Source organism: Achromobacter sp. Marseille-Q4954 (genome assembly GCF_943737025.1).
Taxonomy (GTDB): domain Bacteria; phylum Pseudomonadota; class Gammaproteobacteria; order Burkholderiales; family Burkholderiaceae_B; genus Achromobacter; species Achromobacter bronchisepticus_A.
Window position 1 is genome coordinate 569503 of sequence record NZ_CALSFQ010000001.1, and the last position, 57480, is coordinate 626982.

Consider the following 57480-nt stretch of genomic DNA (forward strand, 5'->3'; position numbering starts at 1 on the left):
CAGGCCCGGCAAGGTCGCCACGTCCTCTTCGATCACGACCTCCGGCAGCGTGAAGTAGTCGCGGCCGTACAGGTGGTTGAAGCGCTGGGCGATGTCGCGCGCCATTTCCAGATGCTGGATCTGGTCGCGGCCCACCGGCACCTTGTTGGCGTTGAACATGACGATGTCAGCGGCCATCAGCACCGGGTACGAAAACAGGCCCATGGTCACGCCATCGTCCGGCTCCAGGCCCTTTTCCATGTTCTGGTCCACCGACGCCTTGTAGGCGTGCGCCCGGTTCATCAGGCCCTTGGCGGTGACGCAGTTCAACAACCAGGTCAGTTCGGGGATCTCGGGGATGTCCGACTGGCGGTAGAAGGTCACGCGCTCGTGGTCCAGGCCCACCGCCAGCCAGGTGGCGGCGATTTCAAGGCGCGAGCGCGCCACGCGGGCGGGATCGTCGCACTTGATGAGGGCGTGGTAGTCCGCCATGAAGAAGAATGCGTCCACGCCGGGCTGCGCGCTGGCCTGGACGGCGGGACGGATCGCGCCCGCGTAGTTGCCGAGGTGGGGAGTTCCAGAGGTGGTGATGCCGGTGAGGACGCGGGTATTCATGAGGCGAAGAGGCGTTTGCTAGGGGAAACGCCCAGTGTAACGTGCCGGGCGCGCGGCTACAGGACGGCCAGCACCGGCGCCGCCAGCGCGCACAGCCCGCCCGCGGTCAGCGCGGCGCGCGGCCGGAACGTCAGGAACCAGATCAGCAGCAGCCCGGCGATGCTGAGTATGCCGATCCATTCGACCGTGCCGTAGCTCCAACCCCAGACCGCCGCCGAGGCGCACAGGGACAGGGCCAGCGCCCCCCAGCCGAACAGGCGCAGGGGCAGCCGATGACGCCGCGGCAGAGCGCGGTCGAACAGGTCTTCGTAGTGGCGGTCCATGCCCAGGCACAGGGCGGAAAAGCCCGCATAGGCCAGGCAGAAGGCGGCTAGCGTCATGGCGTATCACCTCTAGGTTCGTAGGCGGGCTGGGCCGGCGCGGCCTGCGGCTGGACCGCCGGCTTGATCGCGGCGCGGCCCTTGGCGGGCGCTTTGGCGCCCACCTTGCCAGCGCGGGCCGCCTTGCGCGCCATCCAGGCCAACAGCAGCGCCCCGGCCAGGCAGGTCAGGTCGAAACCGGCCATGACCCAGTCGCCCGCAGGCAGCGACACGCCCAGATGGCGCGAGGTCGTCAGGGCATTGACCACGGGCACCAGCGCCAGGGCAACGGCTGCGGCGGCCAGCAGGTCGCGCCATTTGCGGTGCTGGAACAGGAAGGCGTAGACCAGCGACAGCCCCCAGGCGGCGAAGAAGGCGCGAGACTCCCAGAACTGTCTGCCCGGCAGGTCGACGGGCAAGAGGCGGTTGGCCCAGAAAAAGGCCGCGATCGAGATGAACAGGCCCGCGATCGTGCCGGCGTTGAGCGCATCCACCAACCGCAGCGAGAATGCTTCGCGCGCGCCCGGACGTGCCTTCTGCCGCCGTTTGGCGATCCACAGAACCAGGCCCGTGCCCACCATGGCCGTGCCCGCCATGCTGACCAGGAAATAAAGCCAGCGCAAGAACGGTTCGGCAAACAGACCCAGGTGCAGGCCGACGATGACGCCCGCCGTACGCGCCGTGGCGCCGAGTTCGTCCTCGCTTTCCCGCAGTGCGCCTGTGACGCCGTCAAAGCGCATGTAGGGCGCCAGCTTGCCGAACGACACGCCGTCGGCAGCGTCGCGCACCAGGGTCACGGTCGCGCCGGCATCGCCGGGATGGTTGACGGTGATGCGCCCCACCCGGCCGCCTTGCCAGTGTTGCTGCGCCTGCTCCACCAACGGCGCAAGCGCGATCAGCGGCGCCGGCTCGTTGCGCGCGGGCGTGATCCTGAACGACTTGAAAACGTCGTCGGAATACTGCCGCGGGCTCTCGTAGACGGCCAGGATGCCGGCCGGCATCAGCATGGCCATGAACAGCACCAGCCCGCTGAACGTGATCATCAGGTGGAACGGCAGCCCCAGCACGGACAAGGCGTTGTGGCCGTCCATCCAGGCGCGCTGCCCGCCTTTCCCGGGCCGGAACGTGAAGAAATCGGTGAAGATCTTCTTGTGGGTGATGATGCCGCTGATGATGGCCACCAGCATGAACATGCCGGCGATGCTGGCCAGCCAGCGCCCCCAGGGAAACGCGGTTTCCAGTTCGAAATGGAAGCGATAGAAGAAGTCGCCGCCGCGAGTCTCGCGCGCGGTCACGGCCTGGCCGGTGGCCGCATCCAGCTTCACGCGCACGAAGCCGCGTTCACCCGGCTTGGGCTTGGGCACCTGGTAAAGCAATTGGACCGACGGCTCGCGGTCGGACGGCGGCGTGATGAACCAGCGCGTGGCGTCGGGCGCGTGTTCGGCCAGGTAGTTCTGCGCGGCGGCCACGGACTGCGCAGCAGGCGCGGGCCGCACCTGGATCTCGGGCTGCATCCAGGCCGTGATCTCGGGGCGGAAGAACGCCAGCGTGCCGGTCAGGAACATCGCAAACAGCACCCAGCCGAAGATCAGCCCCGACCAGGTATGCAACCAGGACATGGATTGGCGCAGGCCTTCCTCGCCCGGCGCCCTTTCCACTTTCGCCTTCATGCCGCCCCCGTTGCCCGGCCGGCCAGGAACAGCGCGCCCATCAAGGCAGCGGGCAACAGCACGCCGGCCCAGGCGCGCCAGGCATTGCGCGTGGCAAAGACCCAGATCACGCCGCAGGCGTAGAACACGAAGGACAGCATCTGCGCCGTGACCACGGCGTCCGGCCGCCGCATGGGCAGCCAGATCGCCAGGCAGGCGGCGGCCGCCGACGCCAGGGCGTAGCCGCCCAGGATGGCGGCCGCCGCCCTGGAAAAGACGGCCAGACGGTAGCGCATCATGCCTGCGCCGGCAGCGGGAGCTTTCACTGGGACACGTTGAAGGTAGTGGTGGAAACGTAGCGGATCTTGGCGTAGGCACGGCCGTCGGCCTCGCCCGGCTTGTCTTCGACGTGGGCGGCTTCGAGCACGTACTGGCCGGGCCACGGCGTGGTGATCTCGATGCGGCCGTTCTCGTCGCTGTGGAAGCGCTTCTCCCACTTGGGCGGGCCGAAAACGGTGACTTCCGTCTTCGCCAGCGGCTTGCCCTTGAACTGCAGCACGAAGGCGTTGGTCCCGGCCGCGACCGGCACGAGCTCCAGGTCCAGCTTGCCCTCGGTGTCCGCGCGGCCCGCCTTGGCGCCGTACTGCACCAGGGTGTCCTTGAACTGGTAGGCCTGGCGCAGACGCACGTCGCCCTTGCCCGCCGCCGCGAATTCGAGGAAGTCCGCGCCTTCGCCCGAAGTCTTCAGCGCCTTGCCGCCGGCGCCCGTCACGACCGGTGCGACCATGATCTTGCCGAGCAGGCCGTCGCGCTTTTCGCGCACATCATCCGCCCATTCCCCGAAATACGCCTTGGCCGGTCCCTCGGCGCTGCGTTCCAACCAAACAAAATGCGCCTGCGCGGCCCCTGCCGTGCTCAACAAGGCGATGGCAGCCAAGGTTCTTGCGAATGTCATTGTTGATTTCCTTTAGAGGACCGGATCGGACCAGCCCCGCGGCCCGGGTCCGATTCGGAGGGTTTAAATTATAACCATTCTCACTTCGAAATAGCGGCAAGGCTTACCAGCGATAGCGCAGGCTGGCCTTGATGGAGCGCTGGTAGCCGTACCAGCACCAGGAATCGCCCGAGCACGAGGCGATGTATTCCTTGTCGAACAGGTTCTGCACGTTCAGCGCCACCTGCATGCCCTTGAGCGACGGCGACGCGCGGCCCAGGTCATAGTCCAGCATCAGGTCGAACAACGTGACCGACGGCACCTTCAGCGTGTTGGTCTCGTTGGCATACGAGGAACCGATGTAGCGCACGCCGCCGCCCACGCCCACGCCCGCCAGCGGACCTTCCTGCAACTGGTAGCGGGCCCAGGCGGACGCCTGTTGCGAAGGCACGCCCACGGGCGTCTTGCCCTTCAGGTTCAGGCCCGCGGCGTTGGGATAGCCCTTGGAGTACTCGTTGTCCATCAAGGAGTACGCAGCCACCAGCGTCAGGCCGCGCAGGGGCTCGGTCTTGGCTTCGAGCTCGATGCCCTGCGTGCGCAGCTCGCCCGCCTGGATCGAGCAGCGTCCGCCGGCCGTGCCGCAGATGTGGGTCGGATCCGGATCGGTGGTGGTCATGTTCTCGCGGCGGATGTCGAACGCCGCAAACGACAGCAGCGTGGCGCTGCCCGGCGGCTGGTACTTGATGCCGACCTCGTACTGATTGCCCTCGATCGGCTTGAACGGCTTGTTCTGCCAGCCCGTGCCGGACTGCGGTTCGAACGATTCCGAATAGCTGAAGTACGGCGCCACGCCGTTGTCGAAGTTGTAGATCGCACCCAGGCGGCCCGTGAACTTCTCCGCATTCAGCGAGGACGGCGCGACCCGTCCGGTGGCGATCGTGGTGGTCTCACCCACGGTGCGCGACCAGTCGTAGCGTCCGCCCAGCAACACCGACAGGCGGTCGATCTTGATCTGGTCCTGGAAGTACAGGCCGGTCTGGTACTGCTTGGAGGTTGCGTCCGACGAGAACGCCGGCACCGGGATGTTCTGATGATTGTTCGGGTTCAGCACATCCAGCGCGGGCGCGGTGCCGAAGCCGGACAGCGTGTCGGTCTTGACGTGCTGGTAGTCAAAACCCAGCAACGTAGTATGGGCGAAGGGACCGGTGTTGAAGCGCGCCTGCACGTTGTTGTCCAGCACCAGCGCGCCCACGTCCACATCGGTCGCGATCGACGCACGCTGCTGGTAGCGGTAGGTCTTGTCGGTGTAGCCGTAGTTGTTGGTCATCGCGCCGTAGATGCTGCGGTACTGCGCTTCCGCGCGCGTCCAGCGCAGGCTTTGCGATGCCTTGATGTTGTCGTTGAAGCGGTGCTCCAGCACGTAGCCCAGCGAATAGCTCTTGCGATCGCTTTTTTCGAAGTTGGCGTCGCCGTCGTAGTAATCGGCCGGCAGGCGGATGCCGTCGGGCGCGGAAAGCAGCGTGCGCATGGCCGGCACGCTGCCGTAGGAACCCATGTCGGGATCGCGCTGGAAGTTGGTCAGCACCGTCAGCGTCGTGTCGCTGCTGGGCTTCCAGGTAAAGGCCGGCGATACGAAGTAGCGGCGCTCCTTGGTGTCCTTGACCTGGCCGTCGGACATGTAGCCCGAGCCGACCAGGCGGTACAGGAACTTGCCGTCTTCATCGACCGGACCGCCGAAATCGAAGTTGGCGCGGCGGTAGTCGTAGTTGCCGACCTGCACCTCGACCTCGCGCAGCGTCTCTTCCAGCGGGCGCTTGCTGACCTGGTTGACCACGCCGCCCGGACCGCCCTGCCCGTACATGACGGAGGCCGGTCCCTTCAGCACGTCCACGCGCTCCAGCCGATAGGCGTCCACCTGCGGCAAGGCGTCGCGGCCGCCAAATACCCGCAGGCCGTCCAGATACGTCGACGCCGAAAAGCCGCGCACGCTGAACTGGTCCAGGCGCGTAGCAGTGGCGCCGCGCGATTCCGTGGCCACGCCCGCGGTGTAGCGCAGAACCTGGTTCAGCGTCTGCGCGCCCTGCTCCGTGATCTGCTCGCGCGTGACGACCGATACCGACTGCGGCGTTTCGATCAGCGGCGTGTCGGTCTTGGTGGCGCTGGCGCTCACCGTCGCGACATAGCCCACCGTCGTGATCGGGCTGTCGGACAGGCCGGACACGGTCACTGGCGCCAGCGTGGGCGTGTCGCCCGCGGGCGCGGCGACCTGCGCCAGGGTCCAGGTATTGCCCGATTGCGCGCGCGCCTGCAGGCCGCTGCCCGACAGGATGCGGGCGAATCCCGCGCCCACCGAATAGGCGCCGTCCAGCCCGTCCGAGCGGCGTCCCCGCACCAGCGCGGGGTCGAACGACAGGACCACGCCGGCGCTGCGCGCGAACTGCGTCAGGGCATCGGCCAAGGAGCCGGCAGCGATCTGGTAGCTGCGCGGCGCATTCGCGGAGGCGGGCGCCGGCTGCGCCCAGGACTGCGGCATGCCGGCGGCAAGCCCGCCCGCGCACATGGCGGCCAGCAGGGCCACGCGGCCGGCGGACAAGGGGGCGCGCAAGCGCGGGTGAGATGAAACGGACACAAAACTCTCCCTGTACGGTGGTATCTATCCCTGCCTTCCGTACGGGATCGGAAAACCTGCAAGCCGCAGGCAAAAAAATTTGTAACGCTCACGCCTCGCGCGGACCGACCTGCAGCCAATACTGCGTATGTCGTGTCACGCGGATGGACAAGGTGGACTCCAGCGCCTTGAGCGCACGCTCGGCGTCGTCCAGCGGAAAGACGCCCGACAGCCGCAGGCCCGCCACCGCCGGGTCCACCCGGATCATGCCCAGCCGCTGGCGCGCCAGGTATTGCGCGAAATAGTCCAGGCGCCAGTCCTTGGCCACCACCAGCCCGTCGGTCCAGGCCAGCCGGTCGGAATCGGATGCAAGACGGCCGACGTCGCCGTGTTCGGAGAATTGCAGGCGCTCCCCGGCTTCCGCATGGGTGACCGCGCCGCCGCGCAAAAGCGCCAGACTGCCTTCGTACACGCCCACGCGCGCGCCTTCGGCGGTGCGGCGCAGATCGAAGCGCGCCTGCTCGACGCGTAGCTCGCCATGCCCCGTATCCACGCGCAGCGCCGCCATGCCGGGCCGCATTTCGGCCCGCACCAGCACTTCGCCACGCAGCAGGTCCATGCCGCGGGCATCGCCCTGCACATGCAGGCGCACCGCGCTGTCGCTGTTCAAGGTGATGTGCAGCCCATCCGCCACCGCTACCGCCAGCCGCTCGCCGACGCCCGTGCTGAGGTCCGCCGCCAGCCGCTGCCACGGTGTGTGGCGGTAGGCAGCCCAGCCGGTAAAAGCCGTACCGCCGATAGCCAGCAATCCGCGCAACACCGTGCGACGGCCGGTCGATCGGGGCGAGGACGATGCGGAGCGCGTCAGCGCACCATGCGCCAATGCCGCCGGCACGCGGCGCGCGTCCTGGCTGATGCGCTGCAAGCGGTCCCACGCGCAGCGGTGCGCGGGGTCTTGCGCCAGCCATGCCTCACAGGACTGCCGCTCCGCCGCTCCGGCCAGGCCGGATTGCAACCGCACCCACCAGGCGATCGCCTGGCCCGCCACGGGGTCCGCGGCGGGATCCGCGGCGCTAGTCATCAAAGGCCGCGTAGCACGCGGTCATGGCGCGCACCATGTATTGCTGCACCGAACTCAAGGAAACCTCGAGCCGCCGGGCGATCTCGGGATAGGTCAGCCCGTCGAGCTGCGACAGCAGGAACGCGGATCGGGCCTTGGGCGGCAGGCCGTCCAGCAAACGGTCCAGCCGCGCCAGCGATTGCAGCTGCTCGGTTTGTTCCTCGGGGGATGGCGCATAGGCCTCGGGAATGGCGGCCAGATAGGCGAGATAGGCCCGTTCCAGCGCCGCATGCCGCTGGTGGTCCACTACCAGACCCTTGGCAATGGTGGTCAGCAGCCCGCGCGCTTCGGTGGCGCGCACCGCCTTGCGGCCCTGGATCACCCGCAGGAACACGTCCTGCGCCAGGTCTTCGGCGCGGTGCTCGCAGCCCAGCCTGCGGCGCAGCCAGCCGAACAGCCAGGAGCGATGATCGCGGTACAGGCCATCGACGGGCGCGGCGGGAGGGTCGGTGCGCGCGGCCGATGCGGACAGGAGGGTGGAAGACACGTTGGAAACTGCGGTGCTGGACCAGAAGTCTCCAAATCTTAATTGATAATGACTTGTATTACCAATTTCAACCGCGATCTGCCCGGAAAATCCGGACAGATGCGGCGCGACTACAACGACACGGTGTGGCGGCGTTCCGACTCCAGGTACTCGCGCGACTGCATTTCCAGGATGCGCGAGACGGTGCGGTGGAATTCATTGGCCAGCGCGCCTTCCGTGTAGATCTCCTCGGGTTCGCATTCGGCGGACATGATGAGCTTGACGCGGTGGTCGTAGAACACGTCGATCAGCCAGGTGAAGCGGCGCGCCTCGGAAGCCTGGCGCGGTCCCATGCGGGGTACGCCCGACAGGATCACCGCGTGGAAGCGATTGGCCAATTCCAGATAATCGTTCTGCGAACGCGGCCCGCCGCAAAGCGTGGCGAAATCGAACCACACCACCGACCCGCCCAGCGCCAGCGCGCGGATCTCGCGGTGTTCGATGTGCAGCACCGGATCCTGGGGCGGCGTATCGGCCAGGCTGTCGAACGCTTCCTGCAAAGCGTTCTGGGCACGCTCGTCCAGCGGCGTGTGATAACACTGCACCTGTTCCAGCGAGCGGCGGCGGTAGTCCACGCCGGCGTCCACGTTCATGATGTCCATGCGCGCCTGGATCAGCTGGATCGCGGGCAGGATGCGGTCGCGGTGCAGGCCGTCCGGATACAGGGTCGAGGGTTCGTAGTTGGACGTCATCACGAAGGACGTGCCGTACTCGAACAGCTTGAACAGCAGCCGGTGCAGGATCATCGCGTCGGCCACGTCGGATACGTGGAACTCATCGAAGCAGATCAGGCGGTAGCGCTTGGCCACGCGCCTGGCCACCTCGTCCAGCGGATCCTGCATGCCCTTCACTTCTTCGAGTTCGCGGTGCACGCCGCGCATGAATTCGTGGAAGTGCAGGCGCGTCTTGCGCACCACGGGCACGGTGGCGTAGAAAGCGTCCATCAGGAAGCTCTTGCCCCGCCCCACTCCGCCCCACAGGTACACGCCGCGCGGCACGTCGGGGCGGTTCAGCAGCTTCTTCAGCGCGTTCGAGCGCATCGACTTGAACTTGACCCATTCGTCGAAATAGCGCTGCAGCCGGTCGATCGCCTTTTTCTGGGCTTCGTCGGGCTTGTAGCCGCGTTCGGCCAGGGCGTGTTCGTAGTATTCGCGGACGTTCATGTGGGAGCAGGAAAAGCAGAATGAAAAAAGGGCGGATCCGTGAACCCGCCCCCGTCTTGCATCGGCTATGCGCGTATCAGAAGTTCAATGCGCGCTTGTCCACGGCCAATGCGGCTTCCTTCACGGCTTCCGACAGCGTCGGGTGCGCGTGGCAGATGCGGGCGATGTCTTCGGCCGCGCCACGGAATTCCATGATGGTCACGGCTTCCGAGATCAGTTCCGAGGCCATCGGGCCCACGATGTGCACGCCCAGGACCTCGTCGGTCTTGGCATCGGCGATCACCTTGGCAAAGCCGGTGGTGTCGCCCAGCGCGCGGGCGCGGCCGTTGGCCAGGAACGGGAAGCTGCCAGCCTTGTACTCGCGGCCTTCGGCCTTGAGCTGCTGTTCGGTCTTGCCGACCCAGGCGATTTCCGGCGAGGTGTAGATCACCCACGGCACGGTGTCGAAGTTGACATGGCCATGCTGGCCGGCGATGCGCTCGGCAACCGCCACGCCTTCTTCCTCGGCCTTGTGCGCCAGCATCGGACCGCGCACCACGTCGCCCACTGCCCAGACGTTCGGCAGGTTGGTCTTGCAGTCGCCGTCCACGGCGATGAAGCCGCGCTCGTCGAGCTTCAGTCCCACGGTGTCGGCGTTCAGGCCGCCGGTGTAAGGCACGCGGCCGATCGAGACGATCAGCTTGTCGACCACCAGCTTCTGCTCGGCGCCCTTGGCGTCGACGTAGGGCACGGTGACGGACTTGGCGGTCGCCTTGATCTCGCCGATCTTGACGCCCATCTGGATGTTCAGGCCTTGCTTGGTGAAGGCCTTGAGGGCTTCCTTGGCCACCTGGCCGTCAGCCGCGGCCAGGAATTCCGGCATGGCTTCCAGGATGGTGACTTCGGAACCCAGGCGGCGCCACACGCTGCCCATTTCCAGGCCGATCACGCCGGCGCCGATCACGCCCAGCGTCTTCGGCACGGCGCCGATGTTCAGCGCGCCGTCGTTGGACAGCACGACCTTTTCATCGAACGGCAGGCCGGGCAGCTCGCGCGCCGACGAACCGGTGGCGACCACCACGTGCTTGGCAACCAGGTCTTCCTCGGCGGTGCCGGTGACCTTGATGGCCCAGCCGCCTTCCACCTGGCCGGCGAACGCGCCCTTGCCATGGAAGAACGTGACCTTGTTCTTCTTGAACAGGTACAGGATGCCGTCGTTGTTCTGCTTGACCACCGTGTTCTTGCGGCCGATCAGCGTGTCGAGCTTCAGGCTGACGCCCTTGACTTCGATGCCGTGCTCGGCGAAGTGGTGGTTGGCTTGTTCGTAGTGTTCGGACGATTGCAGCAGCGCCTTGGACGGGATGCAACCGACGTTGGTGCAGGTGCCGCCGGGTGCCGGGCCGCCTTGGCCGTTCTGCCAGGCGTCGATGCAAGCCACCGACATGCCGAGCTGCGCGGCGCGGATGGCGGCGATGTAGCCGCCGGGGCCCGCGCCGATGACGACGACGTCAAATTGTTTGGACATAGTGTTCTCGCGAAGAGGTATTGAGTGGAACACGCCCCGCCCTGCGGGCCGGCATGGAGCCGGCCGGGGCGCCGCAAGACCCGAAGGTCGATCGGGCGCCGGGCCGGGGCGTCGAGATTACAGGTCCAGCAACAGGCGCTGCGGATCTTCCAGAGCGTCCTTCATGGCGACCAGGCCCAGCACGGCTTCGCGGCCGTCGATGATGCGGTGGTCGTAGGACAGCGCCAGGTAGTTCATCGGGCGGATGACGATCTGGCCGTTTTCAACCACGGCGCGATCCTTGGTGGCGTGCACGCCCAGGATGGCCGATTGCGGCGGGTTGATGATCGGGGTCGACAGCATCGAGCCGAACACGCCGCCGTTGGAGATCGAGAACGTGCCGCCGGTCATTTCTTCAATGCCCAGCTTGCCGTCAGCGGCGCGGCGGCCGAAGTCGGCGATGGTCTTCTCGATGTCGGCGATCGACAGCTGGTCGGCGTTGCGCAGGATCGGCACAACCAGGCCGCGCGGGCTGCCGACAGCGATACCGATGTCGAAGTAGCCGTGGTAGATGATGTCCTTGCCGTCGATCGAGGCGTTGATCAGCGGGAACTTCTTCAGCGCGGCAACGGCAGCCTTGACGAAGAACGACATGAAGCCCAGCTTGATGCCGTGCTCTTTCTCGAACTTGTCCTTGTACTTGTTGCGCAGGTCGATGACGGCCTGCATGTTCACTTCGTTGAACGTGGTCAGGATCGCGTTTTCCTGCTGCGATTGCAGCAGGCGCTCGGCGATGCGGGCACGCAGGCGGCTCATCGGCACGCGCTGTTCCGGACGGCCGTCCAGCGACAGCGTCGGAGGCGCGACCGGGGCGGCGGCCTTGGCCGGAGCGGCCTTGGCGGGAGCGCTGGCGGCCAGGGCGTCGCCCTTGGTCACGCGGCCGTCGCGGCCGGAGCCAGCCACGGAAGCGGCGTCGACGCCCTTCTCGGCCAGGATCTTGGCAGCGGCGGGCGAAGCCACGCCGGCGGCAGCCGACGAAGCGGGAGCGGCGGGAGCAGCAGCGGCTTGCTCGGCGGCCTTGGGCGCTTCGGCGGCGGGCGCGGCGGCGGCAACGGCGGCCTTGCCGGCGGTGTCGATGCGGGCCAGCACTTCGCCGGAGGTGACGGTGCTGCCGTCGCCCTTGACGATTTCAGCCAGCACGCCCGAGGCGGGAGCCGGCACTTCCAGCACGACCTTGTCGGTTTCGACTTCGATCAGGATTTCGTCCGCTTCAACGGCAGCGCCCGGCTGCTTCTTCCAGGTCAGCAGCGTCGCTTCGGAGACGGATTCGGAGAGTTGGGGGACGACGACGTCGGTAATAGCCATTTTGTTTGTTCCGTAAAGTTTGTGTTCTGGTCGCGCTGCGCGGCAAGCTTCGAATCGGAATTCCAGAAACCTGCGCGCGCGGCGCGTGCATCAAGCGAGTGTTACTTCGTCAACATGACCTTGAACTTGGGCGCGAAAGCCGTGTCGATCAGGGCCTTCTGCTGCTCCTGGTGCTTGGCCAGGTAGCCCACGGCCGGCGATGCCGACGCGGCGCGGCCGGCGTAACCCAGCTTCTGGCCTTCGACCATGTTCTCGTACACGTGATGCTGAACGTAGAACCAGGCGCCCTGGTTCTGCGGTTCGTCCTGAACCCAGATCACTTCGGTTGCCTTCGGGTACTTGCGCAGTTCCGTTTCGAACGACTTGTGCGCGAACGGATACAGCTGTTCGACGCGGACGATCGCAACGTTGTCGGCGCCACGCTCGCGGCGGGCATTGACCAGATCGTAGTAGACCTTGCCCGAGCAAGCCAGCACGCGCTTGACCTTGCTGGCGTCGATGGCCTCGTCGACCTCGCCGATGACCGGGCGGAAGCTGCCGCCGGCCAGATCGGTCAGGGGCGAACCGGCGTCCTTGTTGCGCAGCAGCGACTTGGGCGTGAACAGCACCAGCGGCTTGCGGAACGGACGGATCATCTGACGACGCAGCACGTGGAAGATCTGCGACGCGGAGGTCGGCTGGACCACTTGCATGTTGTTGTCGGCGCACAGCTGCAGGAAGCGCTCGATGCGGCCCGACGAGTGCTCGGGACCCTGGCCTTCGTAGCCGTGCGGCAGCATCAGGGTCAGGCCCGACTGGCGGCCCCACTTGGCTTCGCCGGAGCTGATGAACTGGTCGATCACGACCTGGGCGCCGTTGACGAAGTCGCCGAACTGGCCTTCCCAGATGGTCAGCGTGTTGGGTTCGGCGCTGGAGTAGCCGTATTCAAAGCCCAGCACCGCCTCTTCGGACAGCACGGAGTCGATGACGGTGAACGGAGCCTGGCCTTCCGAGACGTTTTGCAGCGGAATGTAGGTGCCGTCGTTCCAGCGTTCGCGGTTCTGGTCGTGCAGCACGGCGTGGCGGTGCGTGAACGTGCCGCGGCCCGAGTCCTGGCCGGTGATGCGGATGGCGTAGCCCGAGGACACCAGGGTCGCGAAGGCGAGGTGTTCGCCCATGCCCCAGTCCAGGTTCATTTCGCCCTTGGCCATGGTGCGGCGGTCGTTCAGCAGCTTGGCGACCAGCGGGTGCACCGTGAAGCCTTCCGGCACGGTGGTGATGCGTTCGCCGATGCGCTTGAGTTCGGCCAGCGGCACGGCGGTGTCGGCCTGGTCGGTCCACTTGGCGCCCAGGAACGGCGACCAGTCGATGGCGTACTTGCTCTTGTAGTCGGTCAGCACCGGCTCGATGGTGCGCTGGCCGTCTTCCATCAGCTGGCGGTAGTCCTTGACGAGCTGATCGGCTTCGCCTTCGGCCAGCACGCCTTGCGTGGTCAGCTTGTCGGCGTACAGCTTGCGCGTGCCGGGGTGATGGCCGATGCGCTTGTACATCAGGGGCTGCGTCAGCGACGGGGTGTCTTGCTCGTTGTGGCCCAGCTTGCGGAAGCAGACGATGTCCACGACGACGTCGTGGCGGAACTGCAGGCGGTAGTCCAGAGCCAGCTTGGTGACGAACACGACGGCTTCGGGATCGTCGCCGTTGACGTGGAACACCGGCGCTTCGATCATCTTGACCACGTCGGTGCAATACAGCGTCGAGCGCGAATCGCGCGGGTCGGACGTGGTGAAGCCGATCTGGTTGTTGATGACGATGTGCAGCGTGCCGCCCGTGCCGTAGCCGCGGGTCTGGGCCAGGTTCAGGGTTTCCATGACCACGCCCTGGCCGGCGAAGGCCGCGTCGCCGTGCACCAGCACCGGCAGGACTTGCTTGCCTTCGGCGTCGCCGCGGCGTTCCTGGCGGGCGCGTGCGCTGCCTTCGACCACGGGGTTGACGATTTCCAGGTGCGACGGGTTGAACGCGAGCGACAGGTGGACCGGGCCGCCACGGGTGGACAGGTCGCTGGAGAAGCCGTTGTGGTACTTCACGTCGCCGTCGGTCAGGCCTTCGGCGTGCTTGCCTTCGAACTCGGCGAACAGGTCGCCGGGCATCTTGCCCATGATGTTCACGAGCAGGTTCAGGCGGCCGCGGTGGGCCATGCCGACCACGATTTCCTGGACGCCGTTTTCACCGGCGTGGTTCACCACTTCGTCCATCGAGGCGATGAAGCTTTCGCCGCCTTCCAGCGAGAAGCGCTTCTGGCCGACGTACTTGGTGTGCAGGAAGCGCTCGAGGCCTTCGGACTCGGTCAGCTGCTGCAGGATGTGGCGCTTTTCTTCGGCCGAGTAGGCCGGCGCGCCCAGGGTGGCTTCCAGGCGTTCCTGGATCCAGCGCTTGGCGGCGGGGTCGGAGATGTGCGTGAATTCGGCACCGATGCTGCGGCAGTAGGTGTCGCGCAGCGCCTTCAGGATGTCGCGCAGCGTCATGGTGCTGGCGGTCGTGAAGTAGGTGTTGGTGGCCGAGTAGGTCTGGTCCAGATCGGCTTCGGTCAGGCCGTAGAAGGCCGGATCGAGTTCGGGGATCGGGGGACGTTCCTGGCGCTTGAGCGGATCCAGGTCGGCCCAGCGCGAACCCAGGGAGCGGTAGGCCGCGATCAGCGACTGCACCGAAACCTGCTTGCTGGCCACGGTCAGATCGGGTTCGGCCGCGCGTTGCACGAAGGCATTGGCCTTGGCGCGTTGGGCGAACGATTCGACGATGGGAGCGTGGGCCTGGTCGCGGGTGGATTCCTGGCCGTCGGTGGCGGGAGCGTGTTGCAGCTGGTCGAAGTATTCGCGCCAGTTGTCAGGTACCGAACCGGGATTGTCGAGGTAGGCTTCGTAAAGCTCCTCAACATAAGGGGCGTTACCCCCAAAGAGATAAGACGTGGATAGAGATTCTATTTCCGAAGACATATCGCTTCACCTTTACGAGTGCTTCACTCGACACGATGCAGGAAAACCTTCCGCGACACGGGCTTCCCGTTAAGCGGATAGCAGGGGCAGAAGGCGCGTACAAGCCTTAAAAGCCGTATGGGATAAGAGTATAGCCCTTTGAGTTTAAGGACGTCTTCTTGCGTTTGCGTGACGCAAAAGCGCATTCGGAATGCCATCATGCAGCATTGGAATGTCCAGGCAACCCCTTCCATTGCGCCGTCTACTCGCATTCAATTTCCGGCAATCCAAAATGCCGCGCCGCATCATTTTCACTGGCAAAAATTGCAGTGTTGCGCATTAGCCTCGTTCATACGGGCAATTCGGTGGTCGACAGGATCTCTTTCAGGACGAAAAAGGTGCGGATCTGGCGTACGCCGGGCAGCTTGATGATCTCGCCCGCATGCAGCTTGTTGAAGCGTTCCAGGTCGCGGATGCGCAGCATCAGGAAGTAGTCGAACTCGCCTGCCACCAGGTGGCATTCCAGGCAGCCGCTGATGCCGCGCGCCGCGGCTTCGAAATCCGTGAAGGACTCCGGTGTGGAGCGGTCCAGCACCACGCCCACGATGACCAGGGTGGCCATGTCCACCTCTGCCGGTTCCAGCAGGGCGACGGTCTTGCGGATGACACCCTCGCTCTTGAGCTTTTCCACGCGGCGCAGGCAGGCGGCCGGGCTCAGGTGGACGCGCGCGCTCAGTTCCAGGTTGGTGATCTGGGCGTCCTGCTGCAGCACGCGCAGGATGTGGCGATCGATGCGGTCCAGGTCAGAATTCGTCGGCATTTGATGCGTCCCTGAAAATTAAATTTCGATCAAAAAGCCAATCTAGAAATATTAAATAGAAACCTGGACGTTTATTTAATTATTTTCCTTTTAAATAATAAAAATACGCAATTGACGGCAAATCCTTGAAATTCCTATGATTTTTCCATCCGCGCCACCCGGCCCGGCCCAGGAGAGTCCCATGGATCTGCAACGATTTCCGCGCCATCGCCTGACCTTCGGCGACACCCCCATCGAGAAGCTCGAGCGCCTGTCCGCGCATCTGGGCGGCAAGGTCGAGATCTACGCCAAGCGCGAAGACTGCAACAGCGGCCTCGCCTTCGGCGGCAACAAGCTGCGCAAGCTGGAGTACCTGATCCCGCAGGCGCTGGAACAGGGCTGCGACACGCTGGTCACCATCGGCGGCATCCAGTCCAACCACACCCGCATGGTGGCGGCCGTGGCCGCCAAGCTCGGGCTGGCCTGCGTGCTGGTGCAGGAAAACTGGGTGGACTATTCGGACGCGGTCTACGACCGGGTCGGCAACATCATGATGAGCCGCCTGATGGGCGCCGACGTGCGTCTGGTGGACCAGGGGTTCGACATCGGCTTTCGCCGCAGCTGGGAAGAGGCGCTGGAAGATGTCCGCAAGCGCGGCGGCAAGCCCTACGCGATTCCAGCGGGCGCGTCCGACCACGAACTCGGAGGCCTGGGCTACGTCGGCTTCGCCGAGGAAGTGCGGCGCCAGGAAGCCGAGCTGGGCTTCAAGTTCGACTACATCGTCGTCTGCGCGGTCACGGGCAGCACGCAGGCCGGCATGGTGGTGGGCTTTGCGGCGGATGGCCGCGCGGACCGCGTCATCGGCATCGACGCTTCAGGCACGCCCGAGCAAACCCGCGCGCAGATCCTGCGCATCGCGCGGCGCACGGCCGACATGGTCGGACTCGGCGCCGCCATCGAAGAGCGCGACGTGGTGCTGGACACCCGCTATGCCTACCCGGCCTATGGCCTCCCCTCGGCCGAGACCAACGAGGCCATCCGTCTTTGCGCCCGGCTCGAGGGCATGATGACCGACCCGGTCTACGAAGGAAAATCCATGCAGGGCATGATGGACATCATCCGCCGCGGCGAGATTCCGGCCGGCTCGCGGGTTCTGTATGCGCACCTGGGAGGGGTGCCGGCGATCAACGCCTACAGCTTTCTCTACCGCAACGGATAAGGGCGCCTACGGCGCCTTCGGCTGGCCTTGCGGCGACTTGCGCTGAAAGGCCGGCCAGGCCCTGGACTTGCCAGTCCTGGCCGCCAGCGCCGATGATGAGCGCAGGAAGCGCAGCCCAGCCGGCGTATCCGCCGGCTGGGTTTTTCGTTTGGGCCCGCCTTTCCAGCCCCCAAATAAAATTATGTACATAGTTTGTATACAAAACCACGATTTCCCGCTATGGTGCTGATCATCAGGAAGTCATCCGCTCACCCACGCCCGGCCGCCGCGCGCCGTTGCCCTCCGCCCGCCTCATGACCGTCTACGATTCCACGCTCCCCTACCCCCGCGACCTGGCCGGCTACGGCCGCAATCCGCCGCATGCCCGATGGCCGGGGCAGGCGCGCATCGCGGTGCAGTTCGTGCTGAATTACGAGGAAGGCGGCGAGAACAGCGTGCTGCATGGCGACCCCGGGTCCGAACAGTTCCTGTCGGAAATGTTCAACCCCGCCAGCTATCCCGAGCGCCACCTCAGCATGGAGGGCATCTACGAGTACGGCTCGCGCGCCGGCGTCTGGCGCATCCTGCGGGAGTTCGAGAAGCGCGGCCTGCCGCTGACGGTATTCGGCGTGGGCATGGCCTTGCAGCGCCATCCGGAACTGACCGCCGCCTTCGTCGAACTGGGACACGAGATCGCCTGCCACGGCTGGCGCTGGATCCACTATCAGCACATCGACGAGGCCACCGAGCGCGAACACATGCGCCTGGCCATGGACGCGATCACGCAAATGACCGGCAGCCGTCCGCTGGGCTGGTACACCGGCCGCGACAGTCCGCGCACGCGGCGCCTGGTGGCCGACTATGGCGGTTTCGAGTACGACAGCGACTACTACGGCGACGACCTGCCCTTCTGGATGCGCGTACAGAAAACGGACGGCAGCGTCGTGCCGCAACTGATCGTGCCCTACACGCTGGACTGCAACGACATGCGCTTCGCGCTGCCGCAGGGCTATTCGCACGCTGATCCCTTCTTCCAGTACCTGAAGGACAGCTTCGACGCGCTCTACGCCGAAGGCGACGAAGCGCCCAAGATGATGAGCATCGGCATGCATTGCCGCCTGCTGGGCCGGCCCGGCCGCATCACCGCGCTGCAGCGTTTCCTGGACCACATTGCCAGCCATGACCGCGTCTGGGTCTGCCGGCGGCTGGACATCGCGCGCCACTGGAAGGCGGCGCATCCCTACACCCCCAACGCCTGAACAGGACGGCCATGGCCCATACCCTAGCCCAACTCAATGCGGCGGCGCCCGCGGACGCCGTCGCCATGCTCGACGGCCTGTACGGACATGCGCCCTGGATCGCCGAACGCGCGCTTGGTCACCGGCCGTTTCGCTCGCTGGCCGACCTGGCGCAGCGCCTGCGCCGCGCCGTGAACGAGGCGGACGCCGACGCCCGGACGGCGCTGCTGCGCGCCCATCCGGAGCTGGCAGCAGGCACGCCCCGGAATGCGGATTCGGCACGCGAACAGGACTTGGCCGGATTGGCCGCGTGCACGCCCGCCGAATTGGCTCGCCTGCAAGCATTGAACGCCGACTACGGCGCCAGATTCGGCTTTCCCTTCGTGCTGGCCGTGCGCGGCCCGCGCGGCGCCGGCATGACGCGCCAGCAGGTGATCGACGAATTCACCCGCCGCCTGGACAACCCGCCGGACCTGGAGTTCGAAGAGGCCCAGCAGCAGCTGCACCGCATCGCCGAGATCCGCCTGCGCGATAGCTTCGACGCCGAGCCCGCCATCGGCAACGACATCTGGGACTGGGGCGAACAACTGGCCGTCCACAGCGATCCGGGCTACGCAGAAAAAGGCCAGCTCACCGTCACCTACCTGACCGCAGCCCACCGCGCCTGCGCCGCGCTGTTGTCGCAATGGATGCGCGACTGCGGTTTCGACGAGGTCGGCATCGATGCGGTTGGCAACGTGGTCGGCCGCTACCTGGCCGCCAGCGCCGACGCCCCCACCCTCATGACCGGCAGCCATTACGACACCGTGCGCAACGCCGGCAAGTACGATGGCCGGCTGGGCATCTTCGTGCCGATGGCCTGCGTGCGCGAATTGCACCGCCAGGGCAAGCGCCTGCCCTACCACCTGGAAGTCATCGGCTTCGCGGAAGAGGAAGGCCAGCGCTACCGCGCCACCTTCCTGGGTTCGGGCGCGTTGATCGGCGACTTCAAGCCGCAATGGCTGGACCAGCAGGACGCCGACGGCGTCAGCATGCGCGACGCCATGGCGCAAGCCGGCCTGCGCAGCGCAGACATCCCCATGCTCAAGCGCGACCCCGCCCGTTATCTGGGCTTCATCGAAGTCCACATCGAACAAGGTCCGGTGCTCTACGAAATGGGGCTGCCGCTGGCCGTGGTCACGTCCATCAACGGCTGCGTGCGCTATCAGGTGCGGATCAACGGCCTGGCCTGCCACGCCGGCACCACCCCGATGAACCGCCGCCGCGACGCCGCCACCGCCACGGCCGAGCTGGCCTTGTACGTGGAGCAGCGCGCCGCCCGCGACGGCGACTCGGTCGGCACCATGGGCATGCTGGAAGTGCCCGGCGGTTCGATCAACGTGGTGCCGGGAGAATGCCGCTTCAGCCTGGACCTGCGCGCGCCCAGCGACGCGCAGCGTGATGCGCTGGCGCACGACGTGCTGGCCGAGCTCGAAGCCATCTGCCAGCGCCGCGGCCTGCGCTACACGCTGGAAGAAACCATGCGCGCCGCCGCCGCGCCCAGCGATCCGGCCTGGCAGCAGCGCTGGGAACGCGCCGTCGACGCGCTGGGACTGCCCGTCCATCGCATGCCCAGCGGCGCCGGCCACGACGCCATGAAGCTGCATGAAGTCATGCCCCAGGCCATGCTGTTCGTACGCGGCCAGAACTCCGGCATCAGCCACAACCCGCGCGAATCCACCTCCAGCGACGACATCCAGCTTGCCGTGCTGGCGTTCCTGCGCCTGCTCGACGATCTTGCCCACGACACCCAATAGCCGACCATGACCGATTACGCCCGACTCGACGCCTGGATTGACGCCCACTTTGACGAGGAAGTCCGCTTCCTGCAGGAGCTGGTGCGCGTGCCGACCGACACGCCTCCCGGCAACAATGCGCCACACGCCGAGCGCACGACCGAATTGCTGCAAGGCTTCGGCCTGGAGGCCGAAGCCCATCCGGTGCCGGCGCAGGAGGTGCGGGACTATGGCCTGCAATCCATCACCAACCTCATCGTGCGCCGCGAGTACGGCGCGGGCGGCCTGCGCGTGGCGCTCAACGCCCACGGCGACGTGGTGCCGCCGGGCGAAGGCTGGGAACATGATCCTTACGGCGGCGAAATCGACGGCGGCAGCCTGTACGGCCGCGCCGCCGCGGTCAGCAAGAGCGATTTCGCCAGCTACACGTTCGCCCTGCGCGCGTTGGAAGCCGTCGCCCGCCCCAGCCGCGGCGCGGTCGAACTGCACTTCACCTACGACGAGGAATTCGGCGGCCTGCTCGGCCCCGGCTGGCTGCTGTCCCAAGGACTGACCAAGCCCGATCTGCTGATCGCCGCGGGTTTCAGCTACGAGGTCGTGACCGCCCACAACGGCTGCCTGCAGATGGAAGTGACGGTCCACGGCAAGATGGCGCATGCCGCCATCCCCAGCAGCGGCGTGGACGCCCTGCAAGGCGCGGTCGCGATCCTGAACGCGCTGTACGCGCAGAACACGCGGTATCGGGAGATCCGCTCCGAGGTGCCGGGCATCAGCCACCCCTACCTGAACGTCGGCCGCATCGAAGGCGGCACCAACACCAACGTGGTGCCGGGCAAGGTGGTCTTCAAGCTGGACCGGCGCATGATCCCCGAAGAAAACGCGGCCGAGGTCGAGGCCGACATCCGCCGCATCATCCAGGAAACCGCCGCCTCCGTGCCCGGCATCAGCGTGGACATCAAGCGCCTGCTGCTGGCCAATTCCATGCGCCCGCTGCCGGGCAACCAGCCGCTGGTGCAGGCCATACAGAAACATGGAGAGGAATTGTTCGGCGAGCCCATCGCCGCCATGGGCACGCCGCTTTATACCGACGTGCGCCTGTACGCCGAAGCGGGCATTCCGGGCGTGATCTACGGCGCCGGACCGCGCACCGTGCTGGAATCGCACGCCAAGCGCAACGATGAGCGGGTGGTGCTGGAAGACCTGCGGCGCGCCACCAAGGTCATCGCCCGCACGCTGGCCGACCTGCTGGACGCCGCCTGAGGCGGACGCCCGGCAGGACCGGCCGGGCGCTTCACGCCAGTTTCATCACCCGGCGCCAGAACAGGATCGCCACCGCCACGAAGACGGCCAGGCCCAGGAACGAGGCCGTGTGCTCGAAGCCCGCGCCGGCGATCGCCAGCGGCGCTTCGGTGCCGGCCGCGCCGATGATGCCGGCCATCAGCACGCCGACCAGGCTTTCGCCCACGATCAGGCCAGAGGCGATCAGCACGCCGCGGCGGTTGGCCGCGTCGGCGAACTGCTCGTAGGGCTTGCCGGCGGCGGCCGCGCGGCGGCGCAGAGCGCGTTCCAGCAGCCATGCCAGGACCGCGCCGACCACGATGGGCGCGGCGACGGTGGGCGGCAGGTAGATGCCGATACCCACGGCCAGCACCGGAATGCGGGCCACGCGGCAGGTGCGCTTCATGATTTCGTCCACCACGATCAGCCCCACGCCGACCGCCATGCCGATCAGGATCATGGTCCAGTTGAGCTGGTGCGTGAAGATGCCGCGCGCGATCGCCAGCATCAGCGTCGCCTGCGGCGCCGACAGGGCCTGCGCCGGGTCCATGCCTGCGCGCGGCATGGCGTCGGCAAAACCGTAGGCGTTGTAGAGCAGTTCCAGCACCGGCGAAATCACCGCCGCGCCGGCCACGCAGCCGATCAGCAGGGCCACCTGCTGACGCCAGGGCGTCGCGCCCACCAGCCAGCCGGTTTTCAAGTCCTGCAGGTTGTCGTTGGAAATGGAGGCCACCGCCACCACCGCCGAGGTGCTGAAGATCGACAGCGCAATCGCCATCTGCACGCCGTTCTGCGCGCCCAGCAGTTCGCCGCCCAGCGCCAGCATCAGCAGCGATACCAGCACGATGGCGACGATACCCACGCCCGAGATCGGGCTGGTCGACGACCCTACCAGGCCGGCCATGTAGCCGCAGGCCGCGGCCACCAGGAAGCCGAAGACGAAGGCGAACAGCACGGCGTAGGCCACCAGCTTCCAGATGCCGGCGGGCGACAGCGGCGCGCCGGACAGGAACACCTGGAACGTGACGACCAGCACCGCCACCAGCACCAGCGTCACCGCTGAAATCCAGCCGGCCGACAGGTCGCGCTCGGTGCGCGGCGCGCGCCCGGCACGGGCGGCGCCCGCCTTGGTCAGCGCCGCGAACGAAGCCTTGACGCCGCGCGCCATCGGCATGAACAGCGTGGCCAGCGTCCAGATGGCGCCCACGCCGATCACGCCGGCGCCGATGAAGCGCACCTGCGAAGCCCACAGGCCGGTAGCGTACTTCGCCAGCGACGTGCCCGCGGGCATGTCGCCCATGGCGGTCAGGATGGGCACGGCGATGCCCCAGGAAATGATCAGTCCGGTCAGCATGGCCAGCCCGGCGACGATGCCGATCAGGTAGCCCGCGCCCAGCAGCGCCAACGAAAAGCCCATGGGCAGCCGGAACACCGCGCCGCCCAGTGCGAACCAGCCGCTGACGCTGTCGCCCAGCACGCGCAGTCCGCTGGCGGCGAAACTGACCGCGGCGGCGACCACGCCGCCAGCCACGATGTCGCCCATGCCGGTCTCGGCCTTGGCCGGTGCGCGTCCGTCCTCCGCGGCCTCGTCCTGGGCGCGCTCGGCGCTGCCCACCCGCAGGATTTCAGCGGCGGCCACGCCTTCCGGATACGGCAGGTCGCTCTGCACCACCATCACGTGGCGCAGCGGAATGGTGAACATCACGCCCAGCATGCCGCCGGCGGCGCAGATGCCCAGCGTCTGCCAGAACGGGAAGCCCTGCCAGTGTCCCATCATGACCAGGGCCGGCAGGATGAAGATGATGGACGACAGCGTCCCGGCCGCGGAGGCCTGGGTCTGCACCATGTTGTTTTCGAGGATGTTCGCGTCCTTGAACAGGCGCAGGACGGACATCGAGATCACCGCCGCCGGAATGGCGGATGAGAACGTCAGGCCCACCTTCAGTCCGAGAAAGACGTTGGAAGCCGTGAAGATGACGGTGATGATTGCGCCCAGGAGGATGCCGCGGAACGTAAGTTCGGGCAACGTGACCTCTGCCGGGACGCTGATGGGTTGGGTCATTGCAGTTATTCCTATCTTGCCAGGCGCGAATTCTAGCGCCTTCGCGTCCACCCAGCGGTCACCCCTCTGAGACGACCGCCAAGCATATCCTCGGCAGAAGCTGCCGCAAGCAGTAAAACTTGCAAAAGATTATGCTGAATTTTCCGAAGTTTCCCCAGAATTTTGATCACCCATGCCAGGGGCTAGGGTCTAGCATGGACGTCAAACCAGGAGACGACCAGACCATGCGCGACGCCAGTTCCGCCCCCGGGCAAGACATCCAGCACGACGCCGATCCCGCCGAAACCGCCGAATGGCGCGAGGCGCTGGAATCGCTGGTACAGGCGGAAGGTTCTGAACGGGCGGGCTACGTGCTGGACAATCTGCTGGGCCATGCGGCGTCGCTGGGCCTGCGCGCCAACAGCCAGACCCGCACCGCCTACCTCAACACCATCCCCGCCGACCAGGAGCCGCCCTTCCCCGGCAACCTCGCCGTGGAGGAGCGCATCGCCCGCATCAACCGCTGGAACGCGCTGGCGATGGTGGTGCGCGCCAACCAGGCGCATGGGGAGCTGGGCGGCCACATCGCCAGCTATGCCTCGGCCGCCGACCTGTTCGAGGTCGGCTTCAACCATTTCTTCCGCGCGCAGAGCCCGGACGGCCCCGGCGACCTGGTCTACATGCAGCCGCACTCGGCGCCCGGCGTGTATGCCCGCGCCTATCTGGAAGGATTCCTGGGCGAAGAGGACCTGGCGCATTTCCGCCAGGAGATCACGGCCGGCGCGCGCGGCCTGCGCGGACTGTCGTCGTACCCGCACCCGTGGCTGATGCCCGACTTCTGGCAGTTCCCCACGGGGTCGATGGGCATCGGCCCCATCAACGCCATCTACCAGGCGCGCTTCATGCGCTATCTGGAGCACCGTTCGCTCATGCCCGGCGGCGACCGCAAGGTCTGGGGCATCTTCGGCGACGGCGAAATGGACGAACCCGAATCCATCGCCGCGCTGACGCTGGCCGCGCGCGAGAAACTCGACAACCTGGTGTTCGTGGTCAATTGCAACCTGCAGCGCCTGGACGGCCCGGTGCGCGGCAACGGCCGCATCATCGATGAGCTGGAAACGCTGTATGCGGGCGCGGGCTGGAACGTCATCAAGCTGGTCTGGGGCAGCGACTGGGACGCACTCTTGCGGCGCGACACCGGCGGCGCCCTGGCGCGCGCCTTCGCCAACACCGTGGACGGACAGTTCCAGACCTTCGCGGCCAACGACGGCGCCTTCAACCGCGCCCACTTCTTCAACCAGAATCCCGAACTGGCCGCCCTGGTGGCCGACTGGAGCGACGAGGCCATCGACCGGCTGCACCGCGGCGGCCATGACATGGTGAAGATCCATGCGGCCTACCACCGCGCCGTGCGCCATCGCGGCCAGCCCACGGTGATTCTGGCGCAGACCAAGAAGGGCTTCGGCATGGGGTCGGCCGGCCAGGGCAAGATGACCACGCACCAGCAGAAGAAGCTGGACGACGAGGCGCTGCTGGCCTTCCGCGACCGCTTCGCGCTGCCGATCTCGGACGCCGATTGCCTGGCGCTCAAGTTCTACCGCCCGGCCGAGGACAGCGCCGAACTGCGCCACCTGCAGGCCCGCCGCGCCGCGCTGGGCGGCCACATTCCCCGCCGCAACACCGAGGCGCCGCGCCTGGCGCCGCCGGACGCCGAACACTGGGCGCGTTTCGCGCTGGCCGCCGACGGCAAGGAAATGTCGTCCACCATGGCCATCGTGCGCATGCTGACCGCCCTGCTCAAGGACGCCACCGTGGGGCCGCGCATCGTGCCCATCGTGGCGGACGAGGCGCGCACCTTCGGCATGGCCAACCTGTTCCGCCAGATCGGCATCTATTCCGCGCAAGGCCAGCTCTATGAACCCGAGGACATCGGCTCGGTGCTGTATTACCGCGAAGCGCGCGACGGCCAGATCCTGGAAGAAGGCATTACCGAGGCCGGCGCGATTTCCTCGTGGACGGCCGCGGGCACCAGCTATTCGGTCAACGGCCTGCCGATGCTGCCCTTCTATATCTATTACTCGATGTTCGGCTTCCAGCGCATCGGCGACCTGATCTGGGCTGCCGCCGATCAGCGCACGCGCGGCTTCCTCGTCGGCGCCACCTCCGGCCGCACCACGCTGGGCGGCGAAGGGCTGCAGCACCAGGACGGCTCCAGCCACATCATGGCCGCCGCCGTGCCGAACTGCCGCGCCTATGACCCGGCCTATGCCTACGAGGTCGCCATCATCGTCGAGCACGGCATGCGCCGCATGCTGGACGAGCAGCGCGACGAGTTCTACTACCTGACCGTCACCAACGAGAACCTGGCGCAGCCGGACATGCCGGCAGGCGAAGACGTGCGCGAGGGCATCCTGCGCGGCATGTACCGCCTGCGGCCCGCGCGCGGGCAGGCCCAGGTGCGCCTGCTGGGCGCCGGCCCCATGCTGCGCGAGGCCGAAATTGCCGCGCAACGGCTGCAGGCCGACTACGGCGTGGACGCCGAAGTCTGGAGCGTCACCAGCTTTTCCGAGCTGGCCCGCGCCGGCCGCGAAGCCGAACGCGCCCGCGTGCTCGGCCTTGCGTCCGGCGCCGACTGGGTCCGCACCTGCCTGGGCGTCAGCAACGCCCCGGTGGTTGCCGCCAGCGACTACGTGCGCGCCGTGCCGGAACAGATCCGCGCCTGGGTGCCCGCGCCCTACCGCACGCTGGGCACCGATGGCTTCGGCCGCAGCGACACCCGCGCCCAGTTGCGTGACTTCTTCGAGGTCAGCGCGGACTGGATCGTGCTGTACGCGCTGGACAGCCTGGACCGCCAGGAAGACGCCCAGGCGCTGCGCGCGCGCCTGAATGCCGGCACGCGGCAAACGCCGCCTTGGGATAGATAGGATTGCAATCCGCGATGCAGCGAGGTTTTGCGCAAAATCGTCCATTCGCTGCAGCGCAACAACCAAGCACCCGCGCTTTCTGTTGAAATACGGGTGTTCCCAAGCATTTCCCAGAAAATACGGCGGGCCGCGAGCCCGCTTTTTGCAATCCCATTTCCTTTCCATTTAGCGCCCGCAAGGCCTGTATCCCATGGACGAAACCCTCACCAAAATGGCGTTGGACTACCACGCCTACCCCACCCCCGGCAAAATCTCGGTCACGCCGACCAAGACGCTGGCCAACCAGGACGACCTGTCCCTGGCCTACTCCCCCGGCGTGGCGGCCGCCTGCATGGCCATCTTCGACCAGGGCGATGACGCCGCCTCGAAGTACACCTCGCGCGGCAACCTGGTGGGCGTGATCACCAACGGCACCGCCGTGCTGGGCCTGGGCAACATCGGCCCGCTGGCCGCCAAGCCTGTGATGGAAGGCAAGGGCTGCCTGTTCAAGAAGTTCGCCGGCATCGACGTGTTCGACATCGAACTGGCCGAGAACGACCCCGACAAGCTGGTCGACATCATCGCGGCGCTGGAGCCCACGCTGGGCGGCGTCAACCTCGAGGACATCAAGGCGCCCGAGTGCTTCTACATCGAGAAGAAGCTGCGCGAGCGCATGAAGATCCCCGTCTTCCACGACGACCAGCACGGCACCGCCATCATTTCGTCGGCCGCCATCCTGAACGGCCTGAAGGTCGTGAACAAGGACATCGGCTCGGTCAAGCTGGCTTGCTCGGGCGCCGGCGCCGCCGCCATCGCCTGCCTGGACCTGCTGGTGCACCTGGGCGTCAAGCGCGAGAACATCTACGTGGTGGACTCGCGCGGCGTGATCTGGGACGGCCGCGATGAAAACATGGAAGCCAACAAGAAGCGCTACGCGCAGAAGACCGACGCCCGCACGCTGGCCGACGTGGTCAACGGCGCCGACGTATTCCTGGGCTGCTCGACCGCCGGCGTGCTGACCGCCGACATGGTCAAGACCATGGCCGCCAGCCCGCTGATCCTGGCGCTGGCCAACCCGGAACCGGAAATCCGTCCCGAGGTGGCCAAGGCCGCCCGCCCGGACTGCATCATCGCCACCGGCCGTTCGGACTACCCGAACCAGGTCAACAACGTGCTGTGCTTCCCGTTCATCTTCCGCGGCGCCATGGACGCCGGCGCCTCGCGCATCACGGAAGAAATGAAGCTGGCTTGCGTGAAGGCCATCGCCGAACTGGCTCAAGCCGAACAAAACGACGAAGTGGCCCGCGCCTACGCCGGCCAGGAACTGTCGTTCGGCCCGGACTACATCATCCCGAAGCCCTTCGACCCGCGCCTGATCGTCCAGATCGCCCCGGCCGTGGCCCAAGCCGCCGCCGACTCCGGCGTGGCTGCCCGCCCCATCGAAGACATCGAGGCCTACCGCCAGAAGCTGATGGGCTTCGTGTACCACTCGGGCCAGCTGATGCGTCCGCTGTTCGCCCAGGCCAAGAAGGCGCCCAAGCGCGTCATCTACGCCGACGGCGAAGACGAGCGCGTGCTGCGCGCGGTGCAGACCGTGGCCGATGAAAAGCTGGCGTTCCCGATCCTGATCGGCCGCCCCGCCGTCATCGAAATGCGCATCAAGAAGTTCGGCCTGCGCCTGGCGGCCGGCCAGGATTTCGAGATCGTGGATCCGGAAGACGACAGCCGCTTCAACGAAACCTGGAATGCGTACTACCAGTTGAAGGGCCGCGAAGGCGTGACGCCGGCCATCGCCAAGGCGATGATCCGCAAGCACAACACGCTGATCGGCGCGATGCTGCTGCGCCGTGGCGACGCGGACGCCCTGCTCTGCGGCGTGGCCAGCAAGTACGACAACCAGCTCAAGTACATCGACGAAATCATCGGCAAGAAGGAAGGCCAGACCTACGCCGCCCTGAACGTGCTGATGCTGCCCGACCAGACGCTGTTCGTCACCGACACCCACGTCAACGAGAACCCGACGGCCGAGGAAGTCGCCAGCATCACCATCCAGGCCGCGGACGAAATGTTGCGCTTTGGCGTGGTGCCGAAGATCGCCCTGCTGTCGCACTCCAACTTCGGCAGCCGCGTGACGGAATCCTCGCGCAAGATGGCCGCCGCGCGCCAGATGGTGCAGGACCGCGCTCCCGACCTGGAAGTCGACGGCGAAATGCACGCCGACGCCGCCCTGTCGGAAAAGATCCGCGTCCTGGCCTACCCGGACAGCACGCTCAAGGGCCGCGCCAACCTGCTCGTCATGCCCACGCTGGACACCGGCAACATCACGTACAACATGTTGAAGATGACTGGCAGCAATGGCGTCGCGATGGGTCCGATCCTGCTGGGCGCGGCGCGCCCCGTGCACATCCTGACCACCAGCGCCACCGTGCGCCGCATCGTCAACATGACGGCGCTGGCCGTGGTGGACGCGCAGCAGGAAGCCGCCGAGGCCGCCAAGAAGCGTCGTTGATCAACGACGGCCATTAAGGCAAAGGGCGCCCCTTGGGGCGCCCTATTTCTTGCTGCGGGCACTTTCCGCCGCGATAGCCTGCCGGCCCGGGCTGATGGTAAAAACCAAGTTCAACCTTGTTTTCTGGAGTCCACATGCTGGCCGACGCCTTGTATGCCTGGTTTCATTACCTGGCCATTTTCCTGCTGGTGGTGGTCCTGACCGCCGAAGCCGTGCTGCTGCGGCCCGATCTCACCGCCGCCGGCCTCAAGCGCCTGGTCATCTATGACCGCCTCTATGCGCTGAGCGCCGTGGTGGTGCTTGTCACCGGCGTGCTGCGCCTGACGCTGGGCATCAAGGGCGCCGCGTTCTACATGAGCAATCCCTGGTTCCACGCCAAGATCACGCTCTTCGTCATCATCGGCCTCTGTTCGATCGCGCCCACGATGACCTTCCTGCGCTGGGCCAGGCAATCGCGCCAGCAGCCGGGCTTCCTGCCCGCGGCCGCCGACATCAAGCGGGCGCGGCGCTGGGTCATGATCGAATCGCACCTGTTCATCTTCCTGCCGCTGTTCGCCGTGCTGATGGCGCGCGGCATCGGCGCGTAACACTCCGCCGGGGCCGCGCGCTTCAAGAGCAGGATGCGCGGCGGCGGGCCTCGGGCTCCTCGTCACCCACGACAAAGGTGGCGAAGTGGAAAACGCCCACCGTATCGTTCTGGACCACGTCCACGACCTCGCCGGCCAAGGTCTGCATCACCGACATGCCTTCCGGCAGGTCGGCCTGACCGTCGCGTTTGGCGGCCTGGCCATTCCAGGGGCTCAGCACCAGCACGCCCGGGTACGGTTCGCGCGCATCGCCGCGGCCGCGGCGCATCGACTTCACCTGAGTGCCGGCGGCATAGCTCACGCCGCCGAATCGCGTCGGGCAAGCCAGTTCCGCATCGCTGACCCGCAGCAGGCGCCGCGCCTCGTCCAGGTACAGCCTGGGCTCGCTCAAGGGCAGCCCGAATATCCGGACCGCCATCGGATCCTTGACCTCGATGCGCCAGCGATCCGGATCGCTCGAGCCATCGGTGTAGACCGTGCCGCTGGAGCCGTAGAGGATGGAACCCGGCGCGAGATCCAGGGTTTCGGCGCGGTTGCCCGGACCCAGCACGCACTTGTCTAGCGCCGTCATCGCGCCATCGCGCTTCACCTCGAACTCGATCTCCTGCGTGGCGTCGCACTGCCAGCCCAGCACGGTCTGGCTGCCCGCACCGCGCAGGATGACGTTGCGCGGATAGCGGCCCCGCAAGGCGTAGGTTTTGTCGTCATAGTCCGAATCGAGATAACGCCGCGCGCTCGACGCCTGCACGCCATACATGGCCACGGGCTGCGGAAACTCCGCTTCGAGATAGGTCTCCAGTTGCCCTTCGTCCTGCAGCTTCAGCCGCGTTCCCGCGGGCATGACGGTGCCACCGACGGTCGTGGCTTCCTGCAGCGTGACATTGCGAGCCGCCTCGGCGCGGGCGCCCTCGCGCTCGATTTGCCAGATCACCGTCTGCACCCAGGCATAGAAGGCGAACGGCACGGCCAGCACGACGAATACCAGGGTGGAGGTCTTCCAGTACTTGCGCACCGTGCGGCGCGCGCCGCCGCTGGCAACCAGAACCACGGCCCAGGCCAGCAACGCCAGACCGGCGAGAAAACCCAGGGAAACAAAAATGTAAAAGCCGGCGGAAGGCAGCGCTATCGGAATCATGGCAAGGATGGTACACGCCAAACCATCACGCCGCGGCCACACGGCGAACAGGCAACAAAAAACCGCCCGAAGGCGGTTTCTTGCTCAAGCCAGGCTGCGTATCAACGCTTGTCCATCGGCGGCACGTCGCGCGTGACCGAACCGGTGAACAGCTGGCGCGGACGGCCGATCTTGTAATCGGGATCCGACAGCATTTCGTTCCACTGGGCGATCCAGCCCACCGTGCGGGCCAGCGCGAAGATGGCCGTGAACAGCGAGGTCGGGATGCCGATGGCGCGCTGGACGATACCCGAGTAGAAGTCCACGTTCGGGTACAGCTTGCGCTGGACGAAGTACGGATCCGACAGGGCGATGCGTTCCAGTTCCATGGCCAGCTTGAACAGCGGGTCGTTTTCCAGGCCCAGGGCCGAGAGCACTTCCTTGCAGGTTTCCTGCATCAGCTTGGCGCGCGGGTCGTAGTTCTTGTAGACGCGGTGGCCAAAGCCCATCAGGCGCACGCCCGAGTTCTTGTCCTTGACCTTCTCCATGAACTCGCCGACCTTGGCGATGCCGCCGTTGGCTTGCAGCTCTTCCAGCATCTGCAGGCAAGCTTCGTTGGCGCCGCCGTGAGCCGGGCCCCACAGGCAAGCCACGCCGGCCGAGATGGCGGCGAACGGGTTGGTGCCCGACGAGCCGCACAGGCGGACGGTCGAGGTCGAAGCGTTCTGCTCGTGGTCGGCGTGCAGGATGAAGATGCGGTCCAGCGCGCGCTCGACGACTTCGTTCACCTTGTAGTCTTCGCACGGCGTGGCGAACATCATGCGCAGGAAGTTGCCCGTGTAGGACAGGTTGTTCTGCGGGTAGATGAAGGGCTGGCCTTGCGAGTACTTATAGGCCATCGCGACCAGCGTCGGCATCTTGGCGATCAGGCGGATGGCCGAGATGTGGCGATGCTGCGGGTTCGTGATGTCGGTGGAGTCGTGGTAGAACGCGGACAGCGCGCCGACCAGGCCGGTCAGCACGGCCATCGGGTGCGCGTCGCGGCGGAAGCCGCGCAGGAAGAAGTGCAGCTGCTCGTTGACCATCGTGTGATGGGTCACTTGCGAATCGAAATCGGCCTTCTGGTCCTTGTTGGGCAGTTCGCCGTTCAGGATCAGGTAGCAGATGTCCATGAAGTCGCAATTGACGGCCAATTGCTCGATGGGGTAGCCGCGGTACAGCAGTTCGCCCTTGTCGCCGTCGATGTACGTGATGCCCGATTCGCAGGCGGCGGTGGACATGAAGCCGGGGTCAAACGTGAACATGCCCGTCTGGCCGTACAGCTTGCGGATGTCGATCACATCCGGACCAACCGTACCCTTGTAAACAGGGAACTCAATGGGGGCGCTGCCATCCGAGAAGGATAGAGTGGCTTTTTTGTCAGACAGGTTCATGTTCATTCCTCTCAATTAATCAGAGCGCGCGCATCTGGCCAATGATGCTCCGAAGCCTGGGCGTGTCCAGCGCGCCCTCAAGCTCTTTGCGGGCCAGCAGCAGATCGAGAAGGTCGTTGTCTCCCATCTCGAAAAGCTGCGTCAATGCGGCCACGTCATCATCGGTAAGTTCAGCCTCGTGGGCATCCAGATACCGGGTGATGATCAAGTCGTTTTCGAGCAAGCCGCGGCGCGCCCGCCAACGCAAACGCGCCCGCTCCAATTCAGTTAGCTTGCTCATCTTTCTTTACACCTAAAAAAAGCCCCAACGCCGCACCCGCTACGCGGGTTTGCCACCCCCTGGAGGGCGTTTTTGCCTTGGGACGGCCCGGCGGCAAAAACGCCGCCGGAGGCAAAATGCGCTTGCTTAAAACTAGACCGTACGGCGAACCATCAGTTCCTTGATCTTGCCGATCGCCTTGGTCGGGTTCAGTCCCTTGGGACAGACGTCGACGCAATTCATGATGGTGTGGCAACGGAACAGGCGGTACGGATCGTCCAGGTTGTCGAGGCGGCTGCCCGTGGCTTCGTCGCGGCTGTCGGCGATGAAGCGGTAGGCTTGCAGCAGGCCGGCCGGGCCGACGAACTTGTCCGGGTTCCACCAGAACGACGGGCAGGAAGTGGAACAGCACGCGCACAGAATGCATTCGTACAGGCCATCCAGCTCTTCGCGGGCCTCGGGCGACTGCAGACGTTCCTTTTCGGGCGGCGGCGTGTCGTTGATGAGGTACGGGCGGATCGAGTGGTACTGGTTGAAGAAGTGCGTCATGTCCACGATCAGGTCGCGGATGACGGGCAGGCCCGGCAGCGGACGCAGAACGATGGGTTCCTTCAGTTCGCGCAGGTTGGTCGTGCACGCCAGACCGTTCTTGCCGTTGATGTTCATGGCGTCCGAACCGCACACGCCTTCACGGCACGAGCGGCGCAGGGCCAGGCTGTCATCGACGTCGTTCTTGATGCGCACCAGCGCATCGAGCAGCATCTTGTCGGTCGGCTGGAGTTCGACGTCCAGCTTCTGCATGTACGGGCGCTCGTCCTTGTCCGGATCGTAGCGGTAGATTTCGAACTTGACGATTCTCTTGGTGCTCATAGTGGGCTCAATCCGGACTTAGAAGGTACGCGCCTTGGGCGGGAAGGACTCGACCGTCAGCGGCTTCATCTGCACGGGCTTGTAATCCAGGCGGCTGCCTTCGGAGTACCACAGCGTGTGCTTCAGCCAGTTTTCGTCGTCGCGCGTCGGGTGGTCGTCCAGCGCGTGTGCGCCGCGGCTTTCGGTGCGGGCGGCGGCCGACTTGATGGTGGCGCGGGCCACTTCGGTCATGTTCGCCATTTCCAGCGCCTCGACGCGCGCGGTGTTGAACACCTTGGACTTGTCCTTGAAGTAGATGTGGTCGGCCTGCTTGGCCAGATCCTCGATCTGGGTCACGCCTTCGTTCAGCAGCTCCAGCGTGCGGAACACGCCGCAGTGGCGCTGCATCGAGAAGCGGATGGCGTTGCCGATGTCCTGGGTCTTCTCGCCCGAGGTGCGCGATTCCAGCTTGTTGACGCGGTCCAGCGAGAATTCGACGGCTTGCTGCGGCACGGGCTGGTGCGCGTGCTGGCGTTCCGGATGCGAATTGACGATGTGGTTGCCGGTGGCGCGGCCGAACACGATCAGGTCCAGCAGCGAGTTGGTGCCCAGGCGGTTGGCGCCGTGCACCGACACCGCGGCGCATTCGCCGATGGCGTACAGGCCGTTGACGATCTTGTTCTCGCCGTTTTCGCGCGTCAGCACCTGGCCGTGGTAGTTGGCCGGAATGCCGCCCATCTGGTAGTGGATGGTCGGAACGACGGGGATCGGTTCCTTGATCGGGTCCACGTTGCCGAACTTGATCGCGATTTCGCGGATCGAGGGCAGACGCTTGTTGATCACGTCGGCGCCCAGGTGGTCCAGCTTGAGGACCACGTAGCTGCCGTCCGGACCGCAGCCGCGGCCTTCCTTGATTTCCTGGTCCATCGAGCGGGACACGAAGTCGCGCGGGGCCAGATCCTTCAGCGTGGGCGCATAGCGCTCCATGAAGCGTTCGCCATCCTTGTTCAGCAGGATGCCGCCTTCGCCGCGCACGCCTTCGGTGATCAGCACGCCGGCGCCGGCCACGCCGGTCGGGTGGAATTGCCAGAATTCCATGTCCTGCAGCGGAATGCCCGCGCGGGCGGCCATGCCCAGGCCGTCACCGGTGTTGATGAAGGCGTTGGTGGAAGCGGCCCAGATGCGGCCGGCGCCGCCGGTGGCCAGCACCGTGGTCTTGGCTTCCAGGATGTAGATTTCGCCCGTTTCCATTTCCAGGGCGGTCACGCCCACGACGTCGCCCGCTTCGTTGCGCAGCAGGTCCAGCGCCATCCATTCGACGAAGAACTGGGTGCGCGCGGCGACGTTGCGCTGGTAGAGGGTGTGCAGCAGCGCGTGGCCGGTGCGGTCGGCAGCGGCACAGGCGCGCTGGACCGGCTTTTCACCGAAGTTGGCGGTGTGGCCGCCGAACGGGCGCTGGTAGATGGTGCCGTCGGGGTTGCGGTCGAACGGCATGCCGAAGTGCTCGAGCTCGTACACGGCGTTCGGCGCTTCGCGGCACATGAATTCGATGGCGTCCTGGTCGCCCAGCCAGTCCGAACCCTTGACGGTGTCGTACATGTGCCAGTACCAGTTGTCTTCGCTCATGTTGCCCAGCGAGGCGCTCACGCCGCCCTGTGCGGCAACCGTGTGCGAACGCGTGGGGAACACCTTGGACAGCACTGCAACGGACAGGCCCGCTTGGGACAGTTGCAGCGAACAACGCATGCCGGCTCCACCGGCGCCAACGACCACCACATCAAACTGGCGGCGCGGCAGGGATTTCATGACAGAGACCACGGCTTAAATGCTCCAGAGGATTTGCGCGAAGTAAACGACCGAACCGACCAGCCAGAGGATCGTCAGCACTTGCAGCAGCAGGCGCACGCCCACCGACTTGACGTAGTCCATCCAGATGTCGCGCACACCAATCCAGGCATGCCAGGCCAGCGCAATGAATGCAAGGGTAGCCAGGATCTGGCCAACCGGAAGAACGCCCACGTAGAAGTTGAACAGCGCAGTCCAGTGCTCGTACGTGAAGGCCGGCATCATCAGGATGCCGATGAGCAGCACCAGCGTGTACACGGCCATGATGACGGCGGTGATGCGCTGGATGATGAAATCCATGACGCCGTAATGGGCGCCCACGACCAGACGCTTGGGTCCGTAGTTTTTGACGTCGGCCATTACAGCACTCCGAACAGTTTGAGAGCGAACACCAGGGTCAGCGCCAGGCTCACCCCGAAAACCACGCCGGCGCTCTTCTTGGCCGACAGCTTGTCGATACCAATGTGCAGGTCCAGCAGCAGGTAGCGGATGCCGGCACAGAAGTGGTGCAGATAGCCCCAGATCAGGACCAGGAAGACAAGCTTGACGATCGGATTGCCAGCGTACGCGGCCACGGCTGCGAACGTCTGCGGCGCGGCCACGCTGGCCGCGAACAGCGGCAGAATGACCAAGGGAAGACAGAGGAACAGCAGCGCGCCGCTGACGCGGTGCAGGATGGACAGCTTGCCGGCCAGGGGCAGGCGGTAGCTGGCGAGTTGCGCAATACCAATATTGCGAAACTGCGGACGTGGCTTGGCAGCGGTGTCGGACATGACGGCCTCGGTGTTTCGGAACTAGGGAATCGTTACGGCGGAAATGCCGTAGCCCTTGCGGGCAAACACGGTATTTTCGCCCAGAGATAGGGTCGGTATCAAATCGTAGGTAAAAAACTCATCAATTCAGACTATTGCGGTAGTGGTATCGATCGGTCAAGTACAACCCCCGGCGAATTTCCATGGGGCGGTCACCATACGTATAAGACACCCTATCCACCTGCAACAACGGCGTCCCGGCGGGAACATTAAGCAGCGGACAGACCTCGGCCGGCGCGATCACCGCGCGCAGCTTTTCGTCCGCGCGCACCATGCTCACGCCGAATTCGGATTCGAACAGACCGTAGAGCGGCGCCTTGTTGGCGGTCAACAGCTCCAGGGTCAGTCCACGGAAGATGGAACCAGGCAGCCAGATGTCGTCCACGACGGTGGGCGTCTGCCCCATGGACAGCAGGCGGCGGATCATGACGACGGTTTCGCCGGCCCGCAGGTCCAGGGCGCGCGCGATCTCGGCGGGCGCACGCAGGCGCCGGCATTCCAGGATGCGGCTTTCCGCCCGGCCGGCCTCGCCTTCGTCGTCGGCGGCCAGGCGCAGGAAGCGGTAGCGCACGCGCGCTTCGTGGTGGGTGGCGACGAAAGTGCCCTTGCCCTGGCGGCGCAGCAGCATGTGCTCGGCAGCCAGCTCATCGACCGCCTTGCGCACCGTGCCCTGGCTCACCTGGAAACGGGCAGCCAGATCGATTTCGCTGGGGATGAGTTCACCGGGCTTCCATTCGCCGCGTTCCAGGCTCTGGACAAGCAGATCCTTGATTTGCCGGTAGAGCGGACTGAAAGCGGCCCCCTCGCCCGCCGTGCGGGCGGCGCGAATGCGTAAGGAGGTTTCGGGCCGGGGCTCTGCCATGGATCTTTTTGATTGAGTCATGTTTATCCGGAGGAAATGGGAGGGCGGCGCAAGGCAGCGAACCCATCCGCAATGCGCTGCTGCCGCCGGTGTTCTGGCTTGATACAGGCGCGCAACCGAAACCGGGTTGCGGCGCATTCGAATAAACGCTCTATTGTGGCATATCGGCCGGGACGCTGTCCAACGTCTTATGTCTTATATAAGATAGAAGAGCAATTGACGGACACGTAAATTCGATCTAGGATTCAACGCTGCCCGGGCCCCGCGCATGCCGCTGCGCGCGCCGTTGCACACGCGTTGATTTTCACGCCCAACGATTACACTGCTTGGTGAGATTTTTTCTCGCCAAACCATTACGGAGAACGTCCATGTCCAAGCCTGCCTTGCGTGTCGCCGTCACCGGCGCCGCCGGCCAAATCGGTTACGCACTGCTATTCCGCATCGCCTCGGGCGAAATGCTGGGTAAAGATCAACCCGTCATCCTGCAACTGCTGGAAATCCCCGACGAGAAAGCGCAAAAGGCCCTGAAGGGCGTCATCATGGAACTGGATGACTGCGCCTTCCCGCTGCTGCAAGAAGTCACCGCCCACAGCGATCCGCGCACCGCCTTCAAGGACGCCGACGTGGCCCTGCTGGTTGGCGCCCGCCCGCGCGGCCCCGGCATGGAACGCAAGGACCTGCTGTCGGTCAACGCCCAGATCTTCACGGCTCAGGGCAAGGCCCTGAACGACGTCGCCAGCCGCAACGTCAAGGTCCTGGTCGTCGGCAACCCGGCCAACACCAACGCCTACATCGCCATGAAGTCGGCGCCGGACCTGCCCGCCAAGAACTTCACCGCCATGCTGCGCCTGGACCACAACCGCGCCCTGTCGCAACTGTCCGCCAAGTCGGGCAAGCCGGTCGCCGCGATTGAAAAGCTGGTCGTGTGGGGCAACCACTCGCCCACGATGTACCCCGACTACCGCTTCGCCACCGTCGGCGGCGAATCGCTGTCCAAGCTGATCAACGACGACGCCTGGAACCGCGACACGTTCATCCCCACCGTGGGCAAGCGCGGCGCCGCCATCATCGAAGCCCGCGGCCTGTCCTCGGCCGCTTCGGCCGCCAACGCCGCCATCGACCACGTCCGTGACTGGGTCCTGGGCAGCAACGGCAAGTGGGTCACGATGGGCATCCCGTCGGACGGCTCCTACGGCATCCCCGAAGGCATCATCTACGGCGTGCCGGTCACGACCGAAAACGGCGAATACAAGCGCATCGAAGGCCTGGAAATCGACGCCTTCTCGCGCGAGCGCCTGGACTTCACGCTGAAAGAGCTCCTCGAAGAGCGCGACGGCGTCAAGGACCTGCTGAAGTAAGCAGCGCATGAGTAAAGAATTGGGCCCGTTTGCGCGGGCCCAATTCCTAGGCAAGACCGAAACATAAACCTGTCCCTTTGCCCCTGCGCAAAGAAATGTCGCGAAGGGGACAGATTTATTTTCCGGGCCCGCGGTAAGGTCAGGAACCAGGACGGGACGCGTCCCGGCCAGGCCTGCGACGCGCCAGTCCGCATTCCAGTCGTTTCATCCGGGGCCCATGAAAACACCCGGTCCAAATTACGGAGACCACCCATGTCCAGACCCGAATCCGCCGGCGCCCTCTTTCGCCGCGCGCTTGCCGAAGAAAGCCCCCTGCAGATCATCGGCGCCATCAACGCCAATCACGCGCTGCTGGCCAAGCGCGCCGGCTACCGCGCCATCTACCTGTCCGGCGGCGGCGTCGCGGCCGGTTCGCTGGGCCTGCCCGACCTGGGCATCAACACCATGGACGACGTCCTGACCGACGTGCGCCGCATCACCGACGTCTGCGACGTGCCGCTGGTGGTCGACATCGACACCGGCTTCGGCCCGTCGGCGTTCAACATCGCCCGCAGCGTCAAGAGCCTGATCAAGTTCGGCGCCGCCGCCTGCCACATCGAAGACCAGGTCGGCGCCAAGCGCTGCGGCCATCGCCCCGGCAAGGAAATCGTCTCGACCGAGGAAATGGCCGACCGCGTCAAGGCCGCGGCCGACGCCCGCACCGACACCGATTTCTACCTGATCGCCCGCACCGACGCGATCGCCTCGCATGGCGTGGATGCCGCCATCGAGCGCGCGCTGGCCTGCGTGGAAGCGGGCGCGGACGCGATCTTCGCCGAAGCCGCCTACGACCTGCCCACCTACGACCGCTTCGTCAAGGCGGTCAAGGTGCCGGTGCTGGCCAACATCACCGAATTCGGCAAGACGCCGCTGTTCTCGGTGGAAGAACTGAAGAGCGTGGGCGTGGGCATGGTGCTCTACCCGCTGTCGGCCTTCCGCGCCATGAACAAGGCCGCCGAAGCGGTCTACACCGCGATCCGCCGCGACGGCCACCAGAAGAACGTGGTGGACCTGATGCAGACGCGCGAGGAACTGTACGACCGCATCGGCTACCACGAATTCGAATCGAAGCTGGACGCGCTGTTCCAGAAGGGCAAGGCGTAAGCCCCCCCCCCGGTTTCCGGCGCCGCGGCAGCCGCCCGGCGCCTTGCATGCCCACCCCCAATAGCAACGACCATCGCGAAAGGAAGGAGTAGAGACATGAGCACGGCTCCCAAGAAGCAAGTGGCCAAGACGGACGCCCAGCCGGAAGAAAAAGCCGGCTTCAAGCCCAAGAAGTCGGTTGCGCTGTCCGGCGTCGTCGCCGGCAACACCGCGCTGTGCACGGTCGGCCGCAGCGGCAACGACCTGCACTACCGCGGCTACGACATCCTGGATATCGCCGACGCCAGCGAATTCGAGGAAATCGCCCACTTGCTGGTCCACGGCAAGCTGCCGAACAAGGCCGAACTGAAGGCCTACAAGGAAAAGCTGCGCAGCCTGCGCGGCCTGCCCGCCCAGCTGCAAGCCGCGCTGGAAGCCTTGCCCGCCGCCAGCCACCCGATGGACGTGATGCGCACCGCCGTGTCGGTGCTGGGCTGCGTGCTGCCTGAAAAAGACGATCACAACACCCCGGGCGCGCGCGACATCGCCGACCGCCTGATGGCCAACCTGGGCTCGGCCCTGCTGTACTGGTACCACTACAGCCACAACGGCCGCATCATCGACGTGCAGACCGACGACGACAGCATCGGCGGCCATTTCCTGCACCTGCTGCACGGCGAGAAGCCCAGCGACGAGTGGGTCAAGGCCATGCACATCTCGCTGAACCTGTACGCCGAACACGAGTTCAATGCGTCCACGTTCACCGCGCGCGTCATCGCCGGCACCGGCTCGGACATGTTCTCCGCGATCTCGGGCGCCATCGGCGCGCTGCGCGGCCCCAAGCACGGCGGCGCCAACGAAGTGGCCTTCGACGTGCAGAAGCGCTATGAAACCCCGGACGAGGCCGAGGCCGACATCCGCCGCCGCGTTGAAGCCAAGGAAGTTATCATCGGCTTTGGCCACCCTGTCTACACCGTGTCCGACCCGCGCAACAAGGTCATCAAGGAAGTGGCCAAGAAGCTGTCCAAGAAGGCCGGCAGCACCAAGATGTTCGACATCGCCGAACGCTTGGAAACGGTCATGTGGGACATCAAGAAGATGTTCCCCAACCTGGACTGGTTCTCGGCCGTCAGCTATCACATGATGGGAGTCCCCACCGCCATGTTCACGCCGCTGTTCGTCATCGCGCGCACGGCGGGCTGGTCGGCCCACATCATCGAGCAGCGCATCGACAACAAGATCATCCGCCCCACCGCCAACTACGTGGGCCCGGAAGACCAGAAGTTCGTGCCGCTGGAAAAGCGCAAGTAAGCCACGGCACCAGGGCGCGGACGAGGGCACGGCATGGCCACCTGTATTCATTCCATGGAGAGGTACCGCTATGTCTGCCCCGATCTCCAACGTCCGTCCCGATCCCGACCTGGTTCTGGTCGATATCGCCGACTACGTCCTGAAGTATGAAATCCAGAGCGGCCTGGCGTACGAAACGGCGCGCAACTGCCTGATCGACACGCTGGGCTGCGGCCTGGAAGCGCTGGAATATCCGGCGTGCAGGAAATTGCTGGGCCCCATCGTGCCCGGCACGACAGTACCCCACGGCGCCAAGGTGCCGGGCACGCAATTCCAGCTCGATCCCGTGCAGGCCGCCTTCAACATCGGCGCGATGATCCGCTGGCTGGACTTCAACGACACCTGGCTGGCCGCCGAATGGGGCCACCCGTCCGACAATCTGGGCGGCATCCTGGCCACCGCCGACTGGCTGTCCCGCACCGCGGTCGCGGCCGGCAAACCACCCCTGCTGATGCGCGACGTGCTGACCGGCATGATCAAGGCGCACGAGATCCAGGGCTGCATCGCACTGGAAAACTCCTTCAACAAGGTCGGCCTGGACCACGTCGTGCTGGTGAAAGTCGCCTCCACCGCCGTGGTGGCGCAGATGCTGGGCCTGAGCCGCGAGGAAGTGATCAACGCGGTGTCGCTGGCCTGGGTCGACGGCCAGAGCCTGCGCACCTACCGGCATGCCCCCAACACCGGCAGCAGGAAGAGCTGGGCCGCGGGCGACGCCACCAGCCGCGCCGTGCGCCTGGCGCTGATCGCCCGCACCGGCGAAATGGGCTATCCGTCCGTGCTGACGGCCAAGACCTGGGGCTTTTACGACGTGCTGTTCAAGGGCCAGCCGTTCCGGTTCCAGCGCCCCTACGGCAGCTACGTGATGGAAAACGTACTGTTCAAGATTTCGTTTCCGGCCGAATTCCATGCGCAGACCGCCGTCGAATGCGCAATGGAACTCCACGCCCGGCTGCAGGCCGCCGGCAAGAGCGCCGACGACTTCGCGAAAATCACCATCCGCACGCACGAAGCCTGCATCCGCATCATCGACAAGAAGGGGCCGCTGGCCAACCCGGCCGACCGGGACCACTGCATCCAGTACATGGTGGCGGTGCCGACGTTGTTCGGCCGCCTGACCGCGGCCGACTACGAGGATGCGGTGGCGCGCGATCCGCGCATCGACGCGCTGCGCGACAAGATCGTCTGCGTCGAAGACCCGGCCTACACCCGCGACTATCACGACCCCGACAAGCGTTCCATCGCCAATGCGCTGACGGTGGAATTCAAGGACGGCACGCGGCTGGACGAGATCGTCTGCGAGTACCCCATCGGCCACAAGCGCCGCCGCGCCGAAGGCATACCGCTGCTGGAAACCAAGTTCCGCACCAATCTGGCGCGCATGTTCCCCGCCCGCCAGCAGGAGCGCATCCTGCTGGCCTCGCTGGACCAGAAGCGGCTGGAAGCCATGCCGGTGCACGAGTACGTCGACCTGTATGTGATCTGAGCCGCCGTCCCGACCAGCCCCGTCCGCGGGGCTTGGCTTGCTGGCCTGAGCGCGCGGTGGCGCAGCTTACAATGCGGCTTTCTCGACTGGATCGCGCCATGGCCATGCTTTGGGTCAAGACCTTTCATATTGTCTTTATCGCTTCCTGGTTCGCCGGCCTGTTCTACCTGCCGCGCATATTCGTGAACCTGGCGCAGCAATCGGACCCCGCGGTCCATACCACCCTGCTGGGCATGGCGCGCCGCCTGTACCGCTTCACCACCATTCTGGCCATCGTCGCGGTCGTGTTCGGCATGTGGCTGTACCTGGGTTATGGCATCGGCGTGGGCCCCGGCAACGGCTGGATGCACGCCAAGCTCTTTTTCGTCCTGCTCGTCATCGGCTACCATCACGCCTGTGGCCTGATGCTGCGCAAATTCGAACAGGGCAAGAACACCCGTTCGCACAAGTTCTATCGCTGGTTCAACGAAGTTCCCGTCTTGCTGCTCTTGGTGGTGGTGGCGCTGGTCGTCGTCAAACCCTTCTGATACCCCCTACCTCTGCACATTCGCCAGGATTCGTATGTCCTCTGATGAACAGGACCGCCCGCGCAAGACGCTGACGATCAAGAAAACGGCGCGCGACGCCTATGCCGAAGACGCCCCCAAGCGCACCCGCACGGGCGCCCGCGCCCGCCTGGTCGCGCAACAGGAGCGCACCAAGGAAAGCATCGAACGCCAGAAGGATCCCGCCGCCTACCAGCGGCGCAAGGACGAGGAAGCCCGCGGCCCGCGCGGCGCCGGCCGCGGCCAGTCCGCGCGCGGCGCGTCGGATCGGGCCACGCCGGGACGCGGCGCCTCGGACCGGGCTGCCTCCGGGCGGCCTGCGCCGGACCGCAAGCGGGCCGACAGCCCGCGCCGCGAGACCGAGTCCGGCGGCCGCTCCGGCCGCGCCCCGCAGCGCGCGCCGCGCCTGCGCGACGATCAGTACATCGCGCCGGCCACGCCGGCGGGACGCTTCTACGACCCGTTCGAGGACGACGGTCCGGCGCCGGAATACCAGGCTGAACCCGAGCACGAATCGGATGCCGTTGACAGCCGCGAGCAACACGAAGACCGCCACGAACCCGCCGTCGAGGTCCGCAACCGCCGTCCGCGCGAAACCCGCCAGGCGGAAACGTTCCCCATCTTCGCCCCCTGCCCCCAAGGGCTGGAAGAGGCGCTGACGGCCGAAATGCAGGCGCTGGGCTTCGAGGACGCCCGGGCCGGCCGCGCTGGCTGCTCGTTCACGGCCGATTGGGCCGGCGTGCAGCGCGCCAACCTGTATTCGCGCCTGGCCACCCGCATCCTGGTGCAGGTCGCCCATGCCGAGATCTCGCACGAAGACGACATCCTCGACCTGGCCCGCGACACTCCCTGGGAGCGCTGGTTCGGCGCGGAGCAGACCTTGCGCGTGGACACCTCGGCCATCAAGAGCCCGGTGCAAAGCCTGCAGTACTGCAATTTGCGCGCCAAGGACGGCATTTGCGACCGCCTGCGCGAACTGGAAGGCGAACGCCCCAGCATCGACACCGTGCGTCCGGACGCACGCGTGCACCTGTTCCTGACCGGGCATACCGCGACGCTGTACCTGGACACCTCGGGCGAGTCGCTGTTCAAGCGCGGCTGGCGCCTGGACAAGGGCGAGGCGCCGCTGCGCGAGAACCTGGCCGCCGGCATGCTGGCGCTGGCGGGCTGGGATCCGGCCGCCCCGCTGCTGGATCCGTTCTGCGGATCGGGCACCATCCTGATCGAGGCCGCCTGGATCGCGCTGGGCGTGCCCCCGGGCATCTCGCGCCCGTTCGGCTTCGAACGCCTGCGCGGGCATGACGCCTACCGCTGGCGCGACCTGAAGGACGACGCCCGCGCGCGCATCCTGCCGCAGTTGGACGCGCCGTTGGTCGGCTACGACCTGGACCCGCAAGCCATCGAATTCGCCCGCAACAACGCCGAACGCGCCTGGCTGACCGAAGACTCGATCCGCTTCGAGGTCGGCGATGCCCGCCACGTCACCGCGCCCGCCGACCACGGCTGGATCGTCACCAACCCGCCCTACGGCGAGCGCATGGGGACGGAACAGGATGCGGATCTGTGGCGCGACTGGGCCACCTGCCTGAAGCGCAATTTCGCGGGCTGGCAGCTGCACGTCATCACCAGCGACCTGACGCTGCCCAACCAGCTGCGCCTGAAACCCAAGCGCCGCGTGCCCCTGCACAACGGTTCGCTGGACTGCCGCCTGTTCGGTTTCGAGCTGGTCGCGGCCGGTTACCGCGACGCCTGAGCGGCCTCGCGCCCCGGGCGGTTTCGCCCCCGGAGCGCCCCCCCTTTCGCCTTGAACAGCGCGTTGTAAAGGCGCCGCAACATGGCGCGCTTATCTTTGCTTATGGTTTTCCCCAGCACCGTTTGAGCGCATCATCGCACCAAGGTGTTGCCAATATGCACCGGGCACTTGCACAAATTCAGGGTTAACCCCTATAATTCGGGTTATCCCTAGTAGCTAAACAAACAGTGCAAGCCCGTGGAGGCTATTGTGATCAACCCGAACAACACCATCCGCCTGACCGACGAACTCGAGCGCCAACTGATGCTCCAGGCTATTGAAGAACAATTCCGTCCGCACCCGATGCGGGCGTTGGCCGCCGGCCTGCGTAAGCTGGCCCACGGCATCCGTGCCCTGGCTGGCAAGACGAGCGCCAAGAACGCGCACTCCGCCGCCTAAGCAAGGCCCAGGCTTACGGCCTGAACAGTTTTCCCCTTGGGGGCTGCATAGCCCCTTTTAAGACCCGCCCTTACCGGTGGGTTTTTTTTTGCCTTGGAAGGCCTGGGCTTTGTCGGATAATAGCGACCCATGACGACCGACGCCCTCCTCGACCAGACCCCCAACCGGCTGCGCCGGTTCGCCTGCATGATGTACGAAGCCGTGCTGCTGTTCGGCGTGGTGTTCCTGGCGGGCTACCTGCTGGACACCCTGACCCAAAGCAAGAACGCGCTGGAACTGCGCGGCGCCCGGCAGGCCTGGCTGTTCGTCGCCATCGGGGCGTACTTCGTGCTGTGCTGGCGCCGCCGCGGCCAGACCCTGCCCATGAAGACCTGGAACATCCGCCTGGTCGACCGCGACGGCAACACCCCGTCCACGCCCCGCCTGATGTTGCGCTACGTCCTCGTCTGGCCGCTGGTGCTGGCCGGCGCGGCGGTCGTGTGGGCGGCTGCCAGCGCCACCGGCTGGCCTTCGATGGACATGTTCATCGTCGCCGCGCCCTTCACCATCTTCATCTGGTCCTGGTTCGATCCCGACGGCCAGTTCCTGCACGACCGCATCCTGGGCACGCGGCTACGCAACGCGCCGCGGCACAAGAAGGCCCGCTAGCCCCCAGCCGGCGGCATCAGCCGCCGCGCCGTATACATCCTGCGACAAACGGCAACATCGTGCGCCGAATTAGCCGTTTGCTTTCAGAAAGTTGAAAGTCGACCGCAAAGACAATGGGGCCCCTTTTTTCAGACGCCCCAGAACCATCATGCGCGCTTTCCTTTCCCGTGTTGCGCTGGCCACCGCCAGCGCCCTGTTCCTGCTGCCCGCCGGTGCGCTCGCGCAGAACGCGGCCGCCCAGCAGGAGATCGAAGCGGCCACCAAGGCCGCCTTCGCCGCCGCCCAGGAGGGGCCCGCCGACGTCAAGCTGGGCGAGCAGGCGGTCGTGCATCTGCCCGAATCCATGTTCTTCGTGCCGCGCATGCAGGCGGACCGGCTGATGGCGGCCTACGGCAACGGCAAGGATCCTTCCCTGCTGGGCGTGGTGATGCCCAAGAGCGACGATGACGATTGGGTCATCACCGTCAATTTCGACAAGGCCGGCTACATCAAGGACGACGACGCCAAGAACTGGAACGTCAACGAATTGCTGGACAGCCTGCGCGAAGGCACCGAGCAGTCCAACGAAGAGCGCAAGAAGCGCGGTTTCCCCGAATTGATCATGGACGGCTGGGTCGAAGCGCCGAAGTACGACAGCAACTCGCAGCGCCTGGTCTGGTCGGTCGCGGTCAAGCACAAGGGCGAAAGCGCCACCGAGAACCCCACCGTCAACTACAACACCTACGCGCTGGGCCGCGACGGCTACATCACGCTGGACCTGATCACACAGAAGAGCATGGTGCCCAAGGACAAGACGGCCGTGCTGACCTTGCTGGACAACCTGAACTACGTCGAAGGCAAGCGCTACGCCGACTTCAATTCCTCGACCGACAAGGTGGCCGAGTACGGCCTGGCCGCCCTGGTGGCTGGCGTGGCGGCCAAGAAGCTGGGCCTGTTCGCCGTGATCGCCGCCTTCCTGGCGAAATTCGCCAAGGTCGGCGTGCTGGCCGCGGCTGCGCTGGGCGGCGGCCTGTGGAAGCGCCTGCGCGCCAAGAAGGCCAACCAACAGCAGCCCTGACCGCCGTTTCGGATCGCGGCCGCACTATGCCTTGAAACCGATGCGCGGCGGCCCGCCGTGCATCGCGAAACCTCGCCCGGCCGACACAACAGTGTCACGCGGCGTTCACGTTCCGGTCATCGCCGGATGGTTTCATTCCCAGGCATGAGCACAGCCCCTGGGAACGCGACCGTGAACGAAATCCGCCCCGCGCACTGGCGCGCCCTCTGGATTTCCGATATTCACCTGGGCACCGCCGGGTGCAAGGCGGAATTCCTCATAGACTTTCTCGACCACAACGATTCCGACACCCTTTACCTGGTGGGGGACATCGTCGACGGCTGGCAGCTGCGCAAGCACTGGCACTGGCCCCGGGCGCACAACGACGTCATCCAGCGCATCCTGCGCAAGGCGCGCAACGGCACCCGGGTCGTATTCATCCCGGGCAACCATGACGAATTCGCGCGCGAGTTCGCCGGATACGCCTTCGGCGACATCGAAATCCTGGACGAGGACGTGCACGTCACCGCCAAGGGACAGCGCCTGCTGGTGCTGCACGGCGACCAGTTCGACGGCGTGATCCAGCACAGCCGCTGGCTGGCCCATCTGGGCGACGGGCTCTATCAACTGGCGCTGTGGATCAACCATCATTTCAACCGGCTGCGCCACCGCCTGGGACTGCATTACTGGTCCCTGTCGCAATACCTGAAGCACAAGGTCAAGAACGCCGTGTCCTTCATCACGGACTTCGAAGAGGCGCTGGCGGGCGAAGCCCGGCGCCGGGGTCTGGACGGCGTGGTCTGCGGCCATATCCACAAAGCCGAACTGCGCTATGTGGGCGAGATCCTCTACTGCAACGACGGCGACTGGGTGGAGAGCCTGTCCGCCCTGGCGGAAACGCACGACGGCCAGCTCCAGCTGCTGGACTGGGCCGCCGTCATGGCGGAACGCGAAGCCGATCCCGCCACCCGGCCGCCCCGCTCGCTGACGCTGCCGGCCCTGCCGTCCGCGCTGCGCCGCCAGGGCAAACACCCGTGATAACCCGTATGCGTCCCCGTTACGCAACGGGGATGTTGCAGTTCACGGCCCTCTAGGTCATGCTTGCATCTGGGGCAACGGGCCAACTTGACCCGTTCACGCTGCAACATGCTCACAACATAGGGCCATGAACGACCAATATCAGGCGCTCTACCAAACATTCCGCTGGCTGGTACCCACCCAGTTCAACATCGCGGAAGCGTGCTGCCACCGCTGGGCATCCAGTAGTCCGGATGCGCGGCGCATTGCCATCTACTACGAAGATGAATCTGGCAACCGCGAGGTCTGGACCTATGCCCGCCTGGCGGAAGCGGCCAATCAGCTGGCCAACGGCCTGGTGAAAATGGGCGTCGGGCGCGGCGACCGCGTCGGTGTGGTGCTGGGACAACGGCCCGAGACCGTGGTGGCCCATATGGCCATCTACAGCGTCGGCGCCGTGGTGCTGCCGCTGTCCGCCCTGTTCGGCCCGGAAGCCCTGGAAAGCCGCCTGCGCGACTCGGAAACCCGCGTCGCGATCGTGGATTACGCCTCCAGCGCCAACCTGCTGGCCGTGAGCGACAACTGTCCCAACCTGCAGCAGATCATCGGCATCGGCTTCGCCGACGAACGTGTTTTGCCCTGGCGCAGCCTGCTGGCGCGCCAACCCAGCGAATTCAAGATGGTCCAGACCCGTTCCTCGGATCCGGCCATTCTGCTCTATACCTCCGGCACCACCGGCGCCCCCAAGGGCGCGCTGCTGCCGCACAGCGTGCTGATCGGCAACCTGCCGGGCTTCGTCGCCTCCCAGGACTGGTTCCCCAAGCCCGCCGACGTGTTCTGGTCGCCGGCCGACTGGGCCTGGACCGGCGGCATGATGGACGCCCTGCTGCCCACCCTGTACTTCGGACACCCCATCGTCGGCACGCGCGGCCGCTTCTCGGTCGAGCGCGCATTCGAACTCCTGGAACGCTACCAGGTCACCAACACCTTCCTCTTCCCCACCGCGCTCAAGATGATGATGAAGGCGGTGCCGGAGCCGCGCGGCCGCTACCAGCTGGCCCTGCGTTCCATCATGAGCGCCGGCGAAAGCGTGGGCGAGACCGTCTTCGAATGGTGCCAATCGGCGCTGGGCGTGACGCCCAACGAAATGTTCGGCCAGACGGAAATGAACTACGTGGTGGGCAACAGCCAGAAGCGCTGGCCCGCCAAGCCTGGCAGCATGGGCCGCCCCTACCCCGGCCACAACGTCGCGGTGCTGGACGAGGACGGCAAGCCCGTGGCGCCCGGCGCCACCGGCGAGATCGCCGTCAACCGGCTCGACATCCATGGCTATCCGGATCCCGTGATGTTCCTGGGCTACTGGCGCAATGAAGCCGCCACCCAGGCCAAGTTCAAGGGCGACTGGTGCCTGACCGGCGACCTGGCCAAGATCGACGCCGACGGCTACCTCTGGTACGCGGGCCGCGCCGACGACGTCTTCAAGTCCGCCGGCTACCGCATCGGCCCGGGCGAAATCGAAAGCTGCCTGATCGGCCATCCGGCCGTGGCCAACGCCGCGGTCGTGCCCAAGCCCGACGCCGAGCGCGGCGCCCTGGTCAAGGCCTACGTGGTGCTGACGCCGGAATTCGCGCAGCGCGACCGCAACGACATCATCGAGAACCTGCAGGAACATGTGCGCGAGCGCCTGGCCCCATACGAGTACCCCAAGGAGATCGAATTCGTCGACGAGCTGCCCATGACCACCACCGGTAAAATCCAGCGCCGCATCCTGCGCCTGCGCGAAGAAGAGCGCTCGCGGATGACCGCAGGCATTACAGACGCGCCGCACGCCCCCAAGGCGTGAAGCCGCAACCGGAGACCTAGGCATGCCCATTTACCAGCTCGACGACCTGATTCCCCGCATCGACCCGGCGGCCTACGTGGCCGACAGCGCCGACATCATCGGCAACGTAACGCTGGAGGCAGGCGTCAGCATCTGGTCCAACGTGTCGATCCGCGGCGACAACGACGCCATCCTGATCAAGAGCGGCACCAATATCCAGGAAGGCAGCGTGCTGCATGTGGACGACGGCTGTCCCATGACCATCGGCCCCAACGTGACGGTGGGCCATCAAGCCATGCTGCACGGCTGTACCATCCACGAAGGCGCCCTCGTGGGCATGCAGGCCATCGTGCTGAACAACGCGGTCATCGGCCGCAACTGCCTGATCGGCGCCGGCGCGATCATTCCCGAAGATCGCATCATTCCCGACAACTCCCTGGTCATCGGCATCGGCAAGATCGTCCGCGAACTCTCGGCCGAGGAAATCGCCAATCTGCACAAGAACACCGCCCATTACGTGGCGCGCGGCCAACACTACAAGACCGCGCTGAAACGGATCGGCTGAGCGCCCCGGGGCGGCGCTTCGACCCTGCTGGCGGCAGGGGGAATAGATGGGCCTGATCGGCTAACATTCCTCCATGACCGATCAGCTCAAGAAATACCTTACCGAAGACCGCAGCGTCCGCATCCAGGCCGTGCGCCTGGACGCGACCTGGAAGGCCGTGCAGGCCAATCACGACTATCCTCCCGCCATCACCCACCTGCTGGGCGAACTGGTGGCGGCGTCCACGCTGCTGGCCGCCAACATCAAGTTCGACGGCTCGCTGGTGCTGCAGATCCAGGGCGACGGCCCCATCGCCCTGCTGGTGGTGGAATGCCGCAACGACCTGAGCCTGCGCGCCACCGTCAAGATGCGCGAAGGCCACGAGGTACCCAGCGATGGCAACATGCAAAGCCTGCTGAACCCGGGCGGCAACGGCCGTTTCATCGTGGTGCTGGACCCGCAGCGCAAGCTGCCGGGCCAGCAGGCCTACCAGGGCATCGTGCCCCTGCAGGGCGACACCGTGGCCGAAGCGCTGCAGCACTACATGAAGGCCTCCGAACAGCTGGATACCCGGCTGTGGCTGGCGGCCGACGCCGACCATGCCACGGGCATGCTGATCCAGCGCCTGCCCTACCATGGCGGCTCGGACGCGCCCGCGCTCACCGAACAGAACGCCGCCGAAACCTGGGACCGCGCCTGCGCCCTGGCCGGCACCATCAAGCGCGACGAACTGCTGGCCACCGACATCGACACGCTGATCCATCGCCTGTTCTGGGAGGAAACCCTGGTGGCGTTCGATCCGCTGGCGGTGCGCTGGCACTGCCCCTGCACCCGCGAACGCGTGGCCAGCATGCTGCGCACGCTGGGCCAGGAAGAGATCAACAGCATCCTGGCCGAACGCGGCCAGGTCGACGTGGCCTGCGACTTCTGCGGCAAACCGTATAAGTTCGACTCCGTCGACTGTGCCACCTTGTTCTCGTCCGGCACGGCTCCCTCCGCGGACGAACCTCCCACGGTGCACTGATCCACACCGGCGGCCTGGCCGCCGGGACGTTTCGATCACACCGGCTTATCCTCATCGACAGGCGGTCATGCCTGCGCCAGACTGCGCAGCCATGACCGCCTTTTTTCATGCTCCCTCCTGCCGGCAACACGGCGCCGCCGCCATCGAATTCGCGGTGGCTGGCGCCGTGGTGCTGCTGCTGGGCTTGCTGGCGATCGAGGCCGCCCGCTGGCAGGGTGTGCGCCAGATGGCCTATCTGGCGCTGATGGAGGCGGCGCGCGCCGGCGCTACCGGCAACGGCGATCCCGCGCGCATGCGGACGGCCTTTCTGCAGGCCCTGCTGCCGCGCCACGCGGACCCGCAAGGCCAGACTGGCGCGCGCCGCCGCCAAGCTGACGAGCAAGCCGAGCTGGCTGCCATTTCGGGCACCCACCCCTGGCGCATCGAAGTCCTGCTGCCCGATGAGCAATCGTTCCGCGAACACGCCCGCCCGGACCTCAAGGTGCCCGCGGCGTCAGGCCTGCGCGCCATCGACAACGGCTACCAGGACCTGCAGCATGCGCGCCGGCCGCCGCATCCGGGCGGACAGACCATCTTCCAGGCCAACACCTTGAAGCTGCGGCTGACCTATCTGCACAAGCCGCTGCTGCCGCCCTTGCGGGCATTGCTGGCCGCGCTGGGCGCCGATCGCGGCAGCTATGCCGGCAACGCGCAGGCCCGGGGCCTGTTGCCCTTGCGCATGGAACTGGAAACAGAGATGCACTCGCACCCGGTGGATTGGGCGCGCAGGACGCCGCAACCCGCCGGCATCGTGTACGGCGAATGCCGCAGCATGCGCTGCGGCTGAACGGAACGGGGGGATGAACAGGAACGGCAGCCGGCGCTCAGTGCCGGGTATTGGCCTGATTGGCGGGCTTGGGAGGCGTCGCCGCCGGGCGGGCCGCCGGCGCGCTGGCGCGCGCGGGCGTGGCCGGCTTGGCCGCGGCGTCGGCAGCCAAAGAGGCGCCGCCAGCCGGGGCCGGGGTGTTCTGCGGCAGGATGTGCACGAACACCTCGCCGTCGCGCATCATGCCCAGTTCGCCGCGGGCGCGTTCCTCGATGGCGCCGGAGCCACCTTCGAGGTCGCGCACTTCCGCTTCCAATGCGGCATTGCGCGCGCGCAGGCCTTCGTTGGTCTCGCGTTGCTCCGCCACCTGGCGTTGCAGATCCCAGACCTTGAACCACCCGCCCTTACCCAGCCACAGCGGGTATTGGATCAGGCCTAGCAGCACGAACAGCACCAGGAACAACAGGCGCATACGCGGGAACCCTCAGCAGTCGTGGCGTGGATGCGGCCCCAGGATTGCGCCGGGGGCCGCGCTTCTCATCAACGCAGGTTGTAAAAAGCTTCCAAGCCAGGATACGACGCGACTTCAGCCAGCTCTTCCTCGATGCGCAGGAGCTGGTTGTACTTGGCCATGCGGTCCGAACGCGACAGCGAACCCGTCTTGATCTGCATGGCGTTGGTCGCCACGGCGATGTCGGCGATGGTGGAGTCCTCGGTTTCGCCCGAACGGTGCGACACGACGGCGGTGTAGCCGGCGCGCTTGGCCATTTCGATGGCAGCGAAGGTCTCGGTCAGGGTGCCGATCTGGTTGATCTTGATGAGGATCGAGTTGGCGACGCCCTTCTGGATGCCTTCGCGCAGGATCTTGGTGTTGGTGACGAAGAGGTCGTCGCCCACCAGCTGCACCTTCTTGCCCAACTGGTCGGTCAGGAGCTTCCAGCCTTCCCAGTCGTTTTCGGCCATGCCGTCTTCGATCGAGATGATCGGGTACTTGTCGCACCAGGTGGCCAGCAGGTTGGTGAATTCCTGCGAGGACAGCGAGATGCCGCCTTCGCCGGCCAGCGTGTACTTGCCGTCGCGGTAGAACTCGGAGCTGGCGCAATCCAGGCCCAGGGCGATCTGCGTGCCCGGCTCGTAGCCGGCTTCGGTGATGGCCTTCAGGATCAGCTGGATGGCGGCTTCATGGCTGGCCACGTTGGGCGCGAAACCGCCCTCGTCGCCCACTGCCGTGGACATGCCCTGGCCGTGGATCAGCTTCTTCAGCATATGGAAGACTTCGGCGCCCCAGCGCAGGGCTTCGCGGAAGCTGCCCGCGCCCACCGGCAGAATCATCAGTTCCTGCAGGTCCAGCGTGTTGTTGGCGTGCGCGCCGCCGTTGATGACGTTCATCATCGGCACGGGCATGCTCATGGGGCCGCTGCCGCCGAAATAGCGGTACAGGGACAGGCCCGATTCGTCGGCGGCGGCACGGGCCACGGCCATGGAGGCAGCCAGGATCGCGTTGGCGCCCAGGCGTTCCTTGGATTCGGTGCCGTCCAGCTCGATCAGGGTGCGATCGACGAAGGTCTGTTCCTGGGCGTCCAGGCCCATCAGGGCTTCCGAGATTTCCGTATTCAGGTTCTCGACGGCGCGCAGCACGCCCTTGCCCAGATAACGGCTCTTGTCGCCGTCGCGCAGCTCGATGGCTTCGCGCGCGCCGGTGGACGCGCCCGACGGCACGGCCGCGCGGCCCATGGCGCCGGACTCCAGCAGCACATCGCATTCGACGGTGGGGTTGCCGCGCGAATCCAGAATCTCGCGGCCGATGATATCGACGATAGCACTCATGACTTTACATTCCCTGAACGATAAACATATTCATGACAGCCGCGCCTTCGCGGGCATTGCGGGCGCGGCGGTACTGCCAGGAGTCGTAGAAAGCCTGGGCCGCGGTCATGGAGGGGAACTCCATGACGACGGTACGGCCAGGCTCACGGCCCTCGAGGTGCCTGGAATCGCCGCCGCGCACCAGGATCTTCGCATCGTACGCGCGCATCGCGAGCGTGGACAGACGCTTGTAATCCTCGTACTGCGCGGGCTTGGTCACTGAGACGTCGGCGATGAGGTAGGCACTCATGGGATTCCTTCAGAGCAGTTGCGTTGGTTTCGGTCTGACGCCGGATACGGCGACGCCGCCAGTGTCGCGCAAGGCGGCCGGGCGACGCATATCCGATGCTAATTGGTTGTATCCGAAAGAAGCGCCGCCGTATAGGGCGGCGCTGAGGCGGCGGCCCGCGGTCCCGAAGATCCGCTTACGGAACTCCAGACCGCAGACGCGCATTACGCCTCCTGACCGCGACGAGCCTTCTGCTCGATGGCGGCGCGGATATAGCTGGCGAACAACGGGTGGCCGTCACGCGGGGTCGACGTGAACTCCGGGTGGAACTGCACGCCCACGAACCACGGGTGGTCGGGCAATTCCATCATTTCCGGCAGATTCTCGGTCGGCGTGCGGGCGCTGATCACCATGCCGGCTTCTTCCAGGCGCGGCACGTAGACGTTGTTGACCTCGTAGCGATGGCGGTGACGCTCGTTCACTTCGTCGCCGTAGATCGACTGCGCGCGGGTGCCCGGCTTGATCGGCACGCGCTGTGCGCCCTTGCGCATGGTGCCGCCCAGGTCGGACGACTGGTTACGCTTTTCGACCTTGCCTTCGCGGTCCATCCATTCGGTGATCAGGGCCACCACGGGATGCGGCGCGGACGGATCGAATTCCGTGCTGTTGGCGCCGCCCAGGCCGGCGACGTGGCGCGCGAACTCGATCACGGCCAGCTGCATGCCCAGGCAGATGCCCAGGTACGGCACGCCGTTTTCACGGGCGTAGCGGATCGCGGCGATCTTGCCTTCGGTGCCGCGCTTGCCGAAGCCGCCCGGAACCAGGATGGCATCCAGGTGCTTGAGCTGGTCGGTGCCGCGGGTTTCGATGTCTTCGGAGTCGATGTACTCGATGTTGATCTTCGAGCGCGTGTGGATGCCGGCGTGTACCAGGGCTTCCGTCAGCGACTTGTACGACTCGGTCAGGTCGACGTACTTGCCGACCATGCCGATGGTGAGCTGGTGCTGCGGGTGCTCCAGCGCTTCGACCAGGTTGTCCCACATGGACAGGTCGGCCGGCGGCGGGGTCAGGCCCAGCGCTTCGCAGACGATGTTGTCCACGCCCTGCGCATGCAGCATCGCCGGGATCTTGTAGATCGAATCGGCGTCCCAGACGGAGATGACCGCGTCCAGGGGCACGTTGGAGAACATCGAGATCTTGGCGCGCTCGTCGTCCGGGATGCGGCGGTCGGCGCGGCACAGCAGCGCGTTCGGGTAGATGCCGATTTCGCGCAGCTTCTGCACCGAGTGCTGGGTCGGCTTGGTCTTGAGCTCGCCGGCCGACGCGATGAAGGGCACCAGCGTCAGGTGCACGAAGGCGGCGTTGTTGCGGCCCATGCGCAGGCTCATCTGGCGCGCGGCTTCCAGGAACGGCAGGGACTCGATGTCACCCACGGTGCCGCCGATCTCGACGATCGCGACGTCAGTGTTGCCGTTCCAGGCGGCTTCGGCGCCACGGGCGATGAAGTCCTGGATTTCGTTGGTGATGTGCGGAATGACCTGGACGGTCTTGCCCAGGTAGTCGCCGCGGCGCTCCTTGCGGAGTACCGATTCGTAGATCTGGCCGGTGGTGAAGTTGTTCACCTTGTGCATGCGAGCCGAAATGAAACGCTCGTAGTGGCCAAGGTCCAGGTCGGTTTCGGCGCCGTCTTCCGTGACGAACACCTCGCCATGCTGGAACGGGCTCATGGTGCCCGGATCGACGTTGATGTACGGGTCGAGCTTCAGCATGGTGACTTGCAGGCCACGCGACTCGAGGATGGCGGCGAGCGACGCAGCGGCGATGCCTTTGCCCAGGGAAGACACCACACCGCCGGTGACAAATACGTATTTGGTCATCGTAATGAGCACCCGGGACGAGCGGGCGCGTGCGGGAAATTTGGATTATAGCCGGGAGGCGGAGCTTATTTGGGTTTTCCCCTAGCTCCGGGGCGTAACATTTGGCAGCACTCGAATCGGCGCAAGGGCCATCGCCTTGTGTGGCGCGGCGCAGCGCCGTGCTATGTTCGATCCCTATTTTTCTGCTTGCTGTTTTTTCTCAACATTCCATCCTTTCGCCGATGACCGATCCCGCCCGATCCTCCTACTCGCTCGCCTGGCGTCTTGCGCTGACCGCCGTTTTCCTGCGCCTGGCTTACTCGGCGCTGGTCCAGTCGTACAGCCTGCTGGCCCTGCCCCAGTTCGAGCAAATGCGGGAGATGTACAGCCAGCCGCAGTTCCTGGCGCCGCTGCTGGCCCATATCGTCGCGGGCGCGGTGATCGCCGGACTGACCGCCTGGGGAGCGATGCGAGGCTGGCTGGCGCGCCATGACACCCAGGCGGTGACCGAGCCGCGCAAGCTGTTCGGCACCTTCATCGCGCTGTTTCTGCTTTACACCCTGGCGGTGGCGGCCGGCATCGCCTTCCTGCAAAACACGCTGATGCGCTTCGTCATGGACCATCGCGACGTGCTGCAGGAACGGCTCGGCTTCGGCATGATCGGCCAGTTTCTGGCCCTGAACACCATCACCAAGCTCGTGAGCATCGTGCTGGAGATCATCGGCATCTGCGTCATCGTGCGCATTGCCGCCTGGACCGTGCAGCCCGCAGGCCCGGCCGGCGGCCCGGCCTATGAACGGCGCCATGCCGCCTGGACAACCGGGCTGACCGTGCTGGTCTGGCAACTGACCGTTTCGATCTCGTTGGGCGGCTTCCTGCAGATGCAGGCTCAGGGCGCTGGCTGGACGGCGTACGCGCTGGGCTATCTGGTCCTGCCCGCGGCCCTGCTGGGTCTATGCACCCTGGTCTGCCTGAACGTCCTGCCGCGCCCGATCGGCGCGGCCCGATTCGGGCGGGCCGTCGCCCACGGTTCCATCGCCTTCTGGCTGGCGCAGGCGCTGGGCATAGGTTTGGGATTCCTGGCCGTCCGGGCGATGACCTGGGGGCAACTGATGCGCGCCGCGGAATCCCATGCGGCCGCCGGCCTGACGCTGCTGGCCTATGGCGCGCTGCTGGCCTTGGGCTGCCTGATCGGCAGGCTCGCGCTGTATCCCGGCGCCAAGGCTGCCACGCCCGCAAGCTGACCTGATTTCGCGCAAAGCAAAAGGCCGCGGGCATTGCGCCCGCGGCCTTTTTTCATGCACTCACGCAGCGGTTCAGATCGCGGCGGTGCGGCGCTCCAGCCAGGCCAGCGCCTCGCCTTCGACCAGCGGCGACAGGCGTTCGTGCACCGTCTTGTGATAGTCGTTGAGCCAGGCGATTTCGTCGGCGCGCATCAGCGACGGTTCGATGCAGCGCGTGTCGATCGGGCACAGCGTCAGCGTTTCGAAGCACAGGAATTCGCCCAATTCCGAGGTCAGCCAGGCGCGATTGGCGACCAGGTTCTCGATGCGCACGCCCCAGCGACCCGGGCGGTAGATGCCCGGCTCGTTGGAGGTGATCATGCCGGGCTCCATGGCGGTATGCGGGCCCGGAACGGCGCGGTAGGAAATGACCTGCGGGCCTTCGTGCACGTTCAGGAAGTAACCCACGCCATGGCCCGTGCCATGGCCGTATTCCGCCCCGCCTTCCCAGATGGGCGCGCGCGCGATGGCGTCCAGCATGGGCGAAGGCGTGCCGCGCGGGAACGAGGCGCGCGACAGCGCGATCATGCCCTTGAGCACCAGCGTGAAGTCCACCTTCTGGTCGGCGCTGGGCGTGCCCACCGCGACCACGCGGGTGATGTCGGTCGTGCCGCCCAGGTACTGGCCGCCCGAGTCGATCAGCAGCAGGCCGTCGCCTTCGATGGTGGCGTGCGATTCCTGGGTGGCGCGGTAGTGCGGCATCGCGCCGTTGGCATTGAAGCCGGCGATGGTGGCGAAGCTGGGGCAGACATAGGCCGGCCGGCGCGCGCGGGCAGCGGTGATCTGCTCGTCGATGGTCAGTTCGGTGATGGTTTCATTGCCCAGCGCGCCTTCGAACCAGGCGAAGAACTCACAGAGCGCCGCGCCGTCCTGCGCCATGGCCTGGCGCACGTTCGCCAGCTCGGCATCGGTCTTGCGGGACTTCAGCAGCGTGGACGGATTGATGGCTTCGACGCGCGGCACGGCGGGGTCCATCGCATGGAACACGCCGCAGGTCACGCGAGCCGGATCGATCAGCAACTTCTGATCGAGTTCCAGCGAGGCCAGGGC

General features: G+C 65.9%; 49 protein-coding genes (2 of these 49 cut by a window edge). 22 read left to right on the plus strand and 27 right to left on the minus strand.

Annotated elements, in window-relative coordinates:
- From NGK62_RS02615 to NGK62_RS02675, 13 genes are all read right to left on the minus strand, one after another.
- Positions 1–594 carry the beginning of a tryptophan--tRNA ligase gene (locus tag NGK62_RS02615; protein WP_251877319.1) on the minus strand. Its footprint begins 759 nt before the window's first position, so only the first 594 of its 1353 coding nucleotides appear in the window; the start codon lies at positions 592–594; its stop codon lies beyond the left edge, outside the window.
- A 56-nt stretch (positions 595–650) separates the two neighbouring features.
- Positions 651–974, minus strand: coding sequence for a DUF3325 domain-containing protein (locus tag NGK62_RS02620; RefSeq protein ID WP_054450784.1), 324 nt, complete (start codon positions 972–974; stop codon positions 651–653).
- The gene (locus NGK62_RS02625) at positions 971–2623 is read right to left on the minus strand and encodes a PepSY-associated TM helix domain-containing protein (protein WP_251877321.1); all 1653 of its coding nucleotides are present in this window, start codon (positions 2621–2623) and stop codon (positions 971–973) included. Before NGK62_RS02625 ends, NGK62_RS02620 begins: the two co-directional genes overlap by 4 nt.
- Positions 2620–2901, minus strand: coding sequence for a DUF3649 domain-containing protein (locus NGK62_RS02630; protein ID WP_059374627.1), 282 nt, complete (start codon positions 2899–2901; stop codon positions 2620–2622). The genes NGK62_RS02625 and NGK62_RS02630 overlap by 4 nt, the downstream gene beginning before the upstream one ends.
- A gap of 23 nt (positions 2902–2924) precedes the next feature.
- Complete coding sequence (locus NGK62_RS02635; RefSeq protein ID WP_251877323.1) at positions 2925–3557, minus strand: DUF4198 domain-containing protein; 633 nt, start codon at positions 3555–3557, stop codon at positions 2925–2927.
- Between the two features lie 103 nt (positions 3558–3660).
- Entirely contained in the window at positions 3661–6096 is a 2436-nt protein-coding gene (locus NGK62_RS02640) for a TonB-dependent siderophore receptor (RefSeq protein WP_502802970.1), read from the minus strand.
- 157 nt (positions 6097–6253) lie between these two features.
- Positions 6254–7225, minus strand: a complete 972-nt coding sequence (locus NGK62_RS02645; RefSeq protein WP_251877326.1) for a FecR domain-containing protein — start codon at positions 7223–7225, stop codon at positions 6254–6256.
- Positions 7218–7751 carry a sigma-70 family RNA polymerase sigma factor gene (locus tag NGK62_RS02650; RefSeq protein ID WP_251877328.1) on the minus strand — a complete coding sequence of 178 codons (534 nt, stop codon included), beginning with the start codon at positions 7749–7751 and terminating at the stop codon, positions 7218–7220. The genes NGK62_RS02645 and NGK62_RS02650 overlap by 8 nt, the downstream gene beginning before the upstream one ends.
- Positions 7752–7861: 110 nt before the next feature.
- Entirely contained in the window at positions 7862–8953 is a 1092-nt protein-coding gene (zapE, locus tag NGK62_RS02655) for a cell division protein ZapE (protein ID WP_059374633.1), read from the minus strand.
- A 76-nt stretch (positions 8954–9029) separates the two neighbouring features.
- Positions 9030–10457 carry a dihydrolipoyl dehydrogenase gene (lpdA, locus tag NGK62_RS02660; RefSeq protein WP_059374636.1) on the minus strand — a complete coding sequence of 476 codons (1428 nt, stop codon included), beginning with the start codon at positions 10455–10457 and terminating at the stop codon, positions 9030–9032.
- Positions 10458–10574: 117 nt separating this feature from the next.
- A complete protein-coding gene (gene odhB / locus NGK62_RS02665) occupies positions 10575–11801 on the minus strand; it encodes a 2-oxoglutarate dehydrogenase complex dihydrolipoyllysine-residue succinyltransferase (protein WP_059374638.1) in 1227 nt (408 codons plus the stop codon).
- Between the two features lie 101 nt (positions 11802–11902).
- Positions 11903–14770, minus strand: a complete 2868-nt coding sequence (locus NGK62_RS02670) for a 2-oxoglutarate dehydrogenase E1 component (RefSeq protein ID WP_118933990.1) — start codon at positions 14768–14770, stop codon at positions 11903–11905.
- Positions 14771–15098: 328 nt separating this feature from the next.
- Positions 15099–15569, minus strand: a complete 471-nt coding sequence (locus NGK62_RS02675; protein ID WP_059374642.1) for an Lrp/AsnC family transcriptional regulator — start codon at positions 15567–15569, stop codon at positions 15099–15101.
- A gap of 181 nt (positions 15570–15750) precedes the next feature.
- Here NGK62_RS02675 and NGK62_RS02680 point away from each other — a divergent pair, with 181 nt between their 5' ends.
- From NGK62_RS02680 to NGK62_RS02695, 4 genes are all read left to right on the plus strand, one after another.
- Positions 15751–16767, plus strand: coding sequence for a 1-aminocyclopropane-1-carboxylate deaminase (locus NGK62_RS02680; RefSeq protein WP_054450759.1), 1017 nt, complete (start codon positions 15751–15753; stop codon positions 16765–16767).
- Positions 16768–17060: 293 nt separating this feature from the next.
- Positions 17061–18005 carry an allantoinase PuuE gene (gene puuE / locus NGK62_RS02685; protein ID WP_118933991.1) on the plus strand — a complete coding sequence of 315 codons (945 nt, stop codon included), beginning with the start codon at positions 17061–17063 and terminating at the stop codon, positions 18003–18005.
- An 11-nt stretch (positions 18006–18016) separates the two neighbouring features.
- Complete coding sequence (gene uraD, locus NGK62_RS02690; protein ID WP_251877330.1) at positions 18017–19780, plus strand: 2-oxo-4-hydroxy-4-carboxy-5-ureidoimidazoline decarboxylase; 1764 nt, start codon at positions 18017–18019, stop codon at positions 19778–19780.
- A 6-nt stretch (positions 19781–19786) separates the two neighbouring features.
- Positions 19787–21019 carry a M20 family metallopeptidase gene (locus tag NGK62_RS02695; protein ID WP_059374648.1) on the plus strand — a complete coding sequence of 411 codons (1233 nt, stop codon included), beginning with the start codon at positions 19787–19789 and terminating at the stop codon, positions 21017–21019.
- A 31-nt stretch (positions 21020–21050) separates the two neighbouring features.
- Here NGK62_RS02695 and NGK62_RS02700 read toward each other — a convergent pair whose 3' ends face one another.
- Positions 21051–23099, minus strand: a complete 2049-nt coding sequence (locus NGK62_RS02700; protein WP_118933993.1) for an OPT family oligopeptide transporter — start codon at positions 23097–23099, stop codon at positions 21051–21053.
- Between the two features lie 224 nt (positions 23100–23323).
- Here NGK62_RS02700 and mdeB point away from each other — a divergent pair, with 224 nt between their 5' ends.
- The 3 genes from mdeB (at position 23324) to NGK62_RS02715 (ending at position 29077) form a co-directional block, all read left to right on the plus strand.
- Positions 23324–26002: an alpha-ketoglutarate dehydrogenase gene (mdeB, locus tag NGK62_RS02705; protein WP_251879512.1), complete on the plus strand. Its 2679-nt coding sequence runs from the start codon at positions 23324–23326 to the stop codon at positions 26000–26002.
- A 190-nt stretch (positions 26003–26192) separates the two neighbouring features.
- Entirely contained in the window at positions 26193–28490 is a 2298-nt protein-coding gene (locus tag NGK62_RS02710; protein ID WP_059374654.1) for an NADP-dependent malic enzyme, read from the plus strand.
- A gap of 134 nt (positions 28491–28624) precedes the next feature.
- The gene (locus NGK62_RS02715; protein ID WP_251877333.1) at positions 28625–29077 is read left to right on the plus strand and encodes a DUF2214 family protein; all 453 of its coding nucleotides are present in this window, start codon (positions 28625–28627) and stop codon (positions 29075–29077) included.
- A gap of 22 nt (positions 29078–29099) precedes the next feature.
- Here NGK62_RS02715 and NGK62_RS02720 read toward each other — a convergent pair whose 3' ends face one another.
- The 8 genes from NGK62_RS02720 to NGK62_RS02755 all read right to left on the minus strand — a co-directional run bounded on the left by NGK62_RS02720 (position 29100) and on the right by NGK62_RS02755 (position 36251).
- Positions 29100–30212, minus strand: a complete 1113-nt coding sequence (locus NGK62_RS02720) for a hypothetical protein (RefSeq protein WP_251877335.1) — start codon at positions 30210–30212, stop codon at positions 29100–29102.
- Between the two features lie 101 nt (positions 30213–30313).
- Positions 30314–31624 carry a citrate synthase gene (gltA, locus tag NGK62_RS02725; protein ID WP_059375329.1) on the minus strand — a complete coding sequence of 437 codons (1311 nt, stop codon included), beginning with the start codon at positions 31622–31624 and terminating at the stop codon, positions 30314–30316.
- A 19-nt stretch (positions 31625–31643) separates the two neighbouring features.
- Complete coding sequence (locus NGK62_RS02730) at positions 31644–31904, minus strand: succinate dehydrogenase assembly factor 2 (protein WP_013392311.1); 261 nt, start codon at positions 31902–31904, stop codon at positions 31644–31646.
- 132 nt (positions 31905–32036) lie between these two features.
- Complete coding sequence (locus NGK62_RS02735; RefSeq protein WP_059374660.1) at positions 32037–32753, minus strand: succinate dehydrogenase iron-sulfur subunit; 717 nt, start codon at positions 32751–32753, stop codon at positions 32037–32039.
- An 18-nt stretch (positions 32754–32771) separates the two neighbouring features.
- Positions 32772–34538 (minus strand): succinate dehydrogenase flavoprotein subunit, encoded by a 1767-nt coding sequence (gene sdhA / locus NGK62_RS02740; RefSeq protein WP_191295314.1) that lies wholly within the window; start codon positions 34536–34538, stop codon positions 32772–32774.
- A 15-nt stretch (positions 34539–34553) separates the two neighbouring features.
- Entirely contained in the window at positions 34554–34937 is a 384-nt protein-coding gene (gene sdhD / locus NGK62_RS02745; RefSeq protein WP_013392308.1) for a succinate dehydrogenase, hydrophobic membrane anchor protein, read from the minus strand.
- Positions 34937–35350 carry a succinate dehydrogenase, cytochrome b556 subunit gene (gene sdhC, locus NGK62_RS02750; RefSeq protein WP_013392307.1) on the minus strand — a complete coding sequence of 138 codons (414 nt, stop codon included), beginning with the start codon at positions 35348–35350 and terminating at the stop codon, positions 34937–34939. The genes sdhD and sdhC overlap by 1 nt, the downstream gene beginning before the upstream one ends.
- A 121-nt stretch (positions 35351–35471) precedes the next feature.
- Positions 35472–36251: a GntR family transcriptional regulator gene (locus tag NGK62_RS02755; protein WP_042792450.1), complete on the minus strand. Its 780-nt coding sequence runs from the start codon at positions 36249–36251 to the stop codon at positions 35472–35474.
- 368 nt (positions 36252–36619) lie between these two features.
- Here NGK62_RS02755 and NGK62_RS02760 point away from each other — a divergent pair, with 368 nt between their 5' ends.
- The 14 genes from NGK62_RS02760 (at position 36620) to NGK62_RS02825 (ending at position 51217) form a co-directional block, all read left to right on the plus strand.
- A complete protein-coding gene (locus tag NGK62_RS02760) occupies positions 36620–37609 on the plus strand; it encodes a malate dehydrogenase (protein WP_088139105.1) in 990 nt (329 codons plus the stop codon).
- Between the two features lie 252 nt (positions 37610–37861).
- Entirely contained in the window at positions 37862–38752 is an 891-nt protein-coding gene (gene prpB, locus NGK62_RS02765; protein WP_054450739.1) for a methylisocitrate lyase, read from the plus strand.
- Positions 38753–38848: 96 nt separating this feature from the next.
- On the plus strand, positions 38849–40042 hold the full coding sequence (gene prpC, locus NGK62_RS02770) for a bifunctional 2-methylcitrate synthase/citrate synthase (RefSeq protein WP_042792448.1): 1194 nt from the start codon (positions 38849–38851) through the stop codon (positions 40040–40042).
- Positions 40043–40112: 70 nt separating this feature from the next.
- Positions 40113–41564, plus strand: a complete 1452-nt coding sequence (locus NGK62_RS02775; RefSeq protein WP_251877337.1) for a bifunctional 2-methylcitrate dehydratase/aconitate hydratase — start codon at positions 40113–40115, stop codon at positions 41562–41564.
- A gap of 98 nt (positions 41565–41662) precedes the next feature.
- Positions 41663–42091: a CopD family protein gene (locus tag NGK62_RS02780; RefSeq protein ID WP_187524030.1), complete on the plus strand. Its 429-nt coding sequence runs from the start codon at positions 41663–41665 to the stop codon at positions 42089–42091.
- Positions 42092–42125: 34 nt separating this feature from the next.
- Positions 42126–43862: a THUMP domain-containing class I SAM-dependent RNA methyltransferase gene (locus NGK62_RS02785; protein ID WP_251877339.1), complete on the plus strand. Its 1737-nt coding sequence runs from the start codon at positions 42126–42128 to the stop codon at positions 43860–43862.
- Positions 43863–44111: 249 nt separating this feature from the next.
- Positions 44112–44300 (plus strand): hypothetical protein, encoded by a 189-nt coding sequence (locus tag NGK62_RS02790; RefSeq protein ID WP_006389355.1) that lies wholly within the window; start codon positions 44112–44114, stop codon positions 44298–44300.
- 129 nt (positions 44301–44429) lie between these two features.
- Positions 44430–44948 carry an RDD family protein gene (locus NGK62_RS02795; RefSeq protein WP_059374672.1) on the plus strand — a complete coding sequence of 173 codons (519 nt, stop codon included), beginning with the start codon at positions 44430–44432 and terminating at the stop codon, positions 44946–44948.
- 148 nt (positions 44949–45096) lie between these two features.
- A complete protein-coding gene (locus tag NGK62_RS02800; protein WP_251877341.1) occupies positions 45097–46005 on the plus strand; it encodes a DUF2167 domain-containing protein in 909 nt (302 codons plus the stop codon).
- 126 nt (positions 46006–46131) lie between these two features.
- Positions 46132–47022 (plus strand): UDP-2,3-diacylglucosamine diphosphatase, encoded by an 891-nt coding sequence (locus tag NGK62_RS02805; RefSeq protein WP_373429004.1) that lies wholly within the window; start codon positions 46132–46134, stop codon positions 47020–47022.
- Between the two features lie 127 nt (positions 47023–47149).
- Entirely contained in the window at positions 47150–48844 is a 1695-nt protein-coding gene (locus tag NGK62_RS02810) for an acetate--CoA ligase (RefSeq protein WP_059374678.1), read from the plus strand.
- A 22-nt stretch (positions 48845–48866) separates the two neighbouring features.
- Positions 48867–49388 (plus strand): gamma carbonic anhydrase family protein, encoded by a 522-nt coding sequence (locus tag NGK62_RS02815; RefSeq protein ID WP_059374679.1) that lies wholly within the window; start codon positions 48867–48869, stop codon positions 49386–49388.
- Between the two features lie 73 nt (positions 49389–49461).
- A complete protein-coding gene (hslO, locus tag NGK62_RS02820) occupies positions 49462–50391 on the plus strand; it encodes an Hsp33 family molecular chaperone HslO (protein ID WP_059374681.1) in 930 nt (309 codons plus the stop codon).
- Between the two features lie 91 nt (positions 50392–50482).
- Complete coding sequence (locus NGK62_RS02825) at positions 50483–51217, plus strand: TadE/TadG family type IV pilus assembly protein (RefSeq protein WP_251877343.1); 735 nt, start codon at positions 50483–50485, stop codon at positions 51215–51217.
- Between the two features lie 37 nt (positions 51218–51254).
- Here NGK62_RS02825 and ftsB read toward each other — a convergent pair whose 3' ends face one another.
- From ftsB to pyrG, 4 genes are all read right to left on the minus strand, one after another.
- Positions 51255–51668: a cell division protein FtsB gene (ftsB, locus tag NGK62_RS02830; protein ID WP_059374685.1), complete on the minus strand. Its 414-nt coding sequence runs from the start codon at positions 51666–51668 to the stop codon at positions 51255–51257.
- A 68-nt stretch (positions 51669–51736) separates the two neighbouring features.
- Positions 51737–53023: a phosphopyruvate hydratase gene (gene eno / locus NGK62_RS02835; protein ID WP_054450719.1), complete on the minus strand. Its 1287-nt coding sequence runs from the start codon at positions 53021–53023 to the stop codon at positions 51737–51739.
- Between the two features lie 4 nt (positions 53024–53027).
- Positions 53028–53312, minus strand: a complete 285-nt coding sequence (locus tag NGK62_RS02840) for a DUF1330 domain-containing protein (protein ID WP_013392289.1) — start codon at positions 53310–53312, stop codon at positions 53028–53030.
- 203 nt (positions 53313–53515) lie between these two features.
- Positions 53516–55168, minus strand: coding sequence for a CTP synthase (pyrG, locus tag NGK62_RS02845; RefSeq protein WP_054450715.1), 1653 nt, complete (start codon positions 55166–55168; stop codon positions 53516–53518).
- Between the two features lie 221 nt (positions 55169–55389).
- Between pyrG and NGK62_RS02850 the strand changes: the two genes are divergently transcribed.
- A complete protein-coding gene (locus NGK62_RS02850) occupies positions 55390–56391 on the plus strand; it encodes a hypothetical protein (protein ID WP_059374686.1) in 1002 nt (333 codons plus the stop codon).
- A 72-nt stretch (positions 56392–56463) separates the two neighbouring features.
- Here NGK62_RS02850 and NGK62_RS02855 read toward each other — a convergent pair whose 3' ends face one another.
- Positions 56464–57480, minus strand: partial view of an aminopeptidase P family protein gene (locus tag NGK62_RS02855; protein ID WP_251877345.1) — the 3' portion only. The gene runs 774 nt beyond the window's last position; only the last 1017 of its 1791 coding nucleotides appear in the window; the start codon falls outside the window, past its right edge — the gene reads right to left on this strand; it ends in the stop codon at positions 56464–56466.

What these genes read in the sequence shown, in the direction of transcription:
- NGK62_RS02620 (WP_054450784.1), bottom strand. Translation starts at nt 974, where the DNA reads ATGACGCTAGCCGCCTTCTGCCTGGCCTATGCGGGCTTTTCCGCCCTG.
- NGK62_RS02625 (WP_251877321.1), bottom strand. Translation starts at nt 2,623, where the DNA reads ATGAAGGCGAAAGTGGAAAGGGCGCCGGGCGAGGAAGGCCTGCGCCAA.
- NGK62_RS02630 (WP_059374627.1), bottom strand. Translation starts at nt 2,901, where the DNA reads ATGATGCGCTACCGTCTGGCCGTCTTTTCCAGGGCGGCGGCCGCCATC.
- NGK62_RS02635 (WP_251877323.1), bottom strand. Translation starts at nt 3,557, where the DNA reads ATGACATTCGCAAGAACCTTGGCTGCCATCGCCTTGTTGAGCACGGCA.
- NGK62_RS02640 (WP_502802970.1), bottom strand. Translation starts at nt 6,096, where the DNA reads ATGTGCGCGGGCGGGCTTGCCGCCGGCATGCCGCAGTCCTGGGCGCAG.
- NGK62_RS02645 (WP_251877326.1), bottom strand. Translation starts at nt 7,225, where the DNA reads ATGACTAGCGCCGCGGATCCCGCCGCGGACCCCGTGGCGGGCCAGGCG.
- zapE (WP_059374633.1), bottom strand. Translation starts at nt 8,953, where the DNA reads ATGAACGTCCGCGAATACTACGAACACGCCCTGGCCGAACGCGGCTAC.
- lpdA (WP_059374636.1), bottom strand. Translation starts at nt 10,457, where the DNA reads ATGTCCAAACAATTTGACGTCGTCGTCATCGGCGCGGGCCCCGGCGGC.
- odhB (WP_059374638.1), bottom strand. Translation starts at nt 11,801, where the DNA reads ATGGCTATTACCGACGTCGTCGTCCCCCAACTCTCCGAATCCGTCTCC.
- NGK62_RS02670 (WP_118933990.1), bottom strand. Translation starts at nt 14,770, where the DNA reads ATGTCTTCGGAAATAGAATCTCTATCCACGTCTTATCTCTTTGGGGGT.
- NGK62_RS02675 (WP_059374642.1), bottom strand. Translation starts at nt 15,569, where the DNA reads ATGCCGACGAATTCTGACCTGGACCGCATCGATCGCCACATCCTGCGC.
- NGK62_RS02680 (WP_054450759.1), top strand. Translation starts at nt 15,751, where the DNA reads ATGGATCTGCAACGATTTCCGCGCCATCGCCTGACCTTCGGCGACACC.
- puuE (WP_118933991.1), top strand. Translation starts at nt 17,061, where the DNA reads ATGACCGTCTACGATTCCACGCTCCCCTACCCCCGCGACCTGGCCGGC.
- uraD (WP_251877330.1), top strand. Translation starts at nt 18,017, where the DNA reads ATGGCCCATACCCTAGCCCAACTCAATGCGGCGGCGCCCGCGGACGCC.
- NGK62_RS02695 (WP_059374648.1), top strand. Translation starts at nt 19,787, where the DNA reads ATGACCGATTACGCCCGACTCGACGCCTGGATTGACGCCCACTTTGAC.
- NGK62_RS02700 (WP_118933993.1), bottom strand. Translation starts at nt 23,099, where the DNA reads ATGACCCAACCCATCAGCGTCCCGGCAGAGGTCACGTTGCCCGAACTT.
- mdeB (WP_251879512.1), top strand. Translation starts at nt 23,324, where the DNA reads ATGCGCGACGCCAGTTCCGCCCCCGGGCAAGACATCCAGCACGACGCC.
- NGK62_RS02710 (WP_059374654.1), top strand. Translation starts at nt 26,193, where the DNA reads ATGGACGAAACCCTCACCAAAATGGCGTTGGACTACCACGCCTACCCC.
- NGK62_RS02715 (WP_251877333.1), top strand. Translation starts at nt 28,625, where the DNA reads ATGCTGGCCGACGCCTTGTATGCCTGGTTTCATTACCTGGCCATTTTC.
- NGK62_RS02720 (WP_251877335.1), bottom strand. Translation starts at nt 30,212, where the DNA reads ATGATTCCGATAGCGCTGCCTTCCGCCGGCTTTTACATTTTTGTTTCC.
- gltA (WP_059375329.1), bottom strand. Translation starts at nt 31,624, where the DNA reads ATGAACCTGTCTGACAAAAAAGCCACTCTATCCTTCTCGGATGGCAGC.
- NGK62_RS02730 (WP_013392311.1), bottom strand. Translation starts at nt 31,904, where the DNA reads ATGAGCAAGCTAACTGAATTGGAGCGGGCGCGTTTGCGTTGGCGGGCG.
- NGK62_RS02735 (WP_059374660.1), bottom strand. Translation starts at nt 32,753, where the DNA reads ATGAGCACCAAGAGAATCGTCAAGTTCGAAATCTACCGCTACGATCCG.
- sdhA (WP_191295314.1), bottom strand. Translation starts at nt 34,538, where the DNA reads ATGAAATCCCTGCCGCGCCGCCAGTTTGATGTGGTGGTCGTTGGCGCC.
- sdhD (WP_013392308.1), bottom strand. Translation starts at nt 34,937, where the DNA reads ATGGCCGACGTCAAAAACTACGGACCCAAGCGTCTGGTCGTGGGCGCC.
- sdhC (WP_013392307.1), bottom strand. Translation starts at nt 35,350, where the DNA reads ATGTCCGACACCGCTGCCAAGCCACGTCCGCAGTTTCGCAATATTGGT.
- NGK62_RS02755 (WP_042792450.1), bottom strand. Translation starts at nt 36,251, where the DNA reads ATGGCAGAGCCCCGGCCCGAAACCTCCTTACGCATTCGCGCCGCCCGC.
- NGK62_RS02760 (WP_088139105.1), top strand. Translation starts at nt 36,620, where the DNA reads ATGTCCAAGCCTGCCTTGCGTGTCGCCGTCACCGGCGCCGCCGGCCAA.
- prpB (WP_054450739.1), top strand. Translation starts at nt 37,862, where the DNA reads ATGTCCAGACCCGAATCCGCCGGCGCCCTCTTTCGCCGCGCGCTTGCC.
- prpC (WP_042792448.1), top strand. Translation starts at nt 38,849, where the DNA reads ATGAGCACGGCTCCCAAGAAGCAAGTGGCCAAGACGGACGCCCAGCCG.
- NGK62_RS02775 (WP_251877337.1), top strand. Translation starts at nt 40,113, where the DNA reads ATGTCTGCCCCGATCTCCAACGTCCGTCCCGATCCCGACCTGGTTCTG.
- NGK62_RS02780 (WP_187524030.1), top strand. Translation starts at nt 41,663, where the DNA reads ATGGCCATGCTTTGGGTCAAGACCTTTCATATTGTCTTTATCGCTTCC.
- NGK62_RS02785 (WP_251877339.1), top strand. Translation starts at nt 42,126, where the DNA reads ATGTCCTCTGATGAACAGGACCGCCCGCGCAAGACGCTGACGATCAAG.
- NGK62_RS02795 (WP_059374672.1), top strand. Translation starts at nt 44,430, where the DNA reads ATGACGACCGACGCCCTCCTCGACCAGACCCCCAACCGGCTGCGCCGG.
- NGK62_RS02800 (WP_251877341.1), top strand. Translation starts at nt 45,097, where the DNA reads ATGCGCGCTTTCCTTTCCCGTGTTGCGCTGGCCACCGCCAGCGCCCTG.
- NGK62_RS02805 (WP_373429004.1), top strand. Translation starts at nt 46,132, where the DNA reads ATGGTTTCATTCCCAGGCATGAGCACAGCCCCTGGGAACGCGACCGTG.
- NGK62_RS02810 (WP_059374678.1), top strand. Translation starts at nt 47,150, where the DNA reads ATGAACGACCAATATCAGGCGCTCTACCAAACATTCCGCTGGCTGGTA.
- NGK62_RS02815 (WP_059374679.1), top strand. Translation starts at nt 48,867, where the DNA reads ATGCCCATTTACCAGCTCGACGACCTGATTCCCCGCATCGACCCGGCG.
- hslO (WP_059374681.1), top strand. Translation starts at nt 49,462, where the DNA reads ATGACCGATCAGCTCAAGAAATACCTTACCGAAGACCGCAGCGTCCGC.
- NGK62_RS02825 (WP_251877343.1), top strand. Translation starts at nt 50,483, where the DNA reads ATGACCGCCTTTTTTCATGCTCCCTCCTGCCGGCAACACGGCGCCGCC.
- ftsB (WP_059374685.1), bottom strand. Translation starts at nt 51,668, where the DNA reads ATGCGCCTGTTGTTCCTGGTGCTGTTCGTGCTGCTAGGCCTGATCCAA.
- eno (WP_054450719.1), bottom strand. Translation starts at nt 53,023, where the DNA reads ATGAGTGCTATCGTCGATATCATCGGCCGCGAGATTCTGGATTCGCGC.
- NGK62_RS02840 (WP_013392289.1), bottom strand. Translation starts at nt 53,312, where the DNA reads ATGAGTGCCTACCTCATCGCCGACGTCTCAGTGACCAAGCCCGCGCAG.
- pyrG (WP_054450715.1), bottom strand. Translation starts at nt 55,168, where the DNA reads ATGACCAAATACGTATTTGTCACCGGCGGTGTGGTGTCTTCCCTGGGC.
- NGK62_RS02850 (WP_059374686.1), top strand. Translation starts at nt 55,390, where the DNA reads ATGACCGATCCCGCCCGATCCTCCTACTCGCTCGCCTGGCGTCTTGCG.